The following is a 57,104-nucleotide window of genomic DNA, read 5'->3' on the forward strand; positions in this document are numbered from 1 at the left end:
GAACGGAAACACCGAACGTACACGGCGAACTGAGGAGAGGAGGAGCGCCGGCCGGCCGCCGTGCGTGTCCGAGCTCCTGACAAGAGCAGGGCCGCTTCGCAGCCCAGCGGGAGCAAGCTCCCTCGCCACAAGTCACTGGTTGTCTGCTCTAGCTCTTAACTGACTGGCATTACCCGAAATGGGAGCCTTTTTTGTGGGCGACATCGATCAATATGTGGGAGCTGGCTTGCCTGCGATGGCGGTCTTCAGGTGCCAAATGTATAGCTGGCCCACCGTTATCGCAGGCAAGCCAGCTCCCACAATAACCTCGTGGTGTCAGGCGGCCCGCTCTTCCCCCGGGTTGCGCAGGAAATAGCGCTTGTACTCCCGACTGAACTGCGACGTGCTCTGGTACCCCACCTTGTGCGCCGCCTGCGCCACGCTCATGCCTTCCACCAGCAGCAACTGCTGGGCCTTCAATAGCCGCAGGCGCTTGAGGTACTGCACCGGCGATAACAAGGTGCAGCGTTTGAAATGCTCATGAAAGGTCGACGCACTCATGTGCGCATACCCGGCCAACGTCTCGATATTCAGCGGCTCGGCGTAATGGGCATGCAGGTGATTCAATGAGGTGGCGATGCGCGAAAACTGCCCCTGTTGTTCCACCAGCGCACGCAACACATCCGCCTGAGGGCCACGCAAGGCGGTGAACAACAATTCGCGCACCCGCGCAGGCCCCATGATCCGGCTTTCCAGCGGATCGTGCAGGCACTGCAACAACCGCTCGACGCAGCCGCGCATCGTATCGTCCAGCACCACCGAACTCATCGACTCCAAAGTCTGCGCGGTCGGCGGCGGCCCGGCCTGCATACCCATCGCGATCACCAACTCGCCCAATACCACCCGATCGATGCCCACCGTCACGCCATACAACGGCGCCTCGGGGGCCATGGCAAAGGTCTCGCATTCGAACGGCACCGGCATCGCCTGGATCAGGTAATGCCCGGCGCCATACTCCAACGTGCGCGGGCCGAGGTAGGCGACCTTGCTGCCCTGGGCCACGAACATCAGGCTTGGCTCATAGATCTGCGGCCCACGCGCCACATCGCAACTGGCGCGCAGCACCTGCACGCCGGGCAGGTGAGTCGGGGAAAAACCGTCGCGGGGCGTGAGCCCTTCGATCAAGGCAACCAGCGTGGCATTGGCGTCCAAATGGCGGGTCAACAGCATTGCAAAAAACTTCGCGAATAGGGGATGACACCATCATCGCAGGTCTGGCGGCCAATATATCCAAAGCTCTGGCACTGCCGGACGAATAGGCATGAGACTCGGAGCATTTGCCATGTTCGCGCCAAAGGCCTGCGCGCAGAATTCGCCGCCTCTGCAGTCCAAGCTTTTGTGAGGTTTACTATGTACACCGCCATCGGTTACGCCGCCCAGTCGGCCACCACGCCCCTCGCCCCGATGTCATTTGAACGCCGCAGCCCGCGCGTCGATGACGTGGCCATCGAGATTCTTTACTGCGGCGTGTGCCACTCCGACATCCACCAGGCGCGCAACGAATGGGGCATCGCCGTGTACCCGCTGATGCCGGGCCACGAGATTGTCGGCAAAGTCACCGCGGTCGGCGCCAACGTGACCGCGCATAAAGTCGGTGATCTGGTTGGCGTGGGTTGTATGGTGGACTCGTGCCGTCACTGCGAAGCCTGCCAATCAGACCTTGAGCAATACTGCCTCGAAGGCCCGACCATGACCTACGCCACGCCGGACCGCGTGGATGGCAGCAACACCATGGGTGGCTACTCCGACAGCATCGTGGTCAGTGAACACTTTGTGGTGAAGATCCCGGCCAAACTCGACCTGGCCAGCGCTGCGCCGATCCTGTGCGCAGGCATTACCACCTACTCGCCCCTCAAGCACTACGGCGTGAAAGCCGGCGATAAAGTCGGGATCCTCGGCATGGGTGGCCTGGGCCACATGGGCATCAAGTTCGCCAAAGCCATGGGCGCCGAAGTCACGTTGTTCACGCGCTCGGCCAGCAAGGCCGAGGAAGGCCGTCGCCAGGGCGCCGACCATGTGATCGTGTCCACGGATGCCGAGCAAATGAAAGCTGCTGCCGGGCACTTCGATTTCCTGCTGGACACCATCCCGGTGCAGCACGACCTGAACCCCTACCTCGATGTGCTGCGCTTTGACGGCGTGCATATCCTGGTCGGCCTGATCGAGCCGGTGGACCCACCCGTCAACGCTGCCAAGCTGGTGCTGGGTCGTAAAGTCTTGGCCGGCTCGCTGATCGGCGGCATTGCCGAAACCCAGGAAGTCCTGGATTTCTGCGCCGAGCATGGCATTACCTGCGACATCGAGATGCTCGACATTCGCCAGATCAACGAAGCTTATGCGCGCATGATTGCCGGTGATGTGAAGTACCGCTTTGTCATCGACATGGCGAGCCTGAAAGCCTGATCAGGCCTTGGCGCCCAACTCCGCTGACAGCCGGGCTGCGACCTGTTTGATCACAGGGATCAGTTCGGCCATTTTCTCCAGCGGCATGTAGGGCACCGTACTGGCAATGCTGATGCCGGCGACAATGCGCCCGCTGGCATCGCGCACCGGTGCGGCCACGCAGCGGATCGAAGGCTCGTTGTCTTCGAGGTCAAACGCGTAGCCACCCTCGACATACTCATGCATGCGCTGTTCGAACTGCGCCCAGGATTGCTCCGGGTGCTGCGGCCATTGCAGGCTCTTGCCCGCCGCCGGCAAACTCGCCTCGTACAAGCGCTGCCACTCCTGCGGCGAATCGTCCAGCATCAACGCCTTGCCGATACCGGTGCGCGCCAGCGGCATGCGATGGCCGACCCGCGAGCGCATTTCCGGCCCATTGCGGCCGGGGTTCTTGTGCAGGTAAAGCACCTCGTCGTACTCACGAATCGCCAGGTGAATGGTATCGCCGGTCAGCGCCGACAACTCATCCAGGTAGGGCACCGCCAGGTTCACCAAGGGCAACTCTTCACGGGCCTGGAACCCCAACTCGATCAGCTTGGGCCCCAGCAGATAACCGACCTGGGGCACCACGCGCAGGTAACGCTCGTCCACCAGGCAACTGGCCAGGCGGTGCGTTGTGCTGCGCGTGGTGCCGATGCGCCGGGCGATCTCCTTGAGATCCCGCGCACCAGCCGCCACCGCTTGCACCACGCCCAGGCCGCGCAACAGGGTCTGGGTGCCGGTGGGGGCGGCGTCTTTGACGGGGGTGTGGGCGTTTTCCTGCATATCGGGCCTATAAGTATGAAAGCGGGGGCATTATGGCAAATACCGCCCTCCTGAACACAGGAGATCCAAAGTGGGAGCTGGCTTGCTGTGGCGAGGGAGCTTGCTCCCGTTCGACAGCGCAGCTGGAGCCGGCTTTTGGGGGCGCTTCGCACCCCAGCGCAAGCAAGCTTGCTCGCCACAGCAAGCCAGCTCCCACAGTTTGATCTTCACAGGGCGACCATTAGCGTTGTTTCATGCGGTCGATTATCACCGCCAGCAACAGGATCGAGCCACGAATCACATATTGGTAAAAGGTATCGATGTTCTTCAGGTTCATCGCATTCTCGATGATCGCCAGAATCAACACCCCGGCAATCACATGGCGGATCATGCCGATACCGCCGCTCAACGACACCCCGCCCAGCACGCACGCCGAAATCACCGTCAGTTCGAACCCCTGGCCAATCATCGGCTGGCCCGAGGTCATGCGTGACGCGAGGATCACCCCGGCCAATGCGCCGATCAAACCATGCACGGCAAAAATGATGATCTTGGTGCGATCGACATTGACCCCGGCGAGCAACGCGGCTTCCTGGTTGCCGCCAATGGCCATGGTGTTGCGCCCATAGGTGGTGTAATTGAGCAGCCAGCCAAAGAACACAAAGCACAGGACGGTGATGATGATCGGCACCGGCACGCCCAGCAGTTGGCCGTTGCCGAACACGAAGAACCCTTCGTTCATCACCCCCACCGCCTTGCCGTTGGAGAAGATGTAGGCCAGGCCGCGCACGATCTGCATGGTCGCCAGGGTGGCAATCAACGCATTGATGCGCAGTTTGGCAATCACAATGCCGTTGATCAGCCCTACCACCAGGCCCATGGCCAAGGCCGCCGACACGCCGAGTACCACGCTGTCGGTGTCGCGCATCACGATGCCCGCCACCACCCCGGCGCAGGCGATCACCGAGCCTACCGACAAGTCGAAGTGCCCTGAGGCCAGGCAGAACAACATGGTGCACGCAGCAATACCGACAGTCGAAATCGCCAGGCCCAGACCGCGCATGTTCAGCGGTGAGAGGAAGTTATCGATGAACACCGCGCTGAGCACAAAAATGCCCAGTGCCGCCAGCAGCATCACCCAGTCATCGAGGAATTTGCGCTGGTTGAAACCCGGCCAGAAACCCTTTGCAGTTTTTACCTCAGACATAGCCAAACCCTCTTGTTCTTGTTCAAGCCCGCGACTGTGGCAGCGCCAGTTGCAGCAGGCGCGCTTCATCCGCTTGGGCGCGGGGCAACTCACCGGTCAAGGCGCCTTCACTCATCACCAGGATGCGGTCGGAGATGCCCATCACCTCCATCAGGTCGCTGGACACCACGATTACCGCAATGCCATTGGCCGCCAGGTTATGGATGATCTGGTAGATCTCCGACTTGGCGCCGATGTCGATACCCCGGGTGGGTTCGTCCAGCAGCAGGACCTTCATCGGCATCGACAACCAGCGGCCAAGGATGGCTTTCTGTTGGTTGCCGCCGGACAGGTACATGATCTTCTGCGCCGCGTTCGGCGTTTTGACCCGCATCGCCTGGATCTGCCGCTCGGCGTTGTCCCTCTCCCAGCCGTCGCGCAGCAACCAGCCGAACGAGGCATGGGCACTACGGGCGCTGATGTTGATATTTTCCGCCACGCTGGACAGCGGAATGATGCCTTCCTTTTTGCGGTCTTCCGGACACAGCAATACCCCGGCGGAGATGGCGTCCCGGGGTGAGCGCAGTTGCAGCGCTTGCCCGCACAGTTCCAGGCTGCCGGCACTGGCGCGCTCCAACCCACTGAGCAGGCGAAACAGCTCGGTACGCCCCGCGCCCACCAGCCCGAACAGGCCAAGGATCTCGCCCTTGCGCACCTGGAAACTGATCGGTTCACGCAGGCCAGGGCCGAGCAAGCCGTCTACCTTGAGCGCCACTTCGCCCTGCTCACGCGGTCGGTAATCGTAAATATCCTGGATATCGCGACCGACCATGCAGGTCACCAGCTGATCGTGGGTCAGCGTGTTCATGTCCTCGAACGTACGCACGTAGCGACCGTCCTTGAAGACCGTCACTGCGTCGCAGATACGGAACACTTCTTCCATACGGTGCGACACGTAGAGCACTACTTTGCCCTCCTCGCGCAGGCGCGTGATGATGGCCATCAAGCGGTCGATTTCCCGCGCCGAGAGGCTACTGGTCGGCTCGTCAAAGGCGATCACATGGGCGCCACGGGACAGCGCCTTGGCGATTTCCACCAATTGGCGCTGGCCCAGGGACAGGCGCCCGAGTTTTTCGTCGGGGTCGATTTCATCGGCCAGGCCCTTGAGGCAGGCCAGGGCCTGCTTGCGCAGCAGGCTCCGGTTGACCACGCCAAAGCGCGTGGGCAAATGCCCGAGGAACAGGTTCTCGGCCACGCTCATTTCCGGCACCAGATGTAGCTCCTGGTGAATCACCGCCACACCGCTGGCGATGCTGTCGGCGGCGCATTTGAAGGCCATGGTCTGCGCGCCGATCTGCACCGTACCGCTGGACGGAATGTAGGCGCCGCCGAGGATTTTCAGCAGGGTCGACTTGCCGGCGCCGTTCTCGCCCATCAGAGCGTGCACCGAATGCGGCCGCGCTTCAAAGCTGATCTGCGCCAGGGCTTTCACACCGGGAAACTCCTTGCCGATGCCATTGAAACGCAGGGCCGCGCCGCTCATTTCCACAGGCCGATCTTGGTCAGTTCTTCCTGGAAATTGGCGCGGGTGATCAAGGTCACTTCGTCCATGGCGGTGTATTTGGCCGGTTCCTTGCCGGTGGTGACCCACTCGTACATCGCCAGCGCGGTGTTATAGCCCTCGATATGCGGGCTGGGCAGCATGGAGCCGAAGAAACCGCTGTCGGCTTTCTTCAATTCGCCAATGGCGTCGGTGCCATTGATGCCGATGCCGATGACGTTGGCGGCCTTGAAGCCGGCACTTTCGGTGGCGCGCACGCCGCCGAGCACGGTGTTGTCGTTCATGCCGCCGATGATCAGGTTCTTCGCCCCGCTCGGCAGCTTGACCAAGGCCGAGTTGGTGGCGTCCATGCTGCCGGGGACATCGAGGGTTTTCAGCGCAGCGGTGAGGATGTGGTCCTTGGGAATACCGGCCTCCTCGAGGGATTTGATCGAGCCGTCTGTACGCTTCTTACCGGTGTCGAGTTCGTTGAAGGTATTGATCACCGCATAGGTGTCCTTCCAGTCCCAACCGCGTTTTTTCGCTTCGGCGGCCATGGCGGCGCCCTGCTTCTGGCCCACTTCAAACGCGGCCATTCCCAGGTATGGCACGTCTTCCATGAAGTTGCCCTTGGCATCGACAAAGCGGTCATCCACGGCCATCACTTTCAAACCGTTGACCTTGGCCTTGGCAACGATGGCCGGGCCCAGGGACACGTCCGGCGGGCAGATCACAAAACCCTTGGCGCCATTCGCGGCCAGGCTGTCGATGGCCGACAAGGTCTTTTCGCCATCGGGCACGGCGATCTTGATCACAGTAAAACCATGCTCTTTGCCGGCTTTTTCCGCGAATGCCCACTCCGTTTGAAACCAGGGTTCCTCGGCCTGCTTGACCAGGAAACCGATCTTCACTTCTTCAGCCGATACCCAGCCGCAGAACGCCATTGCCAGTGCCACGGCACCGAGTGTTTGCTTGAACATGGACCACCTCCTTCTTGTTATTGGAAAACGCTTTAGTCGTGGTACATCACAGACCGCCCGCCATCGATCATCAGGCAAGTGGCGTTGATAAAGGGCGCCTCGTCGGTCGCCAGGAACAGTGCTGTCATGGCCACTTCGATGGGCTGGCCAATGCGTTTGGGCGGGTGCAGGTCGAACGCACGCTGGCGTTCGGCGTGAGGGTCAGGGAAACCGTTCCAGTAATCGACGTTGAGCTGGGTTTCGATATAGCCGGGGGCGATGGCATTCACGCGGATGCCCTTGGGCGCGTACTCGATGCCCAGGGCCCGGGTAAGGCCGAGCAGGCCGTGCTTGGCCACAGGGTAAGGAAAGCAACCGGGAATGATGTGGCTGGAATGGGTGGACGCGATATTGATGATGCTGCCGATGCCCTGCTCGATCATGTGCGGCAACACCGAGCGGCAGCCGTACCAGGCACCGTCGAGGTCGATGGCGAAACAGCGGCGCCAGTCCTCTTCGCTCATCTCCAGCGGGTCACGGAACACGTTGACCCCGGCACAGTTGACCAGCACATCCACGCGGCCAAAGCGCTCGATGGCCAGGTTGACCAGTGCCTGCCATTGATCCTTGGAAGTAATATCAACCGGTTGGGCGTAAACCTGCGCACCGTGTTCGCGCCAATGAGCGGCGATTTTCTCGACTTTGTCGCCCTGGATATCCGCAATGATCAACCGCGCCTGCTGGGCCTGGAAACAGGTAACGATGGCTTCGCCAATGCCTTGGGCGGCGCCGGTGACGATCACCACCTTGTTCTTCAGCCGCTCGCCATAAGTCGGCTCGGGCACGGCGGGTAGGGACAACGGTTGCGCCTGCATCGCTTCACCTTTTTATTTTTTGTAGTGAGTGCTGATGCTGGCGACTATAAACCCATCGCCTGAAATATCTCAATATATAAATTAAGATCCCATATATTGAGAAAAATAAAAAAATGTTCGAGCGGGTTAGCTGTGGCGAGGGAGCTTGCTCCCGCTGTCTGCGCAGCAGACTCCCGCTTTTGGGGGGCGCTTCGCACCCCAGCGCAAGCAAGCTTGCTCGCCACAGGAAAGCTCACATTCTGGTTTTAGTGTTTACATAAACGAGGCTTCAGCCTTGGGCAAAGTCGCGCAGGGCATCGCCTTCCATGCGATAACGCACCCATTCTTCCTGAGGCTGGGCGCCTATGGATTTGTAGAAGGCAATCGCTGGCTCGTTCCAGTCCAGCACGCTCCATTCAAAGCGCCCGCAACCGTTGTCACAGGCGATCTTGGCCAAGTGGCGCAGCAACTTCTTGCCGGCCCCGCCGCCGCGTTGTTCCGGGTTGATGTACAGATCTTCCAGGTACAGGCAGTTACTGCCCAGCCACGTCGAGTAACTGAAAAAGAACACCGCAAAGCCAATCGGCAAGCCGTCGCGCAAGCAGATAAGGCCATGGGCCGTGGCGCCTTCGCTGAACAGGCTGCGTTCGATATCCACCACGCTGGCGATCACTTCATGCCGGGCTTTCTCGTACTCGGCAAGTTCAGTGATAAAGGTCAGGATCTGCGCAGCATCGCTGGGCACGGCGGGGCGAATCTCGATGGTCATGGGCGAGCCTTGGGCAAATTCAAAGGCCACATACTAAGACGGTTTGATGGCCGTTTGCAGTGCAATTGATGCCAATCAGCACGTTTCACTCCGGCGCGGGGTGAAGCAAGCATCAGCAACAACAGAACAAAGCCTGGGGACGCCCATGGTAAACAATGGGCATAAATCCAACGATCAGAGACCTGCTCATGCACGCCACGCCACCAGTGGGCACGAAGACATTCGCGCTGTTCTGCCTCGCCAGTTTCCTGCTGTCACTGTCTTACGGCTCGACCTTTTTGTTGTCACTGCTGATCCATGCCCGTGGCGGTAATGAACACGACGCGGGCAGTGTCATTGCCACGGCAATGCTCAGCACCTTCGTAGCGGTGGTGCTTTCCGGGCATCTGGCCGATGCGATGGGCGCGGCGCGAGCGATTGCGAGCACCGGCCTATTGTTAGTGGTGGCCTGCCTGGGGTTTGCCCTGACGCCAGGGTTTGGCCAGGGCTTGATGCTGTTTGGATTGTCCCTTGGCTTGGGCTGGGGCGTGTTCTATACCTTGGGTCCGATCATCGTGACGCTGCTGGTGGAACCCCGCCAGCGGGCCAAATATTTCGCCTTGCTCTCGGGCAGTATGTTGAGCGGCATAGGTTCCGGCCCTTTGCTGGGACGCGCCGCCACTGCGCTGGACCTGCCCCTGACAACGGCGTTTTATATTGCCGGGCTCGCCAGCCTCGCCGGGGTGGTGATGTTCTGGCGCATGGGCTCTCGGTTGCGACAGCACGCGAATGTACCGACATCCAGGATTTCCTGGGCTGCAAGCCGCCGAGTACTGTCTTCCAAGGCGGCGTTCGCCATCCTGATGGTTGGCCTGGGTGGCTGCGTATTCGGGGGGCTATCTTCGTTCCAGACCAGCTATGCCGTTGCCCATAAGCTGGACTATTCGCTGTTCTTCGCGGGTTTCCTGACAGCGGCAATTATCAGTCGCCTGCTGATCGCCGGTTTCGTGGTCAAGCGCGATGCGTACCAGGCTGCCTGCGTATTATCCGGGGTGATGCTCGGCGCGATCACGCTGTTCGCGTTTGGTGTCAGCGGCAACCTCAGTTATGTGCTCGCCGCCGCCACGCTAGGGATCGGGTATGGCCTGACGTATTCGGTGATTAACGGCCTGGTGGCCAACGAAGCGCCCAGCGGTACCACTTCCCAGGCGTTATTGCTGTTCAGCCTGGCGTACTTTATCGGCGTCTTCGGGTTTCCCTGGCTCGCAGGCAAGATCATCGTCGACTTCGGCCTTGCGACAATGATGCTGAGCGTACTGGTGATCGCCGCACTCAACTGGACGATCACAGTGGCGCGCTTGGTAGCGCGCCGACTATCGGCACATAAAGTGATACATGTGAGCTGATACCGTTCGTCGCCATCCCGGCACGATCGGCAAACGCGGGCAGACCAATACAGGGTAAGGACATTAATCATATGGAGACACCCTGATGAAAAATTCCAAATTTGCTGCCCTCGCCCTCACCGGCCTGTTGTCTGCCGCGTCCTTGAGCGCCTTTGCGGCTAGCTCGACCACTGGCCCCACCGATCCAACGCCGGACGCCACTACCGAGTCGCAAAAATCCATGGGCACCGGCCTGGATACCAACGGTGGCGCGATCATCGACAACAGCGCCGACCCACGCACCAAAGGCAACGACACCCAGCGCCAGGCACCGCCTGCCGTAGGCAACGGCAAGATGGGCCCTGGCACGAGCAACAATGAGCCGAAGATCAACAAGGGCGACGACTCGAACATCCCCGGCGCGCAGAAACAACCAGCGCCTTGATGCACCCTTGGTACGACCAACACCCGACCATTTCCCAGTGAAGAGGTACGCATGAACGTCGATAGAAACCTTGAAAAAGAAGTCCTCACCCGCCTGCTGCACGCCCATCCGCAAGGCTTGGGCAAGGAGGTGCTGGACAATTACCGCGGTGAAAAAGAGGTCGCCAGTGTCTTGGCGTTCCTGCAGGACCGCGGGCTGATCAAGGATGGGCATGTGACCACCGACGACGCCGGCGAGTACGCGTTGAACCTGCCGATCAAGCTCACCGCTTCTGGTGTGGATGAGGCGCGCAAGCTCGACGCTCAAAGTACTCAGTAATCCATTTCTGGCCTGGCCCCGCGACTGGGGCCAGAGGGAGTTTTAGCGATGCCTCGTGGAAGCAAAGCCAAATACACCGACGAACAGAAACGCAAGGCCGCTCATATCGAAGACAGTTATGAGCACAAAGGGTTGCCCAAGGATGAAGCCGAAGCTCGTGCCTGGGCGACCGTCAACAAACAGTCCGGCGGTGGTGAAAAAGCCGGCGGATCAGGCCGACGCAAGGCGCCAGCCAAGAAGGCTCAGGACCGGCAGGAATCGGCCAAGCGTGGCGCTGCCAGCCGTGAGGGGCACCCGCGCAGCAGCCGTGCTTCGCTGGGTACGCAGACCAAGGAAAGTTTGATGAAAGAGGCGCGGGCCAAGGATATTCCTGGGCGCTCAACCATGCGCAAAGATGAGTTGGTTCAAGCGCTGAAAAAAGCAGGTTAGACGCAGAACCCGTTGTGGGAGCGGGCTTGCTCGCGAATGCGGTGTGTCAGTCAGCACATGCTTTAACTGATACACCTCCTTCGCGAGCAAGCCCGCTCCCCCAGGGTTGTGCGTATTTATTCAGCCAGCAATGCGTCGACTTCGGTGACGCCAGGTGAAGTGGCCGGCCCCCAACGCGTCACCGCCAACGCCGCCGCTGCGTTCGCTCGACGCGCCGCCTCAACGGGTTTCAAGCCCTGCGCCAACCCGGCAATAAATACCCCTGCATGCGCATCCCCCGCACCATTGCTGTCTACCGCCTGCACCTTGAAGCCAGGTACATGCTCAGTCTCTGCCCCGCGCCCTACCCAGCAACCATTTGGTCCATCACGCACAACCAGCAGTGCCTGCAAGTGCTGATTCAGCATGGGCAGCGCCTGACTCATATCCGCCGCCCCGGTAAACGCGAGGGCTTCAGGGCCATTGCTGGTCCAGATGTCGATACGCGGCAACAAGGCACGCATCAACGCCGAGTCCGGCGCCTTGACCAGCGGGCCCGGGTCGAATACCACCACGATCTCTCGCGGAAGCGCCAGCAGCCAGTCAAGCAACGGCTGCGCCTTACCTTCAAGCAGCAAGCTGTAGCCACTGACGTACACATAATCATCGATACGCGGGACGATCTGAGCCAAGTCGTCGGCACTCAGCTCACCCTCGGCGCCGAGATGGGAGATGAAGGTGCGTTCGGTGCTCGCTTCAGTCAGCGACACGCACAACCCGGTATCTTTGCCAGCGCTGGCCGCCAAGGCCATTTCAACACCTTCGGCCTGCATCGCGGCACGCGCCAGCTCGCCAAAGCGCCCATCGCCATGGCGGCCCAGGTAAACCACCGGCAACCCATTGCGCCGTGCCGCAGCCATTACGTTGAAACCGCCACCGACTTGGAAACTGGCGGAGTTGGCCAGCACGTCACCGCCGCTTGCCGGCAGGGTGTCGAGGCCCATGACCAGGTCGACAATGACCTGGCCGGTGTGCAGCAATCTAGACATTGGCGCTCTCTGCTAAACCCGGACGACGGTCAGAGGCCCCGCCCAAGACTGCATATATTCCGCCAGCCACCACGAAGGTCACGATCCAGCCCAGCCCGTTGTGGCCAAGCCAGGAGTCGGACAGCGGCCCGGCAAACCAAATGTTTTCGGCGGTGGTGCCGATGGTGGTGAAGCTGAACCCCAGCACAATGGCCACGGCCCAGGCGCCAAATGCACGCCACTCCACGCCGCCGCGATACCAGTAGGCACTGTTGGGGCTGACGTCCAGCAGGTCGGTGGGGCTGTAGTAATGACGGTGAATCAGGTCGACCACGAAAATCCCAACCCACGCCGTGATCGGCACCGCCAGCAGCGAAATGAAGGTAATGAACGGGCCATAGAAGCTATCGGCGATCAGCATGAAATAGATGGAGCCGGCAAAAATCGCCACGATATCGACGATCACTGCATGCACGCGCTTGACCTTCAAGCCCAGGGTCAGGGTAGTGAGGCCGGCCGAGTACACCGACAGGTTGTTCGACAGCAACAGGCCGCCGAACGCGGTGATCAGGTACGGCACGGCCATCCAGGTCGGCAGCATGTCGCGGATCGCGATGATGGGGTCGGTGGCCGATGCCAGGTCATTGTTACCCACCGACAACAGGCCACCCAGGGTGATCAGTAGCACCAGCGGGATACCTGCACCAAACGCGGCGGAGGCCACCAGGCGCACGGCCTTGACGCTGCGGTGCTGGTAACGCGACATGTCTGCACCGGCGTTGGCCCAACCGATACCGGTACCGGCAGCCATGGTGCCTACGCCAATGATCATCGCGCTCAACGGCGCCGGGGTGGCGTTGAACACCGCGCTCCAGTCGATGGTGGCACACAGAAAGCCGCCCACCAGAATGTTCAGGCCGCCGAATACGTAGGTGGCCCACTTCTGGATCACCAGCAACGTGGCGTGGCCCAGGCCCGATACGGCCAGGGTCAACAGCACGAAGATGGCAATGAAGATCAGGGTGAGCACCGGCGCGCTCTTGGCCTCCACTGCCGAGCCGAACAGGATGGAGCTCAACGACAACAATACGAAGGCTGCGGTGGTGGTGTTGACGGTTTCCCAACCCAGGCGGGACATCAGCGACACCAATGTCGGGCCGATATTGCCGCGCACACCGAAAATGGCGCGGGACAAGGTCAGGCTGGGCGCACGACCACGGCGACCGGCGATGGAGATGATGCCCACTACGGCAAAGGAGCCCGCGGCGCCAAGAATCGCGACGATGATCGCCTGCCAGATGGCCAGGCCACGAAACGCCACCAGCGTTGCACCAAGGGGCAAACCGAGGATGCTGATATTGGCCGCGAACCACACCCAGAACAGTTGCAGCGGATGACCGTTGCACTCGCCTTCCGGGACCGGCTCGATGCCGCGTGTTTCCAGTTGCCCGGCGGTTTGGCCGGAAGAGGGGCTGCTCATTAAGGGGGGCTCCTGATGCCTGTATTGTTGTTGTGGCAGCGAGTCGAATCTTTATCCGGTCTTCCTGACCCAACGCTTTTGAATGTGGGAGCTGGCTTGCCAGCTCCCACATTTGGTTCCGTGTTTATCGCAAGGCCAATAACCCTTGGGCCAGCGGCTGCAAGTCCAGGCCATTGACCCGCTTGACCTGTTCAACCAACGCCTCAGGCCAGCACTGCATACCCAGGCACGCCCCCAGCATGGCGCCCAGAATCGCGGCAATGGTGTCGGTGTCGCCGCCCAGGCTGGCCGCCAGGCACAGGGCTTCGAAGGCATTCATATCACCCGACGCCACTTGCTGGGCCAAGGCAAACGAGACCACCACCGATTCCTGAGAAGCCACCGAAGTACCAATCAACTCGTAAAGCAGGTCGGCAAACAACGCTTTGTCGCCGCTGCCGACGCTCAGGGTGCGAGCCCAACTGATGCGGGTAGAAATGCGTCCGCCCGCGATCCAGTGACCATGGCTTTCGGCCTGTCGGGCAATCTGGGTCCCGATATTCAGGGCTTCCCCCAGGTCCACGCCATTGATGCCAGCCGAGACCACCGCCGCCACGGCCGCAGCGCTGGAAATACCCAGGTTGGTGTTATGGGTGACCTGGCACGCCTGGATCACCGCCTGGATAAACCGCGCCGGGTCGCTGACATCGGCGGCGATGCCCACCGGGGTGATGCGCATGGCCGCACCATTGGTGGTGCCGTAGCGCCCGGACTCCTCCGGAGTATGACCGGCGAGGATCATGTCAATCGCGCGTTTGGTGGACGGCCCGAGCAAGTCCTGGGAACCCTTGGCGCGCATCCCCGCTTCCCAGTCGATCAGGCGCTGGGCAAGCACGGCGGGCTCGATCTTGCCCTGGCCTTGCACCAGTAACTCGGCAACCAGGATGGCTTGTTCGGTGTCATCGGTGATAGAACCGGCAGGCATGTTGGGCGCAATGGGCTGGTCCGCGTCGGCGTCTTCCAAGGCGGTGATGGCACCGAAGCGCTGTTGGACCTGCTCGCGGCTCAAGGATTGGGTGGGCATGCCCAAGGCATCGCCCAGGGCCAGGCCATAAAAGGCGCCAAGTGCGCGATTTTCTCGGCTCATTTCGACGCTCCAAACTGCAGATGCAGGCGAAAGTGCAACGGGTCAAGCAGGCTTTCGACATGCTCCATGAAACGCTCGCGACGATCATAGGTGGTGCGCGACGCCTTGAGAAATACCGTACCGCTGGGGCGCCCGAGTAATTCGGCGTCTTCATCGCTCAGGGGTTCAGCACCGATCCACTGGTCACCGTCGGCCCCGACGTAGCCGTAGGCGGCCAGAGTGATGGTCAGGGAATTATCGATCAGCCCAATGTGGGGCAGGTTTTCCAGATCGCCAACGGCCGGCATCAACGAGCGTTCCAGCGACACCGCTGTACCGTCAGCCGTGCGCCGGAGGCGGTCGAGGGTAATGAACTGGTCGGTGCCGAAACGGCTGAACAGATCCGGGCGCGTCACGGCTTCGAAACGCAGGACGTCGGTGCTTACATGGGCGCCCGTATCGGCCAAGGCCTGGGCCCAACCGCTGCGTTGGTCCAACACCATGCCGTCAAAGGTGACAATCGAACCGACGCCGCTCTGGGTGGCGATGTAGTTGCGACGCTTGAGCTCGGCCAGCGCCTCGCGCAGCGTGCCGCGGCTGACCGCAAACTCCTCGGCCAGTTGGTGCTCGCCCGGCAACAGAAAGCCGTCGGCCATGACTCCACCTTCGATACGGCGGATGAGCTCATCGACGACGCGTTTTTTCTTATCAAATCGAACATGTCTAATCATGTACAAATTGATAACCGAAAGCGCGCGTTTACCGCAAGAGGATTATTTCAGGCTGAAGACAAAAACCGCCTCAGGGCTCCAGGCCGATGGGGAAAAACTCCCCGCTGCTCCAGACGCCAAGCCAGTTCTGACCGTTGATCGGACGGCTCACCGCCAGCTCCACCAACTGGTAAAAAACGTTTCTATGCACCAGGGCTTCGAGGTTGGTGCGAACGCGCACATAGGGGGCGGGTTCCTGGGTGATGGGGTCGGTCACCACCCGCAGCGGGTGTTCGAGACCTGCCTCGACCTGTTCGTCGACGTTGGTGGTAAAGCGTAATACCTGGCTTTCGCCCTGCCCTTGCACTTCCAGTGTCACTGCAACAAAGGGTGCGTCATCGACACGGATGCCGACCTTCTCCACGGGCGTCACCAGGAAATAATCATCGCCATCGCGGCGGATGATGTTGGAGAACAACTTGACCATCGGCTTTCGCCCGATAGGTGTGCCCTGGTAGAACCAGGTGCCATCGCGGGCGATGCGCATGTCGATGTTGCCGCAGAAATCCGGGTTCCACAGATGCACCGGTGCCGGCCCCTTGCCCTTGGGCAGTTGGGCCAATAAATCATTGGCCTTGGCGGAATCGGTCATGGCGGGCTCCTCTGTCTTACTGATCACTCATACCCAGCAAACCGCGGGCATATTGCGCCAGGGGGCGAGCGATCAAATCTTGTGGCGATGTGTCGTGGAACGTCAGTAAACCGCCACGACTGCGAATACGTGCAGTATCAATCAAATACTGGGTGCTGGTCTCGATCAACATGACTTGGATCACCCCGCTGTCCAGGCCAAGGCGGTCCAGGGCTTGCTGGTCGGTCCACTCGTCGGCGTTGCCGATACGGTCATCGGCTGCCGCAAAACGGCAATACAGCAGGTAGTGAGCACCGACGGCACGGGCTTCGGCCATGGCCTGTTCAAGACCTTCGGGCTGGCGGGCGCGACGCACCATGGGGAAATATTCAACGAAGCCATTGAATGCTTCCTCGGCCACCACATTGGGCCGCGGGTAGGCGCTGCCCGGCGGCACGAAGGCGCCTTGGGCGATAAATACAAAGGAATCCGGCTGTATGCGCACCGAGGCGGTACGGCGCGTATCGCTGTGATCGAGCAGCCCGGCATCGCTCATCTGATAGCGGGTGCCTTCGGCCATATCACTGACGGTCATGCAACCGCCCAGGGCCAATGACGCCAGCAGCAAAACCAGACTACGCATCCTAATCCTCCAGAGGCCGGTGACAGGAAACCGGCGAATGGGGCGTGGGATGCAGAATCCGCGCCATTCAGCTGCGCTACAAATCAAATGTGTGAACCCGCAATATCTAGCTTAGCCACCAATGATCTTCATGATCGTGGCACCGCCGGAGAACGCCACTTCCTGCTTGTCGGCCAAGGCCTTCATCAACAAGCCCTGCAACGCCGGCAACGCCTGGTGACGCGGTTGATCGAGCAAGTCACCGACATAATGGCGATTGCTGGACGACAGGCACCCATGCAGCCAACCGGTGGAGGACAACCGCAACCGCGAACAGGTACGGCAGAACGGTACGCTCTCGTTGGCGATCACACCGAAGAAGCCTTTGCCCGGCACTTCGTAGCGTACCGCCGTCGCATCGACGGGTGCGTTGGCTTGCAGGTATTCATGTTGCTCGCCGATCAAGCTGAGCAGCTGTTGCAAGCTGACGAACTGTTGCAGGAACGCGTTGGAGTCTTTGGCCAGGTGCCCCATGCGCATCAGTTCGATAAAGCGCAGCTCGTAGCCACGCGCCAGGCAGTAATCGAGCAACGGCATCACCTGGTCCAGGTTCTGGCCGCGCAACGGCACCATGTTGACCTTGATCTTGATTCCGGCAGCACTGGCCTGGTCCATGCCATCGAGCACGGTGGCCAGGTCGCCGCCACGGGCGATGCTGCGGAAAGCGTCGGCATCCAGCGTGTCGAGGGAGACATTGATGCGCCGAATACCGGCTGCCACCAGCAACGGCAGTTTACGCGCCAGCAGTTGGCCGTTGGTGGTCAGGCTGATGTCGCTCAGGCCCATCTGCCCTACCGCCCCCATGAAGGCTTCCAACTTGGGGCTGACCAACGGCTCACCGCCGGTAATGCGCAAGCGCTCGATACCCGCCGCTTCGATCAGGTAAGCCACGCCTCGGGCCATGGCCTCGGCCGACAGTTCATCCTGGGCAGCCACCAGCCGCTTGCCGTCAGGCACGCAATAGGTACACGCATAATTGCAGGCTGAAGTCAGGCTGATCCGCAAATTGCGAAAACGCCTGCCTTGACGATCAACGATCATGGATCACTCCGGCAGAGGATAATTCGGGCGCGCTAAAAGCTGACTCATAACTCAGCTTTTAGCAAGGTCCTTGCCTGAGTATATTCCTGGGTTACTGCGCCTGGCAGTAAATCGTTGCGCCATCACTGTGGCGAATGACTTACGTGGCAGGGGTGTCGCCGCTCTTCTCGGCGCCCGGCAGTTCCGGGCTGTGCTTGCGCTTGTTGCCCATGCGCACGCCGATGTCCATCAGGAACTGGAAGAAACCTTCCTGGTCTTCCAGCACATTGCTCCAGAACGGCGAGTGGTACAGCGCCACAGCGCCATGCACCAAGGCCCAGGCGGCGCAGTAGTGGAAATACGGTGGCACGTCTTCAAGCTTGCCTTCGCTGATACGGCCCTTGATCAGCAGGGTCAGGCGTTCGAAGTTCGAGGCGCGGATCTTGTGCAGCTCCTCGACCATCTCCGGCACCTGGTGACCTTTGACCACCTTCTCTTCCAGGCGGTCGAACAGGCGGTAGCGCTGCGGATCACGCATGCGGAACTCGAAGTAAGCGCGGGACAGGGCTTCCTTGTCTTTGTCGACATCCGCCGAATGCAGCAACTCGTTCAAATCACGCTCGTAGTCGAGCATCAGGCGCAGGTAGATTTCGGCCTTGGACTTGAAATGCTTGTAGATCGTGCCTTTGCCGATACCCACGGCATCCGCAATCATCTCGACGGTGACGCTGTCTTCACCTTGTTCGAGGAACAGCTTGAGCGCGGTGTCGAGAATTTCCTGCTCACGGCGGCGAAATTCACGGACCTTACGGGGTTCTTTGTGCATGAGGAAGAGTCTGCAAAGGTCGGAAATAGGGAGGGTTGCGCAGGGCCATGGATACGTGGCGATACGATTTACCCGGTGCGAGGGATTATCCCGACTGAACGGTCGTTGGGCAATGTCTATGTGAACCCGTCAGGCACATAACTTTCAATGCACCAACGATTTCGCCGTTATCAGTCAGAAATAATACGCAACACCTGAACCTGCCCATCAGCGCAATGAGAACTCAAGCGAAGGCCGCGTATTCCAAATCTGTTTAAAAAACGATCAATCACGACTGGACTGAATGGGATAGTGGTCAATACTTCAACTGTCGGCGCGACATCTCCCCCAAGTGACGCGTCGACCTGGGTACCGACGGACTGCGTGCCCTTGTTTTACTCCTAATGGTCTTAGCCCGGATTCACCCCCCAGAACCCGGGTTTTTTTTGCCTGGAATTCGGCCGCCCTAACCGGCTACGTGGGCCAGCGGGAACAGGCGCTTGAAGTTCTCGGTAGTCTGCTCGGCAAAGCGTTCGTACGATTCGCCGCGCAGCATCGCCAGGTAATCAGCCACGTCACGTACATATTCGGGCAAGTTCGGTTTGCCGCGATGGGGGATGGGCGCCAGGTACGGAGAGTCGGTTTCCACCAGCAGGCGGTCGGCGGGCACCTGGCGGGCCACATCGCGCAGCGCGTCGGCATTGCGGAAAGTGACGATGCCCGACAGGGAAATATAGAACCCCAGGTCCAGGGCCGCCTTGGCCATATCCCAGTCTTCGGTAAAGCAGTGCAACACGCCAGCCTGCGACAACGCGGCTTCACGCAGCAAAGCCAGGGTATCGGCACGGGCGCCTCGGGTGTGCACGATCACCGGCTTGCCCGTCTGCTGGGCGGCTTGCAGGTGCAGGCGGAACGAGGCCTGCTGCAACTCGGCAGCTTCAGGCTCGTAGTGATAGTCCAGGCCGGTTTCGCCAATGGCCACCACTCGCGAATGGTTGAGTTCGCCCAGTAGCCAGTCCAGAGCCGGCGCTTCGCCTGGCTTGAGGTCCAGCGGGTGAATGCCCACCGAGCAATCGACGTCGGCGTAGCGATCAGCCAGGGCTTTGACGTCGGCGGCGTTGTCGGCGCTGACGCCAATGCACAGGAAGTGCCCTACCCCACGCTGGCGGGCAGCTTCAAGGGCGACGTCGAGGGAACCGCCGTGCTGGGCAAGGTCGAGGCGATCAAGGTGGCAATGGGAATCTACGAGCATAGGAATCTGAGCTTAAGTCACAAAAGAGGTAGGGCCAACGATACACCCGTCAGCCACGGAATTTAACGGCGCCCGAGCAGGCCGACCCACTGCACCAGCAACGCCTCGAGCAACAGCACGCGGTTGAGGTTGGCCTTGCCGAGGACTTTCTGGCGCTGGGCGAGGATCCAGTCCTGGATGTTCAGCACTTTGTCCTGGGCACTTTTTTGCGCCAGGTATTGCACGACCTTGCGCATATCCGCCAAGCCCAGGCCGTTCTCATCCTGGGTGAGCTGGTAGCGCAGGATCAGGCTGGACCAGTCGCAGAACCAATCGAACAACAGCAACAGCGGAATATCCTTCCAGGCGCTTTCGGCCAGTTGCGTGGCGGACAATTCCTGCTTGAGCAGTTTCTTCACGCCATCCACGACCAGTGCACGCTGTTCGCGCACGCCCTGAGCCTGCAGCTTCACTGCCGCCAAAGGCGAGCCAGCCGCCAGGGTCAGCAACTCGCCTCGTTCTTCTGCGCTGCATTCCGGCAACGCCTGCGCCAGCCATTGCAGGCTCATGGCTTCGCTGGGCAACGGGCAAGCCTGCTGCACGCAACGGCTGCGAATGGTCGGCAACAAGCGGCTGGACTGGTGGCTCACCAGCAACAGCACGGTATCGCCGGACGGCTCTTCAAGGCTTTTGAGCAAGGCGTTGGCCGCGTTGATGTTCATCGCCTCAACCGGCTCAATCAGCACCACTTTGCGCCCGCCCATCTGCGCGGTCTGCACCACGAAGCTCACCAGGTCGCGCACTTGGTCGACCTTGATGGCCTTGTCCGCTTCCTCGGGCTCCAGCACATAGTTGTCCGGGTGACTGCCAGCCTTGAGCAACAGGCAGGACTTGCACTCGCCACATGCCTCCAGATTGACCGGGCGTTGGCACAACAGGCTGCCCATCAGGCGTTCGGCGAGGTGGCGTTTACCGATGCCCACCGGCCCATGCAGCAGATAGGCGTGGGCGTGCTGGGCGCGCCCCGCCAGTTGCTGCCAGAGGCCGTCCTGCCACGGGTAGGACTCAGCCACGGCTACGCTCCAACAGAGTGGGCAGCAGCGCGTCGATAGCCTGTTGCACGCGGCTCAGGGGCTGGGCGGCGTCCAACAGGTAATAACGTGCGGGCTCAGCCTTGGCGCGCTGCAGGAAAGCGCTGCGCACTGCATCAAAGAAGGCTTGGCCTTCCAACTCGAAACGATCCAGACGACCTCGCGCACTGGCGCGGGCCATGCCCACTTCCACCGGCAGGTCGAACAACAGGGTCAGGTCGGGGCGCAGATCGCCTTGCACGAAGGTTTCCAGGGTGGTGATGCGCTCCATGGACAACCCCCGGCCCCCACCCTGGTAGGCGTAGGTGGAATCGGTAAACCGGTCGCAGATCACCACGGCACCCCGCGCCAGGGCCGGGCGAATCACTTCGGCCAGGTGCTGGGCACGGGCGGCAAACACCAGGAGCAACTCGGTGTCCGGATTCATCGGCTCGTCACCCGGGGTCAGCAGGACGTCGCGAATGCGCTCGGCCAACGGCGTACCACCCGGCTCACGGGTCAGCACCACCTCGATGCCCTGCGCACGCAGGCGCTCGGCCAGGTAGTCACGGTTAGTGCTTTTGCCGGCGCCTTCCGGGCCTTCCAGGGTAATAAACAAGCCAGTCACAGGCAGTCCTTAGTCAGAGTCATTGCGGGCTTTGCGGCGCGGTCGTGTCCGGCGCGGGCTCGATCGGAGCGTCGGGGGTAGGCGCATCGCTGGAAGGTGCCGAATCTTCCAGCGGTTTCACCACCGGCGCCGGGCTGGAACGGTAATCGGCACGGCGCTTGAGTTGGAACTCACGCACGGCGGCATTATGCGCATCCAGGTTATCCGAGAATATATGGCTACCATCGCCACGGGCGACGAAATACAGGCTGCTGCCCGGTACCGGGTTCAGTGCTGCATGGATCGCCTCGCGACCGACCATCGCGATGGGCGTGGGCGGCAGGCCAGCAACCATGTAGGTGTTGTAGGGGTTGGCTTCCTTGAGGTGGGCGCGGGTCAATTTACCGTTGTAGCGCTCACCCAGGCCGTAGATCACGGTGGGGTCGGTCTGCAGCAGCATGCCGATCTTCAGGCGACGCACAAACACACCGGCAATCTGCCCGCGCTCCTGAGGCACCCCGGTCTCCTTTTCCACCAGCGACGCCATGATCAGTGCTTGGTAAGGGTCGGTGTAGGGCGCGTCGGCGGCACGCTTGCTCCACTCCTGGGCGAGTACATCGTCCAGGCGGTTGTAGGCTTTTTTCAGGAACTCGACATCAGTCATGCCGCGGACAAAACGGTAGGTGTCGGGGAAGAACCGCCCTTCAGGAAACACACCTGGGTGGCCAAGCTTATCCATCACTTCGCTGTCAGTCAGGCCCGCGAGGGTCTGCACGATCTTTTCATGCTTGGCCAGGGCGGTGCGCACCTGACGGAAATTCCAGCCCTCCACCAAGGTCAGGCTGTACTGCACCACTTCGCCGCGCTGCCACAGGCCGATCAAACCCTCGGCGGTAAGGCCCGGGCTCATGCGGTACTCGCCGCTGTGCAGTGGCTGGCCTTCGAGGTTGAAGCGCCAGTACAGACGCAACCAGAATGCATCGTCGAGCACGCCGTCGGCTTCCAGACGATTGAAGGTGCCCGTCGGCGTAGCGCCAGCAGGTACATCGAGCAACTGCTCCTGAGGCAGCTTCAGGGGCTGCTTGAGGGCAGAGTCGAGTTTCCAGGCAGAAAAGCCCACGAGCAACGCCGCCGAGACCAGGCTGATCTGCAGCAGTAACACCAGTTTTCGTATCAACTCAAATATCCAATAGCGCGCGAACAATGCCCTGCAGTTTACGGGTGAGCGGCCCAACCGGCCAGCTCATCGCAGCGCAGCCTCGCACCGGCCAAATGCCATAAACGCTGTTGCAGACGAAGACTTCATCGGCCTGTTGCAACTGCTCCAAACTGATGTCGGCCACGGCCACCGGGACGCCCAGCGCTTGTGCCTGGGCCAGCACTTCGGCGCGCATCACGCCCGCAACGCCACAACGGCTCAGATCAGCGGTTAGTAACAAGCCGTTGCTCACCAGGAAAAGATTGCTGAATATGCCTTCGATCACCCGGCCAGACATATCCAGCATCAGGCCTTCGGCATGTTCGGTATCTTGCCATTCGGCACGCGCGATCACCTGCTCCAGGCGATTGAGGTGCTTGATACCGGCCAGCAACGGCTGCTGCGCCAAGCGCGTGGCACACGCGAACAGGCGCACGCCTTCGACTTCATGGGTGGGCGGGTAAACAGCGGGCGCGCTGCCCTGCAAGATGCGGCGCACCGGGGCGCCAGGGTTGATGCCGTAACCGCGCAAGCTGTCGCCACGGGTGAGGATCAATTTGAGAATACCGTCGCCAAGGGCGGCGGCGAAGCTCAGCACTTCGTGGCGAATCAACCCGTGATCCACCACCAATGCCAAACGCCTGCAACCCTCTTCCAGGCGTTGCAGGTGACGGTCGAGCAGCAACGGCTGCCCGGCCTTGACGGCGATGGTCTCGAACACCCCATCGCCATAGGCCAGGCCGCGATCTTTCAGGGGCACGCTGTCCGCTGGCTGACCGTCGACCCAGCTGTGCATCACTCGGCGAACCGGCGGAACACCAGGGAACCGTTGGTGCCACCGAAACCGAACGAGTTGGAAATCGCCACGTCGATCGGCATGGGCTGCGCTTCGTGGGGCACGAAGTTCAGGTCGCAGCCTTCGTCCGGCTCATCAAGGTTGATAGTCGGCGGAGCGACCTGATCCCTGATTGCCATCACACTGAAGATCGCCTCGACCGCGCCCGCCGCACCCAACAGGTGGCCGGTCATGGACTTGGTGGAGCTGACCGCCAGCTTATAGGCGTGCTCGCCGAACACCGACTTGATGGCCTCTGCTTCCGCCAGGTCGCCGGTCGGGGTCGAAGTGCCATGGGCGTTGATGTACTGCACCTGGTTGGGGTTGACCTTCGCATCGCGCAGGGCATTGGTGATGCAACGCGCAGCACCCGCTCCGTCGGACGGCGGTGAAGTCATGTGGTAAGCGTCGCCGCTCATGCCAAACCCGATCAATTCGGCGTAGATAGTGGCACCACGCGCCTTGGCGTGCTCCAGCTCTTCGAGCACCAGCGCACCGGCACCGTCGGAGAGCACAAAGCCGTCACGGCCCTTGTCCCACGGACGACTGGCACGGGTCGGCTCGTCGTTGCGGGTCGACAGCGCACGGGACGCGCCGAAGCCGCCCATGCCCAGGCCGCACGCGGCCATTTCGGCGCCGCCGGCGATCATCACGTCGGCTTCGTCGTAGGCAATGTTGCGTGCCGCCATGCCAATGCAGTGCGTACCTGTGGTACAAGCCGTGGCGATTGCGTAGTTCGGTCCCTGTGCACCCAGATGAATGGACAGGAAGCCGGAAATCATATTGATGATCGAGCCCGGTACGAAGAACGGTGAAATTCGACGTGGGCCAGTCTCATGCAAGGTGCGGCTGGTTTCTTCGATATTGGTCAGACCGCCAATGCCTGAACCCATGGCCACGCCGATGCGGTCACGGTTGGCGTCGGTGACTTCCAGGCCGGCGTTACGCACAGCCTGAAACCCGGCAGCCAGGCCGTACTGAATGAACAGGTCGAGCTTGCGGGATTCTTTGATCGAGAGATATTCCTCGACATTGAAGCCCTTTACCGAGCCGCCAAAACGGGTGGAATAGGCAGAAAGGTCCGTGTGTTCGATCAGACCAATACCACTGCGGCCAGCCAGAATGCCCTGCCAACTGCTCGGCACATCCGTACCCAGTGGCGACAACATACCCATACCGGTGACTACGACGCGTCTACGCGACACAGCACTCTCCTTTTTCTAATGACGACACTTTTCATCGCCGCTAAAGAAAAAACCGCACGCCTTTACAGCAGTGCGGTTTTTCCCTGACAGCAAGCGACGACTACAAACTATTACGCCTGGTGGCTAGTAACGTAGTCGATAGCAGCTTGAACAGTAGTGATTTTTTCAGCTTCTTCGTCCGGGATTTCGGTCTCGAATTCCTCTTCCAGAGCCATCACCAGCTCAACGGTGTCAAGGGAATCGGCACCCAGGTCTTCTACGAAGGAAGCAGTGTTGACCACTTCTTCTTCCTTAACGCCCAGTTGCTCGGCGACGATTTTCTTGACGCGCTCTTCGATGGTGCTCATACCTTGTTTAACTCCTAATGGACAAATTCAGGCAGCTGGCCAGTGGGTAAGTGTATAGAAAGCCATTTCAGCTTTTCAACTGAAAGCTTCACCCTGTACCCGGTCGGCCACCTGCCTATAAATTAAGTTGCAGCTTTATAACGGATTTTAGACAGCTCGTATGACATTTTTTTGAAGCGATCCGTCACAATTTAACTCATGTACATCCCGCCGTTAACCGGGATTGTAGCCCCAGTCACGTATGCCGCACCGTCAGATGCCAGGAAAGTGACCACATTCGCGATCTCTTGGGCCTGGCCCAGACGGCCCAGCGGAATCTGCGTCAGCAAGGCTTCGCGCTGTGCTTCCGGCAGTTCGCGGGTCATATCGGTGTCGATGAACCCAGGGGCCACCGAGTTGACCGTAATCGACCGCGAGCCGACTTCACGCGCCAGTGCGCGGCTGAAACCTTCCAGGCCGGCCTTGGCAGAGGCGTAGTTTACTTGGCCTGCGTTGCCCATGGCACCCACTACGGAGCCAATATTGATAATTCGGCCCCAACGCGCCTTGGTCATGCCGCGCAAAACGCCCTTGGACAGGCGAAACAGACTGTTCAGGTTGGTATCGACCACGTCGTACCACTCGTCGTCTTTCATGCGCATCATCAGGTTGTCACGGGTGATCCCGGCGTTGTTCACCAGGATAGCCGGTGCACCGAACTGAGCAGTGATCTGGGCCAGTACGGCAGCCACGGACTCATCGCTGGTCACATTCAGTTCAAGACCGGTACCTTGCACGCCGTTTTCCTTCAGGGTCGCGGCGATACGCTCGGCGCCCGAGGCGGAGGTGGCGGTGCCGATCACAACGGCGCCCTGACGGCCCAGCTCCAGGGCGATCGCCTGGCCAATGCCACGGCTTGCGCCGGTAACCAGTGCAACTTTACCTTGCAGACTCATGCAGGCTTCTCCTAAGTACGGGATTCAGGCCAGTGCCGCGCGAGCGGCAGCGAAGGCTTCTGGGGTATTGAGGTTGGCGGTCGACACACCGTCGGCGCAGCGCTTGTTCAAGCCGGCCAGGACTTTGCCCGGGCCGCACTCGACCAGTTCGGTGGCACCGTTGGCGGCCAGGGTCTGGACCGATTCAACCCAGCGAACTGGCTTGTACAGCTGCTCCAGCAGGTCGCGCTTGAGGGTGTCGAGGTCGGCGGCCACGGCCGCGCTGACGTTCTGCACCAGCGGGATCTGCGGCGCCTGCCAGTTGATGGCAGCGATAGACTCGGCAAAGCGCTCTGCCGCCGGGCGCATCAGTTCGCAGTGGGACGGTACGCTCACCGGCAATGGCAGCGCTCGCTTGGCGCCACGGGCCTTGCAACCCTCGATGGCACGCTCGACGGCCGCCTTGGCACCGGCGATCACCACCTGGCCTGGGGAGTTGAAGTTCACCGCGCTGACCACTTCGCCTTGCGCCGCTTCGGCGCAGGCCGCGATCACCACCGCGTCGTCCAGGCCCAGGATAGCGGCCATGCCACCCTGCCCGGCCGGCACGGCTTCTTGCATCAGTTGACCACGACGCTCGACCAGCTTGACCGCTTCAGCCAAGGTCAGGCTGCCCGCGGCCACCAGGGCGCTGTATTCGCCCAGGCTGTGACCCGCGACGAAGGCAGGGCGTGCGCCGCCTTCAGCCAGCCACAAGCGCCACAGGGCGATCGAAGCGGTCAGGATGGCCGGCTGGGTTCTATCTGTTTGGTTGAGCAATGCTTCCGGACCTTGCTGGGTCAGTGCCCACAGGTCATACCCCAGGGCGTCGGAAGCTTCCTTGAAGGTGTCCAGGATCAGCGGGTATTGCGCGCCCAGCTCGGCCAACATGCCGAGGGACTGCGAACCCTGCCCTGGAAAGACGAATGCGAGGGATGTAGACATGTAACAAGCCCCTAATGATCTGGTCGTCAAAAATGCTCGCGCCTACGGTGGGCGCGAACGAAACTGACTGATTGGATGGTCAATTGAACTGGCCGGTCACATTTAAGCACTCCCGGGCCAATTCGCCTAAGGCAACAGATCCTCGAGACGGCCGTGCAAGCGTTGCGGCAGGTTCTCCTGAATCTCGATCAAGGCCCGCGCAATTGCACTTTGAAAGCCCAGCACACCGGCCGAACCATGGCTTTTTACCACAATGCCCTGCAAGCCAAGAAAGCTTGCACCGTTGTGCCGTGCTGGCGCCAGGTCAGCCTGCAAGCGTCGCATCAGGGGCAACGCCAAGGCTCCCACCATACGCGCCCCCAGGTTGCGCTTGAACAAAGCTTCAATACGCGTAGCAATCATGGTTGCCAGGCCTTCGCTGGATTTGAGCAGGATATTACCGACAAAGCCGTCGCACACCACCACATCAGCTTCACCACGGTACAAACCATCACCCTCAACAAAGCCGATGTAGTTCAAGCCCCGCGCGCTTTGCAGCAAGGTGGCGGCAAGCTTGACTTGCTGGTTGCCCTTGATGTCCTCGGTACCGATATTCAGCAGGGCAACCCTGGGTCGGGCCACGCCCAGCGCTTCGGCGGCCACCGAGCCCATTACGGCGAACTGCAGCAGGTGCTCGGCGCTGCAATCAACATTGGCGCCCAGGTCCAGCAGTTGGCAATAGCCCTTCTGCGTCGGGATCGCCGCCACCATTGCCGGCCGATCAATACCCGGCAGGGTTTTGAGCACGTGCCGCGACAAGGCCATCAACGCGCCGGTATTACCGGCACTGACACAGGCGTGCACCTTGTCATCACGCAATAGCTCAAGGGCCACCCGCATTGAAGAATCGGGTTTGCCACGCAGGGCAACCGCCGGCTTTTCATCCATGCTGATGGTTTCGCTGGCTGGCGTAATCGTCAGGCGCGCGCGATCCACAGCCGGATGGCTGGCAATCAGTTCTTCAAGTAGGGAGGGTTGACCGACGAGGGTCAGATGCAGCGAGGGCGTGGCAGACAGGCTGGCAATGCAGGCCTGAACAATGCTGCGGGGACCGAAGTCCCCGCCCATTGCGTCAATCGCGATGACTTGAGCAGACAAGTGATTACTCGTCAGCGCCCTTGTCGATCACTTTACGGCCACGGTATACGCCTTCTGGCGATACGTGGTGACGCAGGTGAACTTCACCAGTGGTCTTTTCCACGGACAGGGTGCTAGCCTCGAGAGCGTCGTGCGAACGGCGCATGTCACGGGCGGAGCGGGATTTTTTGTTCTGCTGAACAGCCATAATTGATTAACTCCTAAACGTTTGGGTCACGCTTTAACTGCGCCAATACACTGAACGGGTTGGACCGCGTTACCTCGTCCTCGCTCGGCTCGGCCTCGTCATCGAGACCCTCCGGCTGCTGGCATTCTTCCGGATGATGAGCAGGCACAATGGGCAAGGCGAGCAAAAGCTCCTCCTCGATCAGTGCATGCAGATCCAATGGATCTTCGCCCAGTTCCAGCACGTCATAACCTTTCGGCAACGACTGGGTATTCGCACCCTCTTTCACCACAGCATAACTGCATTCGCTGTGGATCGGCAGGGTGACCAGCTCAAGACAACGCTGGCAAACCATTTTGACTTCGGTGTCGATAACGCTGTGGATTACCACAGATTTACGTTCATCTCGTTCAAAAACGAATTTGGCCTGCACCGTACCGACAGTGTCGGAAAGCGGGTCGCAGAGTCTCTCCAAATCGGCCAGCAGCACTTCACCTTGAAGGGTGGTGCCACGATCAGCCAATTTGCGCGGGTCAACGTGAGGTGGAATCGGGTCATTCAACATAGGCGCAGCATTATAGGGATGCACCCGGCCATGTCAAAGGAAATTCAGCCCTGTGCGTCAGCCGGTCACGTCGCTAGAATCGGCGACTGCCTTGAGGAGACGTATATGCTGCCTTTATTACTCGCGTCCAGCTCGGTTTATCGCCGGGAATTACTGAGTCGCCTGCACCTGCCGTTCACCTGCAGCTCGCCGGATATCGACGAAAGCCACCGCCCGGATGAATCCGCCATCGAACTGGTCAAGCGCCTGGCCGAACAAAAGGCACGCGCCCTCGCCGCCAGCCATCCTGGGCATTTAATCATTGGCTCGGATCAGGTCGCCGCACTGGAAGGCCGGATCATCGGCAAGCCGCACACCTTCGAAAATGCCCGCGAGCAATTACTGGCTGCCAGCGGCAAGCGTGTGAGCTTTCTTACCGGGCTGGCACTGCTCAACAGCGAGACCGGGCGCTGCCAGGTCGACTGCGTGACGTTTACCGTACACATGCGCGAACTGGATGCAGAACGTATCGAGCGCTATCTGCGGATCGAGCAGCCTTATGACTGTGCGGGCAGCTTCAAAGCAGAAGGGCTCGGTGTGAGCTTGTTCCGGAGCACCGAGGGACCGGATGCGACCAGCCTGGTTGGGCTGCCACTGATTCGACTGGTGGACATGCTGCTGACCGAAGGCGTACAGATTCCTTGAAACCTTCGTAAAGCAATGTGGGAGCTGGCTTGCCTGCGATAGCGATGTACCAGGCGACACTTATATCGACTGATCCATCGCTATCGCGGGCAAGCCCGCTCCCACAGCTGATCTACACCTAGCTTGGAATTTCAGCGCAGGGACGGCCCCTGGAAGCCCATGTACAGGGCTAGCTTCTCCGCCACGCTAGCACCGAGCTTTTTGGAGAAGCGATCAAACGGCGATTCCTCGACCGTAAAATCCACCAACTCCTTCTCGCCAATCACATCCCGCGCCACCGAGCTAGCACTGCCCAAGCCGTCAATCAGGCCCAGCGGCAATGCCTGCTCGCCCGACCAGACCAGGCCGGAGAACAGCTCCGGATGCTCCTTATCCTTCAACCGGTTACCACGGCCCTGCTTGACGCTGGCAATGAACTGACGATGGGTAGTGTCGAGCACGCCTTGCCAGAACGCGGTTTCATCCGCCTTCTGCGGTTGGAAAGGATCGAGGAACGACTTATGCTCGCCCGAGGTGTAGGTGCGACGCTCCACCCCCAGCTTCTCCATGGCACCCACAAAACCGTAACCGGCCGCCGTGACACCAATAGAGCCCACCAGGCTGGCCTTGTCGGCATAGATCTGGTCTGCGGCGCTGGCAATGTAATAGGCACCCGAGGCACCCAGGTCGGAGATCACGGCATAGAGCTTGGTATCCGGATGCAAGGCGCGCAGACGACGAATCTCGTCATACACATAACCCGACTGCACTGGGCTGCCACCTGGGCTGTTGATGCGCAGGATAACGCCCTTGACCTTGGCATCCTCAAAAGCCGCGCGCAGGCTGGTGACAATATTGTCGGCACTGGCGGGCTCCTTGTCGGCAATCACGCCGCGCACTTCAATCAAGGCGGTGTAGTGACTGCCACGGGTGGCGCTCTTTTCCATGTCCATCAGCGGACTGAACAGCGCCAGCATCCCAAGCAGGTACACAAAGGTCAGCAGCTTGAAAAAAATCCCCCAGCGCCGCGAACGCCGCTGTTCCTGGACGCTGGCCAGGAGGGTCTTCTCCAAAAGCTTCCAGCTTTTATCATCACTGCTCTGTGCCTTTTCAGGCGCTTTCCACTCGTCACTCATGCCATCAACCCCAGCAAAGACTTATCGGGCCCGGCTGAGCCAGGCCTGCAGTTCGGAAAAATGATCAATCGTCAGTCTCGGTTCGTATTGCTGCAATGCCTCGGCCGACTGGGCGCCGTAGCTGACCGCGACGCTGTCCATGCCCGCATTGCGCGCCATCATCAGGTCGAAAGACGCATCGCCCACCATCAATGCCTCGCGTGGCGTTACGCCACAGTGCGCAAGGATCTGCTCCAGCATCAACGGGTGGGGCTTGCTGGCGGTTTCATCCGCAGCGCGGGTGATATCAAAGTAATCTTCCCAGCCGTGAGCCTTGAGCACACGGTCCAGGCCGCGACGAGCCTTGCCGGTGGCGACCGCCAGGTGATAACCCTCGGCACGAAACGTTTCCAGCGATTGCACCACACCTTCAAACAGCGGCGAAGGCGTAGCTTCCAGCGCGATGTAGTGGTCGGCGTAGTGCTCGCGAAACGCTACCAGCTCGGCGTCGCTGATGTCGGGGTACAGGGTGCGAATGGCTTCAGGCAAGCCCAGGCCGATAATGCCCTTGACTGCCAGGTCCGTGCACAAGTCAAAGCCCGAGCGGGTCGAGGCCATGTGCATGGACTCGACGATGCGGCCAATGGAATTGGCCAGCGTCCCGTCCCAATCGAAGATCAGCAGCTTGTAGTCAAGGTGCGACACTCAAACGCTCCACGGTCTTGGCCCACATTTCATCGACCGGCGCCTGCAGTTTCAGCTCGCCGCCATCGGGCAGCGGCACGGTGAGCATGTAGGCGTGCAGGAACAGCCGCTTGCCGCCCAGGTCGCGAATTTCCTTGGAGAAATCCTCGTCGCCGTACTTGGTGTCACCGGCGATGCAGTGACCTGCATGCAGGGTGTGCACCCGAATCTGGTGGGTGCGCCCGGTCACCGGCTTGGCCTCGACCATGGTGGCAAAGTCCCCGAAGCGACGCAGCACCTTGAACAGGGTCAGGGCCTCTTTGCCCTCCTCGTCCACTTCGACCATGCGCTCGCCGGAGCGCAGGTTGCTCTTTTGCAACGGCGCACGCACGCTCTTGATCGAGCTGGCCCAGTTGCCGCGCACCAGCGCCATGTAGCGTTTGTCCACACCATCGCCACGCAGGGCGGTGTGCAGATGGCGCAACATGCTGCGCTTCTTGGCGATCATCAGCAGGCCAGACGTGTCGCGGTCCAGGCGATGAACCAACTCCAGCTCCTTGCAATCGGGGCGCAACTGACGAAAGGCTTCGATCACGCCGAAGTTCAAGCCACTGCCGCCGTGAACCGCAATGCCACAGGGCTTGTTGATCACGATCAGCTTGTTGTCTTCGAACACAATCGACGCTTCCAGGCGCTGCAACAGGCCTTGGGCCAGCGGCACCGGCTCGTCGCGCTCAGGCACGCGCACGGGCGGCACACGGACGATATCGCCCGCCTGCAGCTTGTACTCAGGCTTGATGCGCCCCTTGTTCACGCGCACTTCGCCTTTGCGCAAGATGCGGTAAATCAAGGTCTTGGGCACGCCTTTGAGCCTGGCCAGGAGAAAATTGTCGATGCGTTGGCCGGCATATTCCGGCGAGACCTCAAGCAGCTGGACGCTGGGGGTCGGGGGGGCGGTAGTCGTCATGGCGGCGATGATAACAATTTTTTATGGAATTGAAGCACTTAATCATTACTGCTATAGTCGCGAACGCCGCCAAAAGCGGCCTGGACAGAGGACATGCGGCAAACTGCCGGCCCTGACCATCGCAATTCATCAGGACGCGAGGCCGTCCTACGGGGCTTTCGCCACCCAGGAAGGCTCAAGATTGTAACAAGCGCAGGTGACATGAGGCCTGAAGCGAGTGCAGAAAGCAGAGTGAATACTCGCCTTTTGCGCCGATATTTACGGCCAGTTCACAAAGTGCAGTCAGTTTTGAGCCAGACCATGGCGAATGCTTCGGAAACAACGCCTGTTAAGAGCTGAGTGAGAGCGCAACCGCCCACACCTAGTCTTGTTTAGCCATGAGCGTGGACTCCCCATTGGAGAACACGGTAAATGCCAACCCGCTGCGGATTCTGCGCGCGGCAGCACCCGAATTATCAGGGATACGTGTAGGGTGGAGATGCACAACCGTCGGACTGTGTAGCACTAGGCTTGTTTTAGACGCTTCATCTCGTCCACAGTCGCCGGTTGATTCCTCCTCCTGACCTTAGCTTTTGTTGAAGTGGTGCCTTTGTCACCACCGCTAACGAGCAGGACGCGTCCGTCGCGATACCGGCCCAATTGGCCGATTTTGCTGGACACTGGAGTGGCCAACCACTCTTGACGCACCTGACACCGACCGTGAGAAGTCGTGTGTGCCGAACGCCGTTTCCGGCAGCCCGGAAACCGACGGTACAACATGAAAAGAATGCTGATTAACGCAACTCAACCCGAAGAGTTGCGTGTTGCACTGGTAGATGGCCAACGCCTCTACGACCTGGACATCGAATCCGGTGCACGCGAGCAGAAAAAGGCCAACATCTATAAAGGCCGTATCACTCGCATCGAACCAAGCCTTGAGGCTGCCTTTGTCGATTTCGGCTCCGAGCGCCACGGCTTCCTGCCCCTCAAAGAAATCTCCCGCGAATACTTCAAGAAAGCCCCTGAAGGCCGCGTGAACATCAAGGACGTCCTGAGCGAAGGCCAGGAAGTCATCGTCCAGGTCGAAAAAGAAGAACGTGGCAACAAGGGCGCAGCCCTGACCACCTTCATCAGCCTCGCCGGTCGTTACCTGGTGCTGATGCCGAACAACCCACGTGCAGGCGGTATTTCCCGTCGCATCGAAGGCGAAGAGCGCAACGAACTGCGTGAAGCGCTGAACGGCCTGATCGCACCGGCCGACATGGGCCTGATCGTGCGCACTGCCGGCCTGGGCCGCAGCAGCGAAGAAATGCAGTGGGACCTCGACTACCTGCTGCAACTGTGGACCGCTATCAAAGAAGCGTCCCTGGATCGTTCCGCGCCGTTCCTGATCTACCAGGAAAGCAACGTAATCATCCGCGCCATCCGCGATTACCTGCGCCAGGACATCGGCGAAGTGCTGATCGACAGCGTTGAAGCTCAGGACGAAGCCCTGACCTTCATCCGCCAGGTAATGCCGCAGTACGCCAGCAAGATCAAGCTGTACGAAGACAGCGTTCCGCTGTTCAACCGTTTCCAGATCGAAAGCCAGATCGAGACCGCTTTCCAGCGCGTGGTCGAACTGCCTTCCGGCGGTTCCATCGTGATCGACCCGACCGAAGCCCTGGTGTCCATCGACATCAACTCGGCACGTGCGACCAAAGGCAGCGACATCGAAGAAACCGCCCTGCAGACCAACCTGGAAGCGGCTGAAGAAATCGCCCGCCAGCTGCGCCTGCGTGACATCGGCGGCCTGATCGTGATCGACTTCATCGACATGACCCCTGCCAAGAACCAGCGCGCCGTGGAGGAGAAAGTCCGCGAATGCCTGGAAGCTGACCGCGCTCGCGTGCAAGTCGGCCGCATCTCGCGCTTCGGCCTGCTGGAAATGTCCCGTCAGCGCCTGCGCCCCTCCCTGGGCGAGAGCAGCGGCATCGTCTGCCCGCGTTGCAACGGCACCGGCATCATCCGTGACGTTGAATCGCTGTCCCTGGCGATCCTGCGCCTGATCGAAGAAGAAGCCCTGAAAGACCGCACCGCCGAAGTTCGCGCACAAGTGCCGATTCCGGTTGCCGCCTTCCTGCTCAATGAAAAACGCAACTCGATCACCAAGATCGAACTGCGCACCCGTGCCCGTATCGTCATCCTGCCGAACGATCACCTCGAGACGCCGCACTTCGAAGTACAGCGCCTGCGTGACGACAGCCCGGAAGCCCATAGCGGGCAGTCCAGCTATGAAATCGCCGCGGCTGCCGCCGAAGTCGAAGAAGTCCAGCCAGCCGCTGCGACCCGCACCCTGGTTCGCCAGGAAGCCGCGGTGAAGACTGCACCGGCCCGCGCCAACGCACCGGTACCGACCGAAGCTGCCGCACCGGTTGCCGCGCCGGCCGCCCTGCCTGAGCCAAGCCTGTTCAAGGGCCTGGTGAAGTCGCTGGTCAGCCTGTTCGCCACCAAGGAAGAGCCTGCTGCCCCGGTTGTGGTTGAAAAACCTGCCACCGAGCGCCCGGCGCGCAATGAAGAACGTCGCAACGGTCGCCAGCAGAGCCGTAACCGCAATGGCCGCCGTGACGAAGAGCGCAAGCCTCGCGAAGAACGTGCCCCGCGTGAAGAACGCGCACCACGTGAAGAGCGTGCGCCTCGCGAAGCCCGTGAAGACACCCCGACCGTAGCCCGTGAAGAACGTGCACCGCGTGAAGAGCGCGCCCCACGCACCCCACGCGCTCCACGTGAAGATCGCAAGCCGCGTGGCGAGCGTGAAGAACGCGTGCGTGAACTGCGCGAGCCTCTGGACGCGGCACCTGCCGTTGCCGCTGCCGCTGCCGCAGCCGTTAGCACCGAAGAGCGCCCGGCCCGCCAGCCGCGTGAAGAACGCGCACCACGCGAAGAGCGCCAACCGCGCCCGCCACGTGAAGAGCGTCAACCACGCGCCGAGCAAGCTGCTGCTGCTTCCGAAGAAGAAGTACTGACCGGCGAAGAGCAGTTGCAGGAAGACGGCCAGGACAACGCCGAAGGCGATCGTCCACGCCGCCGCTCCCGTGGCCAGCGTCGTCGCAGCAACCGTCGTGAGCGTCAGCGTGATGCAAACGGCAACGTAATCGAAGGTTCGGAAGAAACCGGCGAGAACGCAGAAGCTGCCAACAACGAGCCAACAGGCGCCGAACTGGCTGCCGGCTTGGCCGTTACCGCTGCCGTTGCCAGCTCAGTCATCAGCGCACCTGCTGAAGCCCAGGCTCACGAGCAAGCCGAACGCGCTACCGCTGCCGTCGAAGACACTGTTGCCGTAGAAGCGCCAGCCGCCGAAACCCCAGCGGTTGAAGCGCCGGTTGTTGAAGCGCCAGTCGTTGAAGCCACGACCCCTGTCGAAGCCCCAGCGGTTCCGGAAGTGGAAGTTGCCCCGGTTCGCGATGCACAGCCAGAAACCGACGTGGTTGCCGTTGAACCAGCTCCATCGGTTGAGCCTCAGCCAGTAGTCGAAGCGGCTGTAGAAGCTCCGGTGGTCGAAGAAGCTGCCCCGGCTGTGCGTGAAGTTCGCGAAGAACAGACCGCCTTCCAGTGGACCGCCGAACCGGCTGCACCGGTTGAAGCGCCAGCGCCTGCCCCAGTGGTAGAAGAAGCACCGGCACCGGTTGCTGAAGTCGTCGCCGAGCCAGCCCCAGTGGTTGAGCCGACGCCGGTTGCTGAGCCTGCGCCCGTGGTTGAAGTTGAAGCCCCAGTGGTTGCCGAAGTGGCCGCCCCTGTGGTTGAAGCTGCACCTGCAAGCGCCCTCACCGAAAACGGCCGTGCGCCGAACGACCCGCGTGAAGTGCGTCGTCGCCGCAAGGAAGCCGAAGCTGCTGCAGCCGCAGCCAAGGCGGTAGAGCACGAGGCCCAGGAAGCAGAGCATGAGCCTAAACCCCTCGTCTGATTCCATAAGCCAATAAAAAGCCCCGCCTGAGTGATCAGGCGGGGCTTTTTTATGGCTGATTATCTCGACCTGGAATGCGATCACTGTGGGAGCTGGCTTGCCTGCGATAGCGTCGATTCAGCCAGCGTGGCGGTGACTGACACACCGCTATCGCAGCAGAGGTATCTACACAACTTTGTGGGCTGTAACGGCAGACGGTAACCACGATGCGAAGCGAGTCGCTCTTGATCTGCTTTTGATCTTAGGCGCCCCGTCAAATCACGCTGGCCGGAATTCGACAGGGATTTGGGGGCTAAACCGGCAGGGATGCCGGTTTAGCCGCCGTCAGGGCGGAACCTTAAGTGGTCGTTACCGCAGGAATGGATATGTACACAATCCAACTGTGTTGACTGTCAGGCCGCTACCGCAGGCAAGCCAGCTACCACATTGGACGGTGGTGCGTCAGGTAGATAAGCGCCGGCTATCAGGCCGTTACGGGAGCAAGCTCCCTCGCCACAGGTCCAACGTCGGCTCTAAGTAGATACCTATGGCTATCGCAGGCAAGCCAGCTGCCACACTTAACCTGCAGTAAAACTCAACCGTTGCGGCACATCCACATCCCAAAGCACACCAGGATCATCTACCTGCACCTCTCGCACCTGAGTTTGTGCAAACAACGGCCTGGCTCCACGATCCCCACTCAGCGCCATCAGCGCCGGCCCAAATCTGTGATGGAAAGCCACCGGGTGCCCGTACTGCCCGGCAGATACCGGTACAGTGACGCCCTCCACGCAGGCAATCACCCGTTCGATACTCGATGACCGAATAAACGGCATATCCCCCAACACCACCAGCCACCCATCCGCTGCACCGCTGGCCTTGACCGCCGCCGCAATGCTGTCGCCCATACCGCTCGAATCCAGCAGTACAACCTGACAGCCATAAGCCTCTGCCAGGCGGATAACCTCCCCGCGCTCCGGCGACGTCACCAGCCAGCGCGTTACCACACGCTCAGGCAAGTTGCGCAACACCTGCTCGATGACCGGCCGGCTAACGCCATCCAGCCCCACACACGCGGCGAGCAATTTGTCTTGATCAGCTCCAGCTTCGGCACGAAAACGACTGCCCTGCCCCGCCGCCAGCACAATCGCCGTCACCGTCACTCGGCCACCACTGCCATCGGCTTTTTCTGCATCGGTGCCACCCCGTTTTTGATCGCAACAATTTCCGCCATCAGCGACAGCGCAATTTCCGCCGGCGTATGGCTGCCGATGTGCAGGCCGATCGGCCCGTGCAAACGCGCAATGGCCTCCGCCGACAGGCCCAGCGCGGCCAGGTTCTCCCGACGCTTATGGGTATTGACCCGCGAACCGAGGGCGCCGATATAGAAGGCCGCGGAGTTCAGCGCCGTCAGCAACGCCATGTCATCCAGACGTGGATCGTGGGTCAGGCAGACAATAGCCGTGCGTTCATCGGTATGAATATTCAACACCGCCTCGTCGGGCATGCCCGGCACAAAGCGGCCATGCTGGTCTTCCCAGCCGTAGACGAACTCTTCGCGGGGGTCGCAGATCAGCACTTCGAAATCCAGCAGGCGTGCCATTTCCGCTACGTAGCGCGACAGCTGCCCGGCGCCGATCAACAGCAGGCGCCAGCGCGGGCCATAGATGGCGCGCAAGCGTTCGCCGTCGAAGCTCACCACGTCGGTCTTGCTGGCGGCGCTCAACGTCACCTCGCCGGTGGCCAGGTTCAGCTCGCGAGCGACGATCTGATGATCTTCACAACGCGCCAGCAGCGCTTCGACCCAACCCCACTCTTCCACGCGCTCCTCGGTGAGCCGCAGGGTGCCGCCGCAGGGCAGGCCAAAACGCGCCGCCTCGTCGCAAGTGACGCCGTAGGTCACCAACTGCACGGGCGGGCCGTCAGCGGGTAAGCGGCCGTCCTGCAGGCGCGCGATCAAGTCATCCTCGATGCAACCGCCCGACACCGAACCAATCACCACACCATCACCGCGCAGGGCCAGCATCGCTCCCGGCGGGCGCGGCGCGCTGCCCCAGGTTTGCACCACGCTGTACAACATCACGCGCTGCCCGGCGCGGCGCCATTGCAGCACGCTGCGCAGGACGTTCAGATCCACACTGTCCATCAGGCCTCCGGTAAGTACTGTCGCGCTCACTGTAAACCAAAAATATCGGTTGTATCCCGCCAGAAACGCAAACGCCCCGAACCAGTCGGGGCGTTTACGGATAGCGCTGGCGTCAGTTCACGCCAGCAGCCACTTACTTGACGACAGGCGCCGGGCCTTCAGCCACGCCCAGGTCATCGAGCTCGCGGGTTTCGGAGATACCGGTACCGCCAGACGCCAGCTCGCTTTGCAGCTTGTCGGTGTCCAGTTCCTTGACCCACTTGGCCACAACGATGGTGGCAACTGCGTTACCCACCAGGTTGGTCAGCGCACGGGCTTCGGACATGAAACGGTCGATACCCAGGATCAGCGCCAGGCCGGCAACCGGCAGGTGGCCAACGGCCGACAGGGTGGCGGCCAGTACGATGAAGCCCGAACCGGTCACGCCAGCAGCGCCTTTGGACGACAGCAGCAGCACCAGCAGCAGGGTGATCTGGTGAGTGATGTCCATGTGGGTGTCGGTCGCCTGGGCGATGAACACGGCCGCCATGGTCAGGTAGATCGACGTACCGTCGAGGTTGAAGGAGTAACCGGTTGGAATCACCAGGCCGACCACGGACTTCTTCGCGCCCAGGCGTTCCATCTTGATCAGCATACGCGGCAGTGCGGATTCCGACGACGAGGTGCCCAGTACGATCAGCAGTTCTTCACGGATGTAGCGGATCAGCTTCAACACGCTGAAACCGTGAGCGCGGCAGATAGCGCCCAGCACCAGCACCACGAACAGAATGCAGGTGATGTAGAAGCAGATCATCAACTGGCCCAACTGCACCAGGGAACCGACACCGTAGGCGCCGATGGTGAACGCCATGGCACCCAGGGCACCGATTGGCGCGAGCTTCATGATCATGTTGATGATGTTGAACATCACATGGGCGAAGCGATCGATGAAGTCCAGCACCGGCTTGCCGTAGGCACCCAGGCGGTGCAGGGCGAAACCGAAGATCACCGAGAACATCAGCACTTGCAGGATGTCGCCGTTGGCGAAGGCGCCGACGATGGTGTTCGGGATGACGTTGAGGATAAAGCCGACAATGCTCTGGTCTTTACCGGCGGTGACGTAGGCCGCCACTTTGGAAGCATCCAGGGTCGCGACGTCGATGTGCATGCCGGCGCCCGGCTGCACCACGTTGACCACGACCAGGCCAATCAGCAGGGCGATGGTGGAAACGATTTCGAAGTACAGCAGCGCGTAGCCGCCGGTCTTGCCCACCGACTTCATGCTTTGCATGCCAGCGATGCCGCTGACCACGGTACAGAAGATGATCGGGGCGATGACCATTTTGATCAGCTTGATAAAGCCGTCACCCAGTGGCTTGAGGGCCACGCCGGTCTGCGGGTAGAAGTGGCCGAGCAAAATACCGATAACGATTGCAACGATCACCTGGAAATACAGGGATTTGTAGATTGGCTGACGAGTCGTCATTGCAAAGTTCCTCAATCGTCCCGTGTGGCAAATATCCGCCATTGCCCACGGCACTTGAATTGCGAACCCTCCTGCACTGGAGGGATTTGTTGTTTGCGAAGCCTGTAGGAGCAAGCCTGCGCTGTAATCCTTATCGCAAACAGCGTGCCACTTTGCTTAAACGCGCTGAAGGCCTTTAGACATCAGGGCTTGGGGTTCACGGGCGACTCCGGAGAGTGCAACACAGTGGCGGATTTCCGCCCACTCATCCTGTCTCGTCCTACAATTTGGCGGATATCCGCCTTGTCGCCCCACTGGGTGATGGCTACCATCCGCCACTCCATGGATGAGGCCCTTGCATGCGTGAACGTACCATCGCCAGCCATTACGCCCGAGCGGCCCTCGGCGGTGCGCGCCGAGCCGGTTTCGACTACTCGGGGGTGTTGCAGCAGGTGGGCATCACCCCGGAACTACTGACCGAACCCCGCGCCCGCATCGCTCCAGAGCAATTTACCCGCTTGCTGCAAATGCTCTGGCTGGGGTTGGATGACGAATACCTGGGGTTTGCCGAAGCGCCGAGCAAACGCGGCACTTTCGCCATGATGTGCCACGCGCTGATCCATTGCCGCACGCTGGAGAAGGCGCTGGAGCGCGGCTTATTGTTTTATAGCCTGTTCCCCCAAGGCCCACGCTGGCAACTGACCAAAGAAGGCGACATGGCGCGCCTGAGCCTGGACGACTCACAGCTATGGGACCCGAACCACTTCCTCAGTGAATGCCTGCTGGTGATCTGGCATCGCCTGGGCAGTTGGTTGATCGGCCAGCGTATCCGGCTGCAGCAGGCCACCTTCAGTTACCCGATGCCGGCCCATGCCGGTGAATATGACCTGCTGTTCCCCTGCCCCCAGGTGTTCGGCGCGCCGACCAGCAGCCTGGTGTTTCCCAGCCGCTACCTGAGCCTGCCGCTGTTGCAGGATGAACGCACCCTCAAGCACTTCTTGCAGCGCTCCCCTGCCGACTTGTTGTCCCGGCCGGATGAAGGTGACAGCCTGAGCAGCCAGTTGCGCCGCCTGCTGAGCCGCGACCGCACGCCCTGGCCAGACCTGGAAGCCGTCGCCCAGCACTTGCACATCAGCCCACAGACCCTGCGTCGGCACCTGCGCGAAGAAGGCACGAGCTTTCAGGCATTGAAAGATGAGTTACGCCGGGATATCGCCATTTACCACCTGGGGCGGGCGGATTTGTCTTTGCAGGAGATCGCCGAGCAGTTGGGGTTTTCCGAACCGTCGGCGTTTCATCGGGCGTTCAAGAAGTGGACGGGGCTGACGCCGGGGGCCTACAGAGCGCAGGAGAGTTAGCGGTGTATTGGCTGGGAGGGCCTCATCGCAGGCAAGCCAGCTCCCACAGTTGAATGTATTCACACATCAACATTTGGGAGCTGGCTTGCCTGCGATGAGGCCAGTGCAGATCACAAGGCAGGAAAGTGAATCCTGAACGCCGCCCCACCCAACGCTGAATCCCCCAACGTCAACCGCGCGTGATAGCTTTCGATGATGTCCTTGACCACCGCCAGCCCGATCCCCTGCCCCGGGTGCTGGCGATCTAGCCGTTCGCCGCGCTGCAGGATCCGTGCACGCTGGTCCGGTGGTACGCCGGGGCCGTCGTCTTCGATACACAGCTCAATGCCATCGAGGTTTTCCACCAGGCTGATACGCACTTGCTTGAGGCACAGGCGGTAGGCGTTTTCCAGCAGGTTGCCGAGCATTTCGAGCAACGCGCCCTTCTCGATGGGCACTTCGCAGGCCTGCGGTAAATCGAAGGTCACGGTGACCCGCTTGTCGCGGTAAACTTTTTCCAATGTATCGCACAGGCTTTGCACCACCGGTTCCAGGCGGACCTGGTGGCGCACCAGGCCACTTTTACGCAGGCTGGCACGCTGCAGTTGGTAACCGATCTGCTGGCTCATGCGTTCGATTTGCGATTGCAGCACCCACGCCTGGCTACGTTCTTCAGGCCGCTGGGCCATGTCTTCGCTCACGCCCTGCAACACCGCCAGTGGCGTTTTCAGGCTGTGAGCCAAGTCATCAAGAGAATCGCGGTAGCGCGCACGCTGTTCGCGCTCGCTGTGCAGCAAGCGGTTCAGGGAGCCGGTCAGGCGCAGCAGCTCACGGGGGTGTTCTTCGCTGAGGCTTTCGCGGGTGCCGCCTTCGATCTGGTCGAGCTCATGGCTCAGGCGCCGCAGGGCTTGCAGGCCCCAGGTCAGGCCCAGCCACAACAGCGTCAACAGCACCAGCAAGGCCGCGCCGAACCCTAGGTAGAGATTCTCACGCAGGCCTTCGAGGGTCAGTTGGTATTCGCGCACCGGCTGCAAGGCGACAATGCTGAACGCCGCGCTCTTGCCTCCCAGTAGGCGCACCTCGACGTCATACACGAAGAATTCCTGGCCATTGGCCTCGCGAATCCGCGCAAATTCGTTGCCGCGCCCGTCATAGCGCGGTTTGTAGTTGATGTTTTCTTCCTGGGTCGCCCGCGAGCGCCATACCAGATGGCCTTCACGGTCGTAGATATAACCCAGCAGCCGACTGTCGGTGAGGTTGAAACGCTCATCGGGCAGCTGCGCCGGCATCAGCAGGCGGTTATTGTCGACCCGCGCCGCAGATATCAGGGTGGTCACATCCGACGCCAGGCGCTGTTCGATGGAATCCTGCAACGCCAGGCTGAACGCGCCTTGCATGGCCGGCAACAGGCCGAGCATAAACAGCACGGCCAGGGTGGCGGCCGCCAGCATCAGGCGCACACGTAGCGAACGAATCAACGGCAGCGCTCATTGAACAGGTAGCCCAGGCCACGCACGGTGTCGATCGGCTTGAACCCGGCCGGGCCTTCCAGCTTGCGGCGCAGGCGGCCGACCAGCACTTCGATCACGTTTGGATCGCGCTCGTCGTCATCCGGGTACAGTTGCTCCATCAAACGGTCTTTGGCGACCACTTGTTGATGATGACGCATCAAGTATTCGAGGATCCGATACTCGTAGGCGGTCAGCGCCAAGGGTTGCTCGTCCAGGGAGGCTTGCTTGCGGTTGAGGTCCAGCAGCAGCGGCCCGGCAACGATAGTCGACTGGGTAAAACCGCTGGAGCGGCGCAGCAAGGCGTTCATGCGTGCCTCCAGCTCTTCGAACTGGAACGGCTTGACCACGTAGTCGTCGGCCCCGGCCGCCAAGCCTTCAACCTTGTCCTGCCAGTTGCCGCGGGCGGTGAGGATCAGGATCGGGAAGGTCTTGGTCTGGGTGCGCAACTGGCGAATCAGGTCCAGGCCGCCCATACCGGGCAGGCCAAGGTCGATGATCGCCAGGTCATGGTTGAATTGGCCGGTCTGGTACAGGGCTTCTTCGGCATTGGCCACGGCTTCGACCACATGCCCGCTGTCGGTCAGGCGGGTAAACAGGTGATGACGCAGCAGCGCCTCATCTTCCACCACCAGCAATTTCATAAGGTTCTCCACTGCAATTCAACTAGCCGACAGGGGGATATCATAGCGGCCCTGCAGCTCTTGGGGGCGCAGTTTTATGCCATTGTAGTGGCCAGTCAGGTGCGCGTAGCCGCTGCGATAGTCGGGTTGCGCAGGGGTAGCGCCCAGGGCCTGGCCCCACGGCGCGGCCTGGGTGCCGGCGTCTTCGAAGCTGACACGATGGATCAGGTTGCTGGATTTCTTGGTTTTCTCGCTGCCAAAGGCCGCAAAGGCGCCATCGGACGCCTGCACGCCGGCAGTGGCGCCGAGCATGGTCAAGGCCAACATCAGCTTTTTGATCGCAGTCATGGTGGTTACCTCATACGCATTTAAGCTGTGGGGCCCAGACTACGCAGGCGCCCCTGAACTCCCCCTGAACAGGCTCTGAACCGCAGCTGAACCGCATCGGGCTATCCACTGGCGCACCAACTCGGCAAAATACCGCGCATGACGCCCCTACCCGCTTGCTGCACCCCACTCGATGATCATTGGCCGTTGCCGGTTTCTTTGCCGGGCACGGTGTTTTTGAGCACGCGATTCGACCCGGCTTTATTGAGCCACGGCGATTTCCAGCGCTGCGATGTGCCGCCGCCCGCGAGCATCCAACGCTCGGTCGCCAAGCGCCAGGCGGAATTTCTCGCCGGCCGCCTGTGCGCGCGCGAAGCGCTGCAACGACTCGATCATCTGCACTGCATCCCGGCCATCGGCGAAGACCGCGCCCCGGTCTGGCCAGGGCATATCAGTGGTTCCATCACCCACAGCACCGGGCACGCTGCGGCGATTGTCGGGCACAAGGCGCAATGGCGCGGGCTGGGCATGGACCTGGAGCATCTGCTGACGGTGGAACGGGCCGAACGCCTGGCCGGGGAAATTTTGACGGCCGATGAGCTCCAGCGCATGGCCGCCCTGCCCCGTGAGCAACACGCCTTGCTGGTGACGCTGACGTTTTCGGTGAAGGAAAGCTTGTTCAAGGCGCTCTATCCGATCGTGCACAAGCGCTTTTATTTCGAGCATGCCGAGGTGTTGGAGTGGTCAGCGGCTGGGAAGGTGCGCCTGCGGTTGCTGACCGATCTTTCGCAAGAATGGAAGCATGGCAAAGAGCTGGAAGGGCAGTTTGTGGTGGAGGGGGAGCAGTTGTTGAGCCTGGTGGCTATCAGCGCCTGGTAGACCGCCGTCGCGGGCAAGCCCGGCTCCCACATTGGGAACGCATTCACCTGTGGGAGCTGGCTTGCCTGCGATAGCGGTTTCAGGGTTTATGCTGATCCCTGGGCCAGCTCAGGCTGAAACACGCCCCACCCAGGTTATTGCTCTTGCTGATCAGCGCCCGCCCGCCGTGCCAATAGATAATCCGCCGCACGATCGACAAGCCCAGGCCATGTCCGCCAGAAGCGCGGGTACGGCTGTCATCCAAGCGCAGGAACGGCGTGAAGATCCGCTCCCAGGCGCTTTCCGGCACACCGGGGCCGTCGTCTTCCACATCGATGCGACAGCGCACCTGCCCCACCTGATAACTGATCAACACCTGGCCTCTGGCGTGGCGCATGGCGTTACTCACCAGATTTTGCAGGGCTCGGTGCAAGTAGCGCGGTTCAGCGTCGACCCAGGCGTCATCCCAATGTGCCGAGGACAGGCAAATACCCCGGGTGACGGTGACCTGCGGGCGCAATGGCGATAATTCGCCAATCACCTGGTCGAGCAATGCATCAAGGTCTACGCGCTGAAAATTCAGCTCCGGCGCGCCCTGTTCCAAGCGCGCATAAGTGAGCATCTCGTCCACCAGGCCATCGAGGTCCTGGATATCGCCATCCATGCCTTCCAGGTATTTGCGCCGCGCCTCGGGCGTGGCGGCGTCACCGATCATCTCCAGGCCAAAACGCAGGCGCGCGACCGGAGTGCGCAGCTCGTGGGAGACCGCCCGCACCAGCTCGCGCTGAATCGCCAGCAATTGCTGCAGGTGCTCGGCCATACCATTGAAAGCGGCCGCCAGCCGCCCGACCGAGTCTGCACCGCGAGCGGGTACGCGCACTTCCAGGTTGCCCTTGGCGATACGCGTAGCCGCCGCCTCAAGGCCTTTGAGCCGACGCTCAAGTTGACGCACCAGCAGATAGACGATCAAGCCGATCAGAGTCAGGCCGATCAAGGTGATCAGGATCAGCCATTGCGCCGGGTACGGGTTCATCTGGTACAGCGGGCCGATCTCCAGTACCCACGGGGTGCCGACCATGCCGGCAAACACGCGAATCGAATCGCCGCCCTTGCCCAGCGCCATCACCGTATCGCCCTCCGCCACGCGACGACGCTGGTCGTCGTCCATATCGGCCTGGTCAAGGGCCATCAGGTGCATTTCAAAACCAAAACCCTTGGCGTGTTTGATGTCGGCCAGGCGCTGGGGCTGTTCGGCCACCGGGAAACGCACCAGTTCGTCGGCCAGCAGGTAAATAGTCGCACGGGCCAATTGCTCGCTGATCTGCTGCACTTCGCCGGTGAGCACCAATTGCTCTTGCTCGCTGACCAACCGCAGCACCCGCGCCGCATGAGGCCCGGTCTGCTCAACCAGGACCTGGCCGCGTTGCAGGCGGTTGCGCTGGCCCAGGTCCAATTGCGCATCGGTGAACGTGCGCAACTCCAGCGGGATGCCCAGCAAGCGCTCCCACACCGCCAAGGCGCGCTGCCGTTCAATGGTGCTCATGGGTTGCAGGTTATCGCCCATCAACGCAAAGGTGCCGTGGGCCAGGCGCTCACGGTACTGGCCGCTGCGCACGTCATTAAGCAGGTGCAGTGCCAGGGCGCCGAGCAACGCCACCAGGATCAGCGCCGCGCACATGCCGCCGTAGATGCGCAGGAAGATCGAGTTCACAGCGGCATATCGGCAGCGGCTTCGGGGACGAACAGGTAGCCTTTGCTGCGGATGGTCTTGATCAGGCGTGGGTGGAGCGGATCGTCGCCGATCTTTGGCCGAATGCGCGAGATACGCACGTCAATGGAGCGATCCTGGCCGTCATAGCCGATACCACGCAGCGCTATGAAGATTTCTTCGCGGGACAGGATGCGCCCGGCGTTCGCAACCAGCAGCCACAGCAAGTCGAATTCAGCGCTGGTCAGTTCGATGCTGCCATCATGCAACCAGGCTTCGCGCAAGGCATTGTCCACCACCAGTGGGCCAAACTGGAGGCGGCGTTGATGTTCCATTGCGGGCGGCAACACCGGCTCGCTGCGGCGTAGCAGCGCCTGGATACGCGCCAGCAACAGCCGCGGGCGCACGGGTTTGCACACGTAGTCGTCGGCGCCCATGTCGAGGCCCAGCACCTGGTCCATGTCGTCGGTGCGCGCGGTAAGCATCAGGATCACGCCGTCATAGCGCTCGCGCACTTTACGGCAGATGCTCAGGCCGTCTTCGCCGGGCAGCATCAGGTCGAGGATCACCAGGTCCGGCTGCTCGGCGATGATGCGCGCCGCGGCCTTGGCACCATCGCCTTCCACGGACACACGCAGGCCATTGCTTTCCAGGTACTCACGGGTCAACTCGGCGAGTCGCTCGTCGTCCTCGACGATCAGTATCTGCCAGGCTTCTTGCTCCATGCAGTGTCCTCTTTTTTATAAGACGTTCTTCTGGCCGACACAATCGAATGTGAAATACGGTCGGTGTGGGAGCTGGCTTGCCTGCGATGGCGGTGGGTCAGCGCGCCTGTTGGTGGCTGATACACCCCCATCGCAGGCAAGCCAGCTCCCACATATTGATCCTGCGCAGGCATAGCCTGTTTGTCATGTTTTGAAGGCATAACAAAGGCCGATTGTAGCCATGCACCGGCCCTTGAACACAAGCCGGGAAATCCATTCGGTCATGGCGATTTTTTGTGGTAGGGTTCGCGCCCTCAAAATTCCCGCCGGCAGTTTCTACCCGGGAATATTCGGTGACAAACGGTGTAATCCAGTAGTAATGCGGCCTACACGGGTGTTCCATGATTCATACACATTTTACCCACAGCGTTATCCACAGGTAGTCCGTTGCTAAGCCCCCAAAAACGCATTATCTTGTACCTCGGCGCTAAAAAAACCCTACATGTAGGGTTTTCAGCGAAAAGACCAAACACATATCAGACAAGAAACTCAAGCGCTTTCTTGCTCGCGTTTGGTTGAACCAAAGCATTTTTTGAAAGCCCAAACCGCGCACGCGGATGGCGGCCGTTTTCCAACCCGATTGGCAGAAAACGGTACGGGTGTTGCAGGGCTTGAATGGGGCCACTGTCACCCACCAGGAATACGGCGAAGGGCTCCCCGGCCCCGAACCAAAGACTTCGGCATGGAAGCGGCGCGATGAGCTCCCTTCCTCCTGTCCCGAAGTTGTTATGCCAGGCCCAGGCCTGCTGTAAGTGCTTCAGGACGGAACGGTGGGCACCGTGATGGTGCCCAAATAAATATAGAATGTGGAGACACCCCCTCATGCAAACCGACACAACTCGCGAGAACCCGCAGGGCTCCGTGCCGCAGGCCGCTGATTCGAACCTGGATCTGTCCGCCACTGCACCTGGCCAACTGCGCGTGATCAAGCGTAACGGCACTGTCGTTCCTTATACCGATGACAAAATCACCGTCGCCATCACCAAAGCGTTTCTTGCAGTTGAAGGCGGCACCGCTGCCGCTTCGTCGCGCATCCACGACACCGTTGCACGCCTGACCGAACAGGTCACCGCGACCTTCAAGCGTCGCATGCCATCGGGCGGCACTATCCACATCGAAGAAATCCAGGACCAGGTAGAACTGGCCCTGATGCGTGCCGGCGAGCAAAAAGTGGCCCGCGACTACGTGATCTACCGTGATTCGCGCGCCAAGGAGCGTGCCGTACGTTCCCCGGCCGAAGAAGCCGCCGTACAAGCGCACCCGTCGATCCGCATCACCCTGGCCGACGGCAGCTTTGCCCCGCTGGACCTGGGCCGCCTGAACACGATCATCACCGAGGCCTGCGAAGGCCTGGAAGAAGTCGACGGTGACCTGATCCAGCGCGAAACCCTGAAGAACCTGTACGACGGCGTGGCCCTGACCGACGTCAACACCGCCCTGGTAATGACCGCCCGTACCCTGGTCGAGCGTGAGCCGAACTACTCGTTCGTGACCGCCCGCCTGCTGATGGACACCCTGCGTGCCGAAGGCCTGGGCTTCCTGAAAGTCGCCGACAGCGCCACTCACCACGAGATGGCCGACCTGTACGCCAAGGCCCTGCCGGCCTACATCGCCAAAGGTATCGAATTCGAATTGCTGAACCCGATCCTGGCCACTTTCGACCTGGAAAAACTCGGCAAGGCGATCAACCACGAGCGTGACCAGCAGTTCACCTACCTGGGCCTGCAAACCCTGTACGACCGTTACTTCATCCACAAGGACGGTATCCGCTTCGAACTGCCGCAAGTGTTCTTCATGCGCGTGGCCATGGGCCTGGCGATCGAAGAGAAGAACAAAGAAGACCGTGCCATCGAGTTCTACAACCTGCTGTCGTCCTTCGACTACATGTCGTCGACCCCGACCCTGTTCAACGCCGGCACCCTGCGTCCACAGCTGTCGAGCTGCTACCTGACCACCGTGCCGGATGACCTGTCGGGCATCTACCACGCGATCCACGACAACGCCATGCTGTCCAAATTCGCCGGCGGCCTGGGCAACGACTGGACACCGGTGCGTGCACTGGGTTCGTACATCAAGGGCACCAACGGCAAGTCCCAGGGCGTCGTACCGTTCCTGAAAGTGGTAAACGACACCGCCGTTGCCGTGAACCAGGGTGGCAAGCGCAAAGGCGCTGTATGTGCCTACCTGGAAACCTGGCACATGGACATTGAAGAGTTCATCGAGCTGCGCAAGAACACCGGTGATGACCGTCGTCGTACCCACGACATGAACACCGCCAACTGGATCCCTGACCTGTTCATGAAGCGCGTCTTCGATGACGGCAAGTGGACCCTGTTCTCGCCATCCGAAGTGCCGGACCTGCACGACCTGACCGGCAAGGCCTTCGAAGAGCGCTACGAGTACTACGAAGCCCTCACCGAGTACCCAGGCAAGGTCAAGCTGTTCAAGACCATCCAGGCCAAAGACCTGTGGCGCAAAATGCTGTCCATGCTGTTCGAAACCGGCCACCCATGGTTGACCTTCAAGGACCCATGCAACCTGCGCAGCCCGCAGCAGCACGTGGGCGTGGTCCACAGCTCGAACCTGTGCACCGAGATCACCTTGAACACCAACAAGGACGAGATCGCTGTTTGCAACCTGGGCTCGATCAACCTGCCGAACCACATCGTCAACGGCAAGCTGGACACCGTAAAGCTTGCACGCACCGTCAACACCGCCGTACGCATGCTCGATAACGTGATCGACATCAACTACTACTCGGTGCCACAGGCGCAGAACTCCAACTTCAAGCACCGTCCGGTTGGCCTGGGGATCATGGGCTTCCAGGACGCGCTGTACCTGCAGCACATCCCTTACGGTTCCGATGCAGCGGTCGAGTTCGCCGACAAGTCCATGGAAGCGGTCAGCTACTACGCGATCCAGGCTTCCTGCGACCTGGCCGACGAGCGCGGCGCCTACGAGACGTTCCAGGGTTCGCTGTGGTCCAAGGGCATCCTGCCGCTGGATTCGCAACAGATCCTGATCGAAGCCCGTGGCCAGAAGTACATCGACGTCGACCTGAACGAAACCCTGGACTGGGCCCCGGTACGTGCCCGTGTGCAGAAGGGTATTCGTAACTCCAACATCATGGCCATCGCACCGACCGCCACCATCGCCAACATCACTGGCGTCTCGCAGTCGATCGAACCGACCTACCAGAACCTGTATGTGAAATCGAACCTGTCGGGCGAATTCACCGTGATCAACCCGTACCTGGTTCGCGATCTGAAGGCCCGTGGCCTGTGGGACTCGGTCATGATCAACGACCTGAAGTACTACGACGGTTCCGTGCAGCAGATCGAGCGCATCCCGCAAGAACTCAAAGAGCTCTACGCGACCGCCTTCGAAGTGGACACCAAGTGGATCGTTGACGCCGCCAGCCGTCGTCAGAAGTGGATCGACCAGGCCCAGTCCCTGAACCTGTACATCGCCGGCGCTTCGGGCAAGAAGCTGGACGTGACCTACCGCATGGCGTGGTACCGTGGCCTGAAAACCACTTACTACCTCCGTGCCCTGGCCGCCACCAGCACCGAGAAGTCGACCATCAACACCGGCAAGCTGAACGCAGTGTCCAGCGGCAACCACGGTGATGACTCGGTACTCGCAGCGCCAGCCGGCCCGGCACCTGTGCCAAAGGCCTGCGCGATTGACGAGCCGGATTGCGAAGCTTGCCAATAAGCTGAACCTGCCCTGGGTTTAACCACCCGAGGCAGAAAAGCCCCCGATACACCTAGGGTGTATCGGGGGCTTTTTCTTGGGCGGGCATAAAGCCCTTGTTGCTGTATTGCTGTTCGGTCAATACCTGGATGGGCAGCGTGAAGCAGATGCAAATGTGGGAGGGGGCTTGCCCCCGATAGGGTGTCAGTCAATGGATACTTGGCTGATACACCGCTATCGGGGGCAAGCCCCCTCCCACATTTTAAAGCGCTAACCTATCAGGTCATCTGAATGATGGTCTGCATAATGGTGCTTTGGGTGGAGATGGTCTTGGCGTTCGCCTGGTAGTTGCTCTGGGCCTTGATCAGGTCCACCAGCTCGTTGGTCAAGTTGACGTTGGAGTTCTCCAGGGAGCTGGCCTTGATCGACCCCAGAGTGCCAGATTCCGGTGCGTCGTAGCCCGGCTGGCCCGACGCGTAGGTCTCTTTCCAGGTCGTACCGCCGGCGGGCTGCAGGCCCTGCTCGTTGTTGAAGCTGGCCAGGGAAATCTGGCCGATGGCCTTGCTCTGCTGGTTACTGAAGGTGGCGAAGAGCACGCCGCTGCCATCGATCTTCAGGCCGGTGATCTGGCCGGTGGCGTAACCATCTGTGACCGGCGGGTTACGGTAGCTGGCCGAGTTGTACTGGGTGACAGTGCCCATGTTGATGGCGATGCCATCCTTGTTAGCCGTCGCATCGTTAGCCTTCCATACGCCATCGGTCACCGTGCCAGGTACCCAATCCTTGATGGTCAAGGTGTTACCGGCAACACCGCCGGTCACGATGCTCTTGAGGTTACCAGCACCATCGAAGCTCAACGTCGACGGCACAGGCGCCTTCATGTCAGCACCGGTACCGGTAGGAGCCGAACCATCAGGATTGCGGCCATCGATCAAGGTGTAGGCCTGCCACTGGTTGGCATCGGTTTTGACCAGGTACTGCACCATCGGGTGCGCATTGCCCTGGGAGTCGTACAAGGTGGTGCTGTATTGCGTGGTGAAGCTTTCGGACTTGGTCGGATCAAACGGGTTCTTGGACTGATCGATCACCGGCGACGAGGAGTTCAGGTTGCTGGAAGAGTCCACTTTGGTAGACGCCTTCGGCGGCAGGTTCGCCAGGTTCAGCTGCAGGTCAACCAGGCCGCCTTTGGTGATTTTGCCATTCTCGTCCGCGGCATAGCCTTGCAGGCGCGAGGTGCCGGTATTGTTGGTGATATAGCCGTCTTTGTCCGCACGGAAAGCACCGCTACGGGTGTATTCCAGCGAACCGTCGCTGCCCTTTTGCACGAAGAAGCCACCACCCTGGATCGCCATGTCGAGGATACCGCCACTCCCGTTGACGTCGCCCTGGGTGAACTGCTGGGAAACCGCCGCCAGGTTCACACCGTTGCCGATGCTGTTCTGGCCGGTGCCCAGCTTGGAGGCCGCGTAGATATCCGCGAATTCCGCACGGGATGACTTGAAGCCAGTGGTCGCGACGTTGGCGATGTTGTTGCCGGTCACGTCCAGTTGTTTGTTGGCCGCATAGAGGCCGCTAAGGCCGATGTTAAAAGACATGTTTCTCTCCTCTGCCGTATTTAGCCGGCTCTATGTACCGATAGTCTGAATTTGCGACAGCTTGACGCTGCCCATGCCGCCTGCAAGGTTGAGCAGCATTTCGCCGCCGGTCTTGCTCAGGGTCACGCTGGTGACCGTGGCTGGTAGCGAGGTGGTCAGGGCCACCGCGTCACCTTTGTCGTTCTTGGTGGAGGCATTGAAGGTGTAGGTGCCGGCTGGGGCGACCTCACCCTTGTCGTTCTTGCCGTCCCAGATAAAGCTCTGGCTGCCGGCACTCTGCGCGCCCATATCCACGGTGCGTACGACGTTGCCGTCCTTGTCGGTGATCTTGACGGACACGTTGCCCACCGCCGATGGCACCGCCACTGAACCGTTCATGCTCTTGCTGGTATCCACCATGGCTTTGTCGGTCTGGATAATGATCGACCGCCCCACCAGCGACGAAGCCTGCAGCGCTTGAGAAGAGCTGAAGTTGCTGGAGATGTTGTTCACCGAGTCGTTCAGGGTGTTGATGCCTTCCAGGCTGCTGAACTGGGCAAGCTGGGCCACGAACGCGCCGTTGTCCTGGGGCGACAGCGGGTTCTGGTTTTTCAGCTGGGTCACCAGCAACTGCAGGAATGCGTCCTTGCCCAACGCCTGGTTACCCGTGGCAGCTTTGGAAACATTCGAGACATTGTTCGAAGCGTCCTTGACCTTGGAGTTGAACAGGTCCTGGACAGCCGTGTTGTTTGAGGTATCAACGATGGCCATTATTTGGCGCCCCTTATCACTGACCCAGGGTCAGGACCTTCTGCATCATGGTTTTGGCGGTGTTCATCATTTCCGCGTTGGTCTGGAACGAGCGGCTGGCGGAAATCATGTCAGCCATTTCCTCGACCACGTTGACGTTGGGGTAGTAGACGTAACCCTTTTCGTTCGCGGCAGGATGGTTGGGCTCGTAACGGGCCTCCAGGTTGCTCTGGTCTTCGACCACGCCCAACACCTGCACGCCGGAGCCGGCTGCGTCCTGATTCTGGAACAGCGACTCGCTGCCGCCTGCCTGGCCACCCTGGAACATGGTGGCGAATACCGGATGGCGGGCGCGATAGGTCTGGTCAATGCTCGAGGAGACGGTCTCGGCGTTGGCGATGTTACTGGCGACGGTGTTCAAACGCGTGGTCTGCGCGCTCATGCCACTGCCGGCAATATTGAAAACACTGGACAGGGACATGGCTTACTCTCCGCGCAGGGCTGACATCAGCCCTTTGAATTTGCTGTTGAGCAGGGTGAAGCTGGCCTGGAAGTTCACCGAGTTTTCGGCGTAGTTCGATTGCTCCAACTGGGCGTCAACGGTGTTCTGGTCGATCGACGGCTGCATCGGCGTGCGATACAGCAGCGACTCGTCACCATTGCCCAGGCCTTGCGCTTCGATATGACGGCTATTGGTCATGTTCAAGGCGAAGGTGCCGTTCTTGGTCTTGTCCTGTTGTGCGGCGAGCACGGCGGAGAAGTCTAGGTCCCGAGCTTTGTAGTTCGGGGTGTCGGCGTTGGCGATGTTGTTGGCCAGGACTTCGGCACGCTGGGCGCGGAAGCCCAGGGCTTGTTCGTGGATACCGAGCGCTTTATCGAAGCTGATGCTCATGGCGGAAACCTTTAGGCTGACCTGCTGTTCGTTAGCAGGGTTATAGCAAGGTGTATGCCAAACTTGCGAAAGCCCCGTATATAAAGGGTTTCGAGGGGAGTTGCCGGCGACTATGCCAGAAAAGCGGCAAGCGATTTCCGCGTAGTGCCAGTAAAGCGGCAATGGGCAGTTGCCGCTTTACGCCAGCTTGCCGAGAAAACAAATGTGGGAGCTGGCTTGCCTGCGATGGCGGAGTGCCTGCCGACCTATTCGTCGACTGACAAAACGCTATCGCGGGCAAGCCCGGCTCCCACAGTTTTATTGCATAAACCCAGGCTACTTGGCCTGGTAGATGATGCCCGGACTGCATTGCACCATCTGGAAGTGATCCGGCAGGCCGTTCAATGCCTCGGAGGCACCGAGGAACAGATAACCTCCACGCTTGAGCGTGCCATGGATACGCAACAGGATGTCTTTCTTCACTTCAGCGGAGAAATAGATCAGCACATTGCGGCAGAACACCATGTCGAACTTGCCCAGGCTGGCATAGCTGTCGAGCAGGTTGAACGAGCGGAATTCGACGCGGTTCTTGATCGGCGCCTTGATCGCCCAACGCCCCGCCCCTTTGGGATCGAAGTAACGTTGAAGGCGCTCCTGGGACAAGCCTCGGCCCAACGCCAGGCTGTCGTACTCACCGGTCTTGCAGTTGGTGAGCATAGTGCCGGACAAGTCCGTGGCCACAATTTGCGCGCCGGCTTTCAACTGGCCCATGTTGGTCCGCTCGAACTCGTCGATGGACATCGAGATCGAGTACGGTTCCTGCCCCGAGGAACAGGCCGCCGACCAGATGCGCAGGCGCTGGCCCGGGCTGGCCTTGATGGCTTCCGGCAAGACTTTGTTCTTGAGCACTTCAAAGGGATAGGTATCGCGAAACCACAAGGTTTCGTTGGTGGTCATGGCGTCGACCACCATTTCCTTGAGCCCACTGCGCGGCTGCCCCTGGATCCGCTGGACCAACTCACCCAGGGACTTGATGCCCTGCTGTTCCATCAGCTTGTTGAGACGGCTGGATACCAGGTACTGCTTGTTTTCACCGAGCAATATGCCACAGGCTTTTTCCAGGAAGACCCGGAACTGTTCGAAATCCAAATTACCCGTAGACAATGATGCCGCCTCTTAAATCGTGTGACCGCCGGGGGAAATCCCCTAGCCGTGATCTGCTGCCTTGATCCGGTCGACTACCCGGGATGCGAGGTCATCAGGACGGAACTTGGCCAGAAAGTCATCCGCACCGACCTTCTTGACCATTGCCTGATTGAATACCCCCGACAACGAAGTATGCAGGATGATATGCAACTTTTGCATGCGTGGATCGTTACGTATTTCGGCCGTGAGCGTGTAGCCATCCATTTCCGGCATCTCGATGTCAGAGATCATCATCAAGAATTCTTCTTCAGGCCTCTTACCTTCGTCTGCCAGCTTGCGCAGGTAATCCAAGGCCTGGCGGCCATCATTGAGGGCTACCACCTCAACCCCGACCGTTTGCAGGCAACGCGTGACCTGCTTGCGCGCCACAGAAGAGTCGTCCACGGTCAACACACGCAGCGAAACCGCCTTGTGTGCCGTTTCGGCATCCACCACCCCGACGGAAATGGTTTCCGAGGTGGGGGCCACTTCGGCGAGGATCTTCTCCACGTCGATGATTTCCACCAACTGGTTATCGACCCGCGTCACCGCCGTCAGGTAGTGATCGCGCCCCGTGCCCTTGGGCGGCGGATGGATCTCTTCCCAGTTCATATTGACGATGCGCTCCACCGAGCGCACCAGGAAACCCTGGGTCTTGGTGTTGTATTCGGTGATGATCACGAAGGGGTTCTGGCGGTCTTGCAAACCCGCGGCCCCCGTGGCCATGGCCAGGTCAAGAATCGGAATGGTCGCGCCACGGATGTTGGCCACGCCGCACACCACTGGACTGGACTTGGGCATGATCGTCAACTTGGGACATTGCAGCACTTCACGCACTTTAAACACGTTGATGCCATACAACTGTTTGCCATCCAGGCGGAAAAGCAACAACTCCAGGCGATTCTGCCCTACCAGCTGTGTGCGCTGGTTTACTGAATCCATTACACCTGCCATGCCCAGACTCCTAAATCCTAGGGGTACGACGCGTACCCAACACTAAACGGCACGAGCTTTGCTATTTAATGAGTATGGATATTAAAACGACAGTTTCCCGACACCCTGGCCGCTCACGCTACCGTAGACTGCTCTGCGCCGCGATGGCACTGCTTGTCTCGGGCCTGGGCGTCACGGCCCGTGCCGACAACGTCACCCTGCCTGATCTACTTATCGGCGTCACCCAAGGCTTTCTTGAGTTCACTGTAGAAGATTATCTGGCGACTACCCAGACGCCGGGGCGTTATGAAATTCAGGTCAACCAGTTGGACCCTCGCTTGCGCATGCCAATGTGCGACAAGGAATTGACAGCCACTCTGGAAAGCCCCGCCCAGCCCATCGGTCGTGTGACCGTAAAGGTACGCTGTGAGGGCGCCTCGCCCTGGACGGTTTTCGTACCAGCTCAGGTCAAGCTGTATCGCGATGTGGTGGTAGTGGCGCGACCGTTGAAGCGCACGGGCATCATCGGCTACGACGACGTGGCGTTGCGCGAGCGGGATATAAGCTTGATCAACCAGGGCTACCTGACGTCGCTGGACCAGGCCGTCGGGCAGAAACTCACGCGGCCAGTGGTCACCGACCAAGTCCTCACGCTGGTTCATCTGGAACAGGCCGAGGTGATTCGCAAGGGTGACCAGGTGGTAATTTCCGCCAGCAGCGGCGGCCTGAACGTCAGGATGCCGGGCGAGGCGCTGTCAAATGGCGGTGTGAGCGAACAGATCCGCGTCAAGAACCTCAACTCCAATCGCGTGATCAAGGCGCGGGTCACGGCACCAGGCCAGGTCGAGGTGGCGCTATAGATGACTGGAATCAAATGCCAGCTTTTCCTACACTGTGTGCTGGATATTGAGCCGAACAGGTTTATTGTCAATCGAGCCTAAAGTTTGCCCGGGTATGGCCGAAAACATGGCAAGCGTCCAAATACCCAGAGGTTTTTCAACATGGTCATTGATTTCAGTCGTTTGAATAACGCCCCGGCTTTGCCCGGCAATACGCGCACCGGCGGTACCAAGGACAGCGTAGAGGCCAAGCCGCAGCCCTTGCCTGCCAAAGCAGAACAGGCCGCCGCCAGCCAGAGTGGGGAATCGGTACACCTGAGCAATGAGGCTCAACAGTTGCAGAAGGTCACTGACTCGCTGCGCGATCAACCCGTCGTCAATAAAGCCCGCGTGGCCGAGTTGAAACAGGCTATCGCCGATGGC

56 protein-coding genes (1 of these 56 running past the window's edge) are annotated in these 57,104 nt (G+C 60.5%); 12 read left to right on the plus strand and 44 right to left on the minus strand.

Annotated elements, in window-relative coordinates; all coding sequences use genetic code 11:
• Positions 1–315: 315 nt before the first annotated feature.
• A complete protein-coding gene (locus GIV26_RS22555; RefSeq protein ID WP_054922615.1) occupies positions 316–1,209 on the minus strand; it encodes an AraC family transcriptional regulator in 894 nt (297 codons plus the stop codon).
• A 180-nt stretch (positions 1,210–1,389) separates the two neighbouring features.
• Here GIV26_RS22555 and GIV26_RS22560 point away from each other — a divergent pair, with 180 nt between their 5' ends.
• Positions 1,390–2,442 (plus strand): NAD(P)-dependent alcohol dehydrogenase, encoded by a 1,053-nt coding sequence (locus GIV26_RS22560; RefSeq protein ID WP_054897943.1) that lies wholly within the window; start codon positions 1,390–1,392, stop codon positions 2,440–2,442.
• Here the strand turns inward: GIV26_RS22560 and GIV26_RS22565 are convergent, their stop codons facing one another.
• From GIV26_RS22565 to GIV26_RS22590, 6 genes are all read right to left on the minus strand, one after another.
• Positions 2,443–3,246 carry an IclR family transcriptional regulator gene (locus GIV26_RS22565; RefSeq protein ID WP_032895696.1) on the minus strand — a complete coding sequence of 268 codons (804 nt, stop codon included), beginning with the start codon at positions 3,244–3,246 and terminating at the stop codon, positions 2,443–2,445. It lies immediately after the preceding gene.
• Positions 3,247–3,466: 220 nt separating this feature from the next.
• A complete protein-coding gene (araH, locus tag GIV26_RS22570; protein ID WP_034126745.1) occupies positions 3,467–4,432 on the minus strand; it encodes an L-arabinose ABC transporter permease AraH in 966 nt (321 codons plus the stop codon).
• Between the two features lie 22 nt (positions 4,433–4,454).
• Positions 4,455–5,954, minus strand: a complete 1,500-nt coding sequence (gene araG, locus GIV26_RS22575) for an L-arabinose ABC transporter ATP-binding protein AraG (protein ID WP_236282287.1) — start codon at positions 5,952–5,954, stop codon at positions 4,455–4,457.
• Positions 5,951–6,931 (minus strand): substrate-binding domain-containing protein, encoded by a 981-nt coding sequence (locus GIV26_RS22580; RefSeq protein ID WP_014719544.1) that lies wholly within the window; start codon positions 6,929–6,931, stop codon positions 5,951–5,953. The genes araG and GIV26_RS22580 overlap by 4 nt, the downstream gene beginning before the upstream one ends.
• A 32-nt stretch (positions 6,932–6,963) precedes the next feature.
• A complete protein-coding gene (locus GIV26_RS22585; protein ID WP_236282289.1) occupies positions 6,964–7,785 on the minus strand; it encodes an SDR family oxidoreductase in 822 nt (273 codons plus the stop codon).
• A 268-nt stretch (positions 7,786–8,053) separates the two neighbouring features.
• Positions 8,054–8,533 (minus strand): GNAT family N-acetyltransferase, encoded by a 480-nt coding sequence (locus GIV26_RS22590; RefSeq protein ID WP_034128422.1) that lies wholly within the window; start codon positions 8,531–8,533, stop codon positions 8,054–8,056.
• A gap of 188 nt (positions 8,534–8,721) precedes the next feature.
• Between GIV26_RS22590 and GIV26_RS22595 the strand changes: the two genes are divergently transcribed.
• From GIV26_RS22595 to GIV26_RS22610, 4 genes are all read left to right on the plus strand, one after another.
• On the plus strand, positions 8,722–9,918 hold the full coding sequence (locus GIV26_RS22595) for an MFS transporter (RefSeq protein ID WP_197900977.1): 1,197 nt from the start codon (positions 8,722–8,724) through the stop codon (positions 9,916–9,918).
• Between the two features lie 85 nt (positions 9,919–10,003).
• Positions 10,004–10,342, plus strand: coding sequence for a hypothetical protein (locus GIV26_RS22600; protein ID WP_034128424.1), 339 nt, complete (start codon positions 10,004–10,006; stop codon positions 10,340–10,342).
• Positions 10,343–10,393: 51 nt separating this feature from the next.
• On the plus strand, positions 10,394–10,660 hold the full coding sequence (locus GIV26_RS22605; protein WP_032895690.1) for a hypothetical protein: 267 nt from the start codon (positions 10,394–10,396) through the stop codon (positions 10,658–10,660).
• 48 nt (positions 10,661–10,708) lie between these two features.
• Positions 10,709–11,089, plus strand: a complete 381-nt coding sequence (locus GIV26_RS22610) for a termination factor Rho (protein WP_236282291.1) — start codon at positions 10,709–10,711, stop codon at positions 11,087–11,089.
• Between the two features lie 116 nt (positions 11,090–11,205).
• Here GIV26_RS22610 and GIV26_RS22615 read toward each other — a convergent pair whose 3' ends face one another.
• From GIV26_RS22615 to GIV26_RS22710, 20 genes are all read right to left on the minus strand, one after another.
• Positions 11,206–12,117 (minus strand): PfkB family carbohydrate kinase, encoded by a 912-nt coding sequence (locus tag GIV26_RS22615; protein ID WP_072448771.1) that lies wholly within the window; start codon positions 12,115–12,117, stop codon positions 11,206–11,208.
• On the minus strand, positions 12,110–13,576 hold the full coding sequence (locus GIV26_RS22620) for a purine-cytosine permease family protein (RefSeq protein ID WP_054922125.1): 1,467 nt from the start codon (positions 13,574–13,576) through the stop codon (positions 12,110–12,112). The genes GIV26_RS22615 and GIV26_RS22620 overlap by 8 nt, the downstream gene beginning before the upstream one ends.
• 124 nt (positions 13,577–13,700) lie before the next feature.
• Positions 13,701–14,702 carry an ADP-ribosylglycohydrolase family protein gene (locus GIV26_RS22625; protein WP_205547395.1) on the minus strand — a complete coding sequence of 334 codons (1,002 nt, stop codon included), beginning with the start codon at positions 14,700–14,702 and terminating at the stop codon, positions 13,701–13,703.
• Positions 14,699–15,412 carry a GntR family transcriptional regulator gene (locus tag GIV26_RS22630; protein ID WP_034128429.1) on the minus strand — a complete coding sequence of 238 codons (714 nt, stop codon included), beginning with the start codon at positions 15,410–15,412 and terminating at the stop codon, positions 14,699–14,701. Before GIV26_RS22630 ends, GIV26_RS22625 begins: the two co-directional genes overlap by 4 nt.
• A 70-nt stretch (positions 15,413–15,482) precedes the next feature.
• Positions 15,483–16,043: a DUF1285 domain-containing protein gene (locus GIV26_RS22635; RefSeq protein ID WP_034128430.1), complete on the minus strand. Its 561-nt coding sequence runs from the start codon at positions 16,041–16,043 to the stop codon at positions 15,483–15,485.
• Positions 16,044–16,059: 16 nt separating this feature from the next.
• The gene (locus GIV26_RS22640; protein ID WP_034128431.1) at positions 16,060–16,665 is read right to left on the minus strand and encodes a DUF4823 domain-containing protein; all 606 of its coding nucleotides are present in this window, start codon (positions 16,663–16,665) and stop codon (positions 16,060–16,062) included.
• A 111-nt stretch (positions 16,666–16,776) separates the two neighbouring features.
• Positions 16,777–17,745, minus strand: a complete 969-nt coding sequence (locus GIV26_RS22645; protein WP_019817203.1) for a GTP 3',8-cyclase MoaA — start codon at positions 17,743–17,745, stop codon at positions 16,777–16,779.
• 139 nt (positions 17,746–17,884) lie between these two features.
• A complete protein-coding gene (locus GIV26_RS22650) occupies positions 17,885–18,550 on the minus strand; it encodes a TetR/AcrR family transcriptional regulator (RefSeq protein ID WP_034128432.1) in 666 nt (221 codons plus the stop codon).
• 445 nt (positions 18,551–18,995) lie between these two features.
• On the minus strand, positions 18,996–19,781 hold the full coding sequence (locus GIV26_RS22655) for a TatD family hydrolase (protein WP_236282293.1): 786 nt from the start codon (positions 19,779–19,781) through the stop codon (positions 18,996–18,998).
• 62 nt (positions 19,782–19,843) lie between these two features.
• A complete protein-coding gene (locus GIV26_RS22660) occupies positions 19,844–20,833 on the minus strand; it encodes a DNA polymerase III subunit delta' (RefSeq protein ID WP_034128434.1) in 990 nt (329 codons plus the stop codon).
• Positions 20,826–21,458 carry a dTMP kinase gene (gene tmk / locus GIV26_RS22665; protein WP_034128435.1) on the minus strand — a complete coding sequence of 211 codons (633 nt, stop codon included), beginning with the start codon at positions 21,456–21,458 and terminating at the stop codon, positions 20,826–20,828. Before tmk ends, GIV26_RS22660 begins: the two co-directional genes overlap by 8 nt.
• 19 nt (positions 21,459–21,477) lie before the next feature.
• A complete protein-coding gene (gene mltG / locus GIV26_RS22670) occupies positions 21,478–22,614 on the minus strand; it encodes an endolytic transglycosylase MltG (RefSeq protein ID WP_003189280.1) in 1,137 nt (378 codons plus the stop codon).
• Position 22,615: 1 nt separating this feature from the next.
• Positions 22,616–23,431: an aminodeoxychorismate lyase gene (gene pabC / locus GIV26_RS22675; RefSeq protein ID WP_106118586.1), complete on the minus strand. Its 816-nt coding sequence runs from the start codon at positions 23,429–23,431 to the stop codon at positions 22,616–22,618.
• Positions 23,431–24,675: a beta-ketoacyl-ACP synthase II gene (gene fabF, locus GIV26_RS22680; RefSeq protein ID WP_034128438.1), complete on the minus strand. Its 1,245-nt coding sequence runs from the start codon at positions 24,673–24,675 to the stop codon at positions 23,431–23,433. Before fabF ends, pabC begins: the two co-directional genes overlap by 1 nt.
• Positions 24,676–24,785: 110 nt before the next feature.
• Positions 24,786–25,022 (minus strand): acyl carrier protein, encoded by a 237-nt coding sequence (gene acpP, locus GIV26_RS22685; RefSeq protein ID WP_003175607.1) that lies wholly within the window; start codon positions 25,020–25,022, stop codon positions 24,786–24,788.
• Positions 25,023–25,213: 191 nt separating this feature from the next.
• A complete protein-coding gene (gene fabG / locus GIV26_RS22690; protein WP_003189275.1) occupies positions 25,214–25,957 on the minus strand; it encodes a 3-oxoacyl-ACP reductase FabG in 744 nt (247 codons plus the stop codon).
• 24 nt (positions 25,958–25,981) lie between these two features.
• Positions 25,982–26,920 (minus strand): ACP S-malonyltransferase, encoded by a 939-nt coding sequence (gene fabD, locus GIV26_RS22695; protein ID WP_236282295.1) that lies wholly within the window; start codon positions 26,918–26,920, stop codon positions 25,982–25,984.
• A 126-nt stretch (positions 26,921–27,046) separates the two neighbouring features.
• On the minus strand, positions 27,047–28,057 hold the full coding sequence (plsX, locus tag GIV26_RS22700; RefSeq protein WP_236282297.1) for a phosphate acyltransferase PlsX: 1,011 nt from the start codon (positions 28,055–28,057) through the stop codon (positions 27,047–27,049).
• A 4-nt stretch (positions 28,058–28,061) separates the two neighbouring features.
• Positions 28,062–28,244, minus strand: coding sequence for a 50S ribosomal protein L32 (gene rpmF, locus GIV26_RS22705; RefSeq protein ID WP_003179396.1), 183 nt, complete (start codon positions 28,242–28,244; stop codon positions 28,062–28,064).
• 13 nt (positions 28,245–28,257) lie between these two features.
• Entirely contained in the window at positions 28,258–28,788 is a 531-nt protein-coding gene (locus GIV26_RS22710; protein WP_003175611.1) for a YceD family protein, read from the minus strand.
• A gap of 105 nt (positions 28,789–28,893) precedes the next feature.
• Here GIV26_RS22710 and GIV26_RS22715 point away from each other — a divergent pair, with 105 nt between their 5' ends.
• Positions 28,894–29,472: a Maf family protein gene (locus GIV26_RS22715; protein ID WP_236282299.1), complete on the plus strand. Its 579-nt coding sequence runs from the start codon at positions 28,894–28,896 to the stop codon at positions 29,470–29,472.
• Between the two features lie 131 nt (positions 29,473–29,603).
• Here the strand turns inward: GIV26_RS22715 and GIV26_RS22720 are convergent, their stop codons facing one another.
• Genes GIV26_RS22720 through rluC form a run of 3 tightly spaced genes read right to left on the minus strand, consistent with a single transcriptional unit; the run spans position 29,604 to position 32,217 of the window.
• A complete protein-coding gene (locus GIV26_RS22720; RefSeq protein WP_236282301.1) occupies positions 29,604–30,587 on the minus strand; it encodes a S49 family peptidase in 984 nt (327 codons plus the stop codon).
• A 21-nt stretch (positions 30,588–30,608) separates the two neighbouring features.
• Positions 30,609–31,271, minus strand: a complete 663-nt coding sequence (locus tag GIV26_RS22725; RefSeq protein ID WP_044272659.1) for an HAD-IA family hydrolase — start codon at positions 31,269–31,271, stop codon at positions 30,609–30,611.
• Positions 31,258–32,217, minus strand: a complete 960-nt coding sequence (gene rluC, locus GIV26_RS22730) for a 23S rRNA pseudouridine(955/2504/2580) synthase RluC (RefSeq protein ID WP_003189264.1) — start codon at positions 32,215–32,217, stop codon at positions 31,258–31,260. Before rluC ends, GIV26_RS22725 begins: the two co-directional genes overlap by 14 nt.
• A 757-nt stretch (positions 32,218–32,974) precedes the next feature.
• Here rluC and rne point away from each other — a divergent pair.
• Entirely contained in the window at positions 32,975–36,139 is a 3,165-nt protein-coding gene (rne, locus tag GIV26_RS22735) for a ribonuclease E (protein WP_442962915.1), read from the plus strand.
• A 557-nt stretch (positions 36,140–36,696) separates the two neighbouring features.
• Here rne and GIV26_RS22740 read toward each other — a convergent pair.
• The 3 genes from GIV26_RS22740 to GIV26_RS22750 form a co-directional block, all read right to left on the minus strand.
• Positions 36,697–37,281, minus strand: coding sequence for a nucleotidyltransferase family protein (locus GIV26_RS22740; RefSeq protein ID WP_236282304.1), 585 nt, complete (start codon positions 37,279–37,281; stop codon positions 36,697–36,699).
• Complete coding sequence (locus GIV26_RS22745; RefSeq protein ID WP_236282306.1) at positions 37,278–38,264, minus strand: XdhC family protein; 987 nt, start codon at positions 38,262–38,264, stop codon at positions 37,278–37,280. The genes GIV26_RS22740 and GIV26_RS22745 overlap by 4 nt, the downstream gene beginning before the upstream one ends.
• A 133-nt stretch (positions 38,265–38,397) precedes the next feature.
• Entirely contained in the window at positions 38,398–39,729 is a 1,332-nt protein-coding gene (locus GIV26_RS22750; RefSeq protein WP_003189258.1) for a dicarboxylate/amino acid:cation symporter, read from the minus strand.
• A 338-nt stretch (positions 39,730–40,067) separates the two neighbouring features.
• Here GIV26_RS22750 and GIV26_RS22755 point away from each other — a divergent pair, with 338 nt between their 5' ends.
• A complete protein-coding gene (locus GIV26_RS22755; protein WP_236282308.1) occupies positions 40,068–41,066 on the plus strand; it encodes an AraC family transcriptional regulator in 999 nt (332 codons plus the stop codon).
• 110 nt (positions 41,067–41,176) lie between these two features.
• On the opposite strand, the gene GIV26_RS22760 is transcribed toward GIV26_RS22755, so the two are convergent.
• Genes GIV26_RS22760 through GIV26_RS22770 form a run of 3 tightly spaced genes read right to left on the minus strand, consistent with a single transcriptional unit; the run spans position 41,177 to position 43,524 of the window.
• Positions 41,177–42,523, minus strand: coding sequence for an ATP-binding protein (locus GIV26_RS22760; protein ID WP_019817208.1), 1,347 nt, complete (start codon positions 42,521–42,523; stop codon positions 41,177–41,179).
• Complete coding sequence (locus tag GIV26_RS22765) at positions 42,520–43,197, minus strand: response regulator (protein WP_003193559.1); 678 nt, start codon at positions 43,195–43,197, stop codon at positions 42,520–42,522. The genes GIV26_RS22760 and GIV26_RS22765 overlap by 4 nt, the downstream gene beginning before the upstream one ends.
• Before the next feature lie 18 nt (positions 43,198–43,215).
• Positions 43,216–43,524, minus strand: a complete 309-nt coding sequence (locus tag GIV26_RS22770; RefSeq protein WP_003193560.1) for a hypothetical protein — start codon at positions 43,522–43,524, stop codon at positions 43,216–43,218.
• Between the two features lie 138 nt (positions 43,525–43,662).
• On the opposite strand from GIV26_RS22770, the gene GIV26_RS22775 reads away from it, so the two are divergent.
• On the plus strand, positions 43,663–44,382 hold the full coding sequence (locus GIV26_RS22775) for a 4'-phosphopantetheinyl transferase family protein (RefSeq protein WP_217537166.1): 720 nt from the start codon (positions 43,663–43,665) through the stop codon (positions 44,380–44,382).
• 79 nt (positions 44,383–44,461) lie between these two features.
• On the opposite strand, the gene GIV26_RS22780 is transcribed toward GIV26_RS22775, so the two are convergent.
• On the minus strand, positions 44,462–46,072 hold the full coding sequence (locus GIV26_RS22780) for an ATP-binding protein (protein ID WP_060765199.1): 1,611 nt from the start codon (positions 46,070–46,072) through the stop codon (positions 44,462–44,464).
• The gene (locus GIV26_RS22785) at positions 46,069–46,794 is read right to left on the minus strand and encodes a response regulator (RefSeq protein ID WP_089041892.1); all 726 of its coding nucleotides are present in this window, start codon (positions 46,792–46,794) and stop codon (positions 46,069–46,071) included. Before GIV26_RS22785 ends, GIV26_RS22780 begins: the two co-directional genes overlap by 4 nt.
• Positions 46,795–47,655: 861 nt before the next feature.
• Between GIV26_RS22785 and GIV26_RS22790 the strand changes: the two genes are divergently transcribed.
• Complete coding sequence (locus GIV26_RS22790; RefSeq protein ID WP_003193565.1) at positions 47,656–50,550, plus strand: ribonucleoside-diphosphate reductase subunit alpha; 2,895 nt, start codon at positions 47,656–47,658, stop codon at positions 50,548–50,550.
• Between the two features lie 257 nt (positions 50,551–50,807).
• Here GIV26_RS22790 and flgE read toward each other — a convergent pair whose 3' ends face one another.
• The 6 genes from flgE to GIV26_RS22820 form a co-directional block, all read right to left on the minus strand.
• Complete coding sequence (gene flgE, locus GIV26_RS22795; protein WP_236282310.1) at positions 50,808–52,124, minus strand: flagellar hook protein FlgE; 1,317 nt, start codon at positions 52,122–52,124, stop codon at positions 50,808–50,810.
• A gap of 30 nt (positions 52,125–52,154) precedes the next feature.
• On the minus strand, positions 52,155–52,874 hold the full coding sequence (gene flgD / locus GIV26_RS22800) for a flagellar hook assembly protein FlgD (RefSeq protein WP_034128455.1): 720 nt from the start codon (positions 52,872–52,874) through the stop codon (positions 52,155–52,157).
• Between the two features lie 16 nt (positions 52,875–52,890).
• Entirely contained in the window at positions 52,891–53,334 is a 444-nt protein-coding gene (flgC, locus tag GIV26_RS22805; RefSeq protein ID WP_032895649.1) for a flagellar basal body rod protein FlgC, read from the minus strand.
• 3 nt (positions 53,335–53,337) lie between these two features.
• The gene (flgB, locus tag GIV26_RS22810) at positions 53,338–53,745 is read right to left on the minus strand and encodes a flagellar basal body rod protein FlgB (RefSeq protein ID WP_034120825.1); all 408 of its coding nucleotides are present in this window, start codon (positions 53,743–53,745) and stop codon (positions 53,338–53,340) included.
• 315 nt (positions 53,746–54,060) lie between these two features.
• Positions 54,061–54,888: a protein-glutamate O-methyltransferase CheR gene (cheR, locus tag GIV26_RS22815; RefSeq protein ID WP_014719581.1), complete on the minus strand. Its 828-nt coding sequence runs from the start codon at positions 54,886–54,888 to the stop codon at positions 54,061–54,063.
• Positions 54,889–54,930: 42 nt separating this feature from the next.
• On the minus strand, positions 54,931–55,863 hold the full coding sequence (locus tag GIV26_RS22820; protein WP_034128456.1) for a chemotaxis protein CheV: 933 nt from the start codon (positions 55,861–55,863) through the stop codon (positions 54,931–54,933).
• A 74-nt stretch (positions 55,864–55,937) separates the two neighbouring features.
• Between GIV26_RS22820 and flgA the strand changes: the two genes are divergently transcribed.
• Both flgA and flgM read left to right on the plus strand, forming a co-directional pair.
• Positions 55,938–56,702, plus strand: a complete 765-nt coding sequence (gene flgA / locus GIV26_RS22825; protein ID WP_236282320.1) for a flagellar basal body P-ring formation chaperone FlgA — start codon at positions 55,938–55,940, stop codon at positions 56,700–56,702.
• Between the two features lie 141 nt (positions 56,703–56,843).
• A protein-coding gene (gene flgM / locus GIV26_RS22830) for a flagellar biosynthesis anti-sigma factor FlgM (RefSeq protein ID WP_034128458.1) crosses the window boundary here: on the plus strand, positions 56,844–57,104 show its 5' portion. 63 nt of this gene lie beyond the right edge of the window; only the first 261 of its 324 coding nucleotides appear in the window; it begins with the start codon at positions 56,844–56,846; its stop codon lies beyond the right edge, outside the window.

It is taken from the genome of Pseudomonas sp. PA-1-3F (assembly GCF_021609665.1).
GTDB classification, from domain to species: Bacteria; Pseudomonadota; Gammaproteobacteria; order Pseudomonadales; family Pseudomonadaceae; genus Aquipseudomonas; species Aquipseudomonas paracarnis.

Bases quoted from the DNA above. Each gene is read 5' to 3' on its own strand.
- GIV26_RS22555 (WP_054922615.1), bottom strand. From the start codon at position 1,209: ATGCTGTTGACCCGCCATTTGGACGCCAATGCCACGCTGGTTGCCTTG.
- GIV26_RS22560 (WP_054897943.1), top strand. From the start codon at position 1,390: ATGTACACCGCCATCGGTTACGCCGCCCAGTCGGCCACCACGCCCCTC.
- GIV26_RS22565 (WP_032895696.1), bottom strand. From the start codon at position 3,246: ATGCAGGAAAACGCCCACACCCCCGTCAAAGACGCCGCCCCCACCGGC.
- araH (WP_034126745.1), bottom strand. From the start codon at position 4,432: ATGTCTGAGGTAAAAACTGCAAAGGGTTTCTGGCCGGGTTTCAACCAG.
- araG (WP_236282287.1), bottom strand. From the start codon at position 5,954: ATGAGCGGCGCGGCCCTGCGTTTCAATGGCATCGGCAAGGAGTTTCCC.
- GIV26_RS22580 (WP_014719544.1), bottom strand. From the start codon at position 6,931: ATGTTCAAGCAAACACTCGGTGCCGTGGCACTGGCAATGGCGTTCTGC.
- GIV26_RS22585 (WP_236282289.1), bottom strand. From the start codon at position 7,785: ATGCAGGCGCAACCGTTGTCCCTACCCGCCGTGCCCGAGCCGACTTAT.
- GIV26_RS22590 (WP_034128422.1), bottom strand. From the start codon at position 8,533: ATGACCATCGAGATTCGCCCCGCCGTGCCCAGCGATGCTGCGCAGATC.
- GIV26_RS22595 (WP_197900977.1), top strand. From the start codon at position 8,722: ATGCACGCCACGCCACCAGTGGGCACGAAGACATTCGCGCTGTTCTGC.
- GIV26_RS22600 (WP_034128424.1), top strand. From the start codon at position 10,004: ATGAAAAATTCCAAATTTGCTGCCCTCGCCCTCACCGGCCTGTTGTCT.
- GIV26_RS22605 (WP_032895690.1), top strand. From the start codon at position 10,394: ATGAACGTCGATAGAAACCTTGAAAAAGAAGTCCTCACCCGCCTGCTG.
- GIV26_RS22610 (WP_236282291.1), top strand. From the start codon at position 10,709: ATGCCTCGTGGAAGCAAAGCCAAATACACCGACGAACAGAAACGCAAG.
- GIV26_RS22615 (WP_072448771.1), bottom strand. From the start codon at position 12,117: ATGTCTAGATTGCTGCACACCGGCCAGGTCATTGTCGACCTGGTCATG.
- GIV26_RS22620 (WP_054922125.1), bottom strand. From the start codon at position 13,576: ATGAGCAGCCCCTCTTCCGGCCAAACCGCCGGGCAACTGGAAACACGC.
- GIV26_RS22625 (WP_205547395.1), bottom strand. From the start codon at position 14,702: ATGAGCCGAGAAAATCGCGCACTTGGCGCCTTTTATGGCCTGGCCCTG.
- GIV26_RS22630 (WP_034128429.1), bottom strand. From the start codon at position 15,412: ATGATTAGACATGTTCGATTTGATAAGAAAAAACGCGTCGTCGATGAG.
- GIV26_RS22635 (WP_034128430.1), bottom strand. From the start codon at position 16,043: ATGACCGATTCCGCCAAGGCCAATGATTTATTGGCCCAACTGCCCAAG.
- GIV26_RS22640 (WP_034128431.1), bottom strand. From the start codon at position 16,665: ATGCGTAGTCTGGTTTTGCTGCTGGCGTCATTGGCCCTGGGCGGTTGC.
- GIV26_RS22645 (WP_019817203.1), bottom strand. From the start codon at position 17,745: ATGATCGTTGATCGTCAAGGCAGGCGTTTTCGCAATTTGCGGATCAGC.
- GIV26_RS22650 (WP_034128432.1), bottom strand. From the start codon at position 18,550: ATGCACAAAGAACCCCGTAAGGTCCGTGAATTTCGCCGCCGTGAGCAG.
- GIV26_RS22655 (WP_236282293.1), bottom strand. From the start codon at position 19,781: ATGCTCGTAGATTCCCATTGCCACCTTGATCGCCTCGACCTTGCCCAG.
- pabC (WP_106118586.1), bottom strand. From the start codon at position 23,431: ATGCACAGCTGGGTCGACGGTCAGCCAGCGGACAGCGTGCCCCTGAAA.
- acpP (WP_003175607.1), bottom strand. From the start codon at position 25,022: ATGAGCACCATCGAAGAGCGCGTCAAGAAAATCGTCGCCGAGCAACTG.
- fabG (WP_003189275.1), bottom strand. From the start codon at position 25,957: ATGAGTCTGCAAGGTAAAGTTGCACTGGTTACCGGCGCAAGCCGTGGC.
- fabD (WP_236282295.1), bottom strand. From the start codon at position 26,920: ATGTCTACATCCCTCGCATTCGTCTTTCCAGGGCAGGGTTCGCAGTCC.
- rpmF (WP_003179396.1), bottom strand. From the start codon at position 28,244: ATGGCTGTTCAGCAGAACAAAAAATCCCGCTCCGCCCGTGACATGCGC.
- GIV26_RS22710 (WP_003175611.1), bottom strand. From the start codon at position 28,788: ATGTTGAATGACCCGATTCCACCTCACGTTGACCCGCGCAAATTGGCT.
- GIV26_RS22715 (WP_236282299.1), top strand. From the start codon at position 28,894: ATGCTGCCTTTATTACTCGCGTCCAGCTCGGTTTATCGCCGGGAATTA.
- GIV26_RS22720 (WP_236282301.1), bottom strand. From the start codon at position 30,587: ATGAGTGACGAGTGGAAAGCGCCTGAAAAGGCACAGAGCAGTGATGAT.
- rluC (WP_003189264.1), bottom strand. From the start codon at position 32,217: ATGACGACTACCGCCCCCCCGACCCCCAGCGTCCAGCTGCTTGAGGTC.
- rne (WP_442962915.1), top strand. From the start codon at position 32,975: ATGAAAAGAATGCTGATTAACGCAACTCAACCCGAAGAGTTGCGTGTT.
- GIV26_RS22745 (WP_236282306.1), bottom strand. From the start codon at position 38,264: ATGGACAGTGTGGATCTGAACGTCCTGCGCAGCGTGCTGCAATGGCGC.
- GIV26_RS22750 (WP_003189258.1), bottom strand. From the start codon at position 39,729: ATGACGACTCGTCAGCCAATCTACAAATCCCTGTATTTCCAGGTGATC.
- GIV26_RS22755 (WP_236282308.1), top strand. From the start codon at position 40,068: ATGCGTGAACGTACCATCGCCAGCCATTACGCCCGAGCGGCCCTCGGC.
- GIV26_RS22765 (WP_003193559.1), bottom strand. From the start codon at position 43,197: ATGAAATTGCTGGTGGTGGAAGATGAGGCGCTGCTGCGTCATCACCTG.
- GIV26_RS22770 (WP_003193560.1), bottom strand. From the start codon at position 43,524: ATGACTGCGATCAAAAAGCTGATGTTGGCCTTGACCATGCTCGGCGCC.
- GIV26_RS22775 (WP_217537166.1), top strand. From the start codon at position 43,663: ATGACGCCCCTACCCGCTTGCTGCACCCCACTCGATGATCATTGGCCG.
- GIV26_RS22785 (WP_089041892.1), bottom strand. From the start codon at position 46,794: ATGGAGCAAGAAGCCTGGCAGATACTGATCGTCGAGGACGACGAGCGA.
- GIV26_RS22790 (WP_003193565.1), top strand. From the start codon at position 47,656: ATGCAAACCGACACAACTCGCGAGAACCCGCAGGGCTCCGTGCCGCAG.
- flgE (WP_236282310.1), bottom strand. From the start codon at position 52,124: ATGTCTTTTAACATCGGCCTTAGCGGCCTCTATGCGGCCAACAAACAA.
- flgD (WP_034128455.1), bottom strand. From the start codon at position 52,874: ATGGCCATCGTTGATACCTCAAACAACACGGCTGTCCAGGACCTGTTC.
- flgC (WP_032895649.1), bottom strand. From the start codon at position 53,334: ATGTCCCTGTCCAGTGTTTTCAATATTGCCGGCAGTGGCATGAGCGCG.
- flgB (WP_034120825.1), bottom strand. From the start codon at position 53,745: ATGAGCATCAGCTTCGATAAAGCGCTCGGTATCCACGAACAAGCCCTG.
- GIV26_RS22820 (WP_034128456.1), bottom strand. From the start codon at position 55,863: ATGGCAGGTGTAATGGATTCAGTAAACCAGCGCACACAGCTGGTAGGG.
- flgA (WP_236282320.1), top strand. From the start codon at position 55,938: ATGGATATTAAAACGACAGTTTCCCGACACCCTGGCCGCTCACGCTAC.